Raw genomic sequence first — 54840 nt, 5'->3', positions numbered from 1 at the left:
CCGCGTCTCGCTCGGTTCAGTGATGGCCTGCCTAGTGTTGGTACTGGCGCTGGGGCTAGTCGTCGGAGGTAGCGCAGGACTCATTGGTGGTCGCGTTGATCAGGCCACAATGCGCGTCGCTGATATGTTCATGACATTTCCCACCTCGATCTTATCTTTTTTCCTTGTCGGAGTTTTGGGGACGGGGCTAACTAACGTCATTATTGCCATCGCTTTGTCACATTGGGCATGGTATGCACGAATGGTTCGTAGCCTGGTTATATCTCTTCGTCAGCGAGAATTCATCCTGGCTTCCCGGCTTTCAGGTGCAGGCCATATTCGAATATTTATCGACCATCTGGCTGGGGCGGTAGTCCCTTCATTGCTGGTTCTGGCAACCCTCGATATTGGGCACATGATGCTGCACGTCGCCGGGATGTCGTTCCTTGGCCTTGGCGTAACCGCACCAACCGCCGAATGGGGGGTAATGATTAACGACGCTCGCCAGTATATCTGGACTCAACCATTGCAAATGTTCTGGCCTGGCCTGGCATTGTTTATCAGCGTAATGGCCTTCAACCTGGTGGGGGATGCGCTGCGCGATCACCTGGATCCACATCTTGTCACGGAGCATGCCCACTGATGCCGCAACAGATTGAACTGCAAAATATTGTTCTACATGCAGAGAAACCGTTGGTTAACGGCGTGTCGCTGTCGATTAAACGCGGGCGTGTACTGGCTCTGGTTGGGGGAAGTGGAAGCGGTAAATCACTGACATGCGCAGCCGCACTCGGCATTGTACCTTCAGGTGTTCATCAAATATCTGGAACTGTTCTGGCAGATGGAAATCCCGTTTCCCCTCGTGAACTGCGTGGCGTTAAAGTCGCGACAATTATGCAGAACCCGCGCAGCGCATTTAATCCGCTGCGAACCATGGCCGCGCATGCGCGGGAAACTTGCATGGTGCTTGGTAAACCCGCAGATGAAGAAACGCTAATCACTACACTGAAGGCCGTAGGATTAGAGGATGCAGCTCGAGTACTCAGACTTTATCCCTTTGAAATGAGTGGGGGAATGCTACAGCGAATGATGATAGCAATGGCTGTACTATGTGATGCCTCATTTATTGTTGCGGATGAGCCAACAACCGATCTTGATGTGGTTGCACAAGCGCGCATCCTTGACCTGCTTGGTAACATAATGCAAACCAGGGCACCAGGGATGTTGCTGGTCACCCATGATATGGGGGTCGTGGCGCGTCTGGCTGACGAGGTTGCGGTTATGGACCACGGCAATATTGTCGAATATAGCGACGTCAAAACGGTGTTTAACGCCCCTAAGCATAACGTCACACGTAATCTGGTATCGGCACATTTGGCTTTGTATGGCCTGGAGTTAGCCTTATGACACTATTGACTGTCACCGATATTTCACATCATTACAAACATGCGAATGCGAGCGGCAAAAATCAACTTCAGTCTGTACTGAAGGATGTTTCGTTAACGCTGAGAAGCGGGGAAACAGTTGCTTTACTGGGGCGAAGTGGTTGCGGGAAAAGCACGCTGGCACGTCTGCTCGTCGGGCTGGAATTTCCTACACAGGGTTACGTCAGTTGGCAGGGGGAACCTCTCTCACGGCTCAATCGTACAAAGCAAAAAGCCTTTCGCCGCGAAATACAGATGGTGTTTCAGGACTCGGTTAGCGCAGTGAACCCTCGCAAAACCGTACGTGAAATATTACGTGAACCTATGTGTCACCTGTTATCACTCAGTAAGTCAGAACAACTCGCCCGTGCCAGTGAAATGCTCAGCGCGGTAGATCTGGATGACAGTATACTTGATAAACGGCCGCCACAACTTAGCGGCGGACAGTTGCAACGCGTCTGCCTTGCCCGGGCATTGAGTGTCGAACCTAAGCTCTTAATTTTAGATGAAGCGGTTTCAAATCTCGATTTAGTGCTGCAGGCAGGGGTGATTCGTCTGCTCAAAAAACTTCAAAAGCAGTTTGGTACTGCTTGTCTATTTATCACCCACGATTTGCGCCTTGTGGAACGCTTTTGTCATCGGGTTATGGTAATGGATGAAGGACGAATTGTTGAAACACAGACTGTGGGGGAAACATTAACCTTCTCTTCAGATGCCGGCCGAGTGTTACAAAATGCTGTCCTCCCAGCATTCCCTGTGCGCTAAGTCATCAATCATATGCCTTGTGTTAAACCGATGATGACACTGCCGGCGATCAATACTGACACCAGTAAGCATGAGAAGGAACAGATAAGCCGTACTATTCAGGAAATGTTTGAAGAGGCGGATATATGGCTGGTTTCAGTTTAAACGCCTTGAACCATCATATTGCTTGAGTAATATTAGCTCAGACCTGAGGTGGCAATCTTATAGCACGGATCCAAACTTAACCTGAGAGTCCACTCTGTGCCAGAAGCGGAAGTTATCAATTTCCGCTTCTGGTTCTCCTAAAAAGAGTTACTTGTTACTTAGTTAGTCAGCTTGGTTGGTTGAGATGGCTATGTTTGCCATCCCCCACCGTAGTACATCGACCACTACGAACAACAGCAGGCTTACACCAAGTACCGGCATGGCGATACCCAGCAACACTGCAGTAACCAGTGTGATAACCCGGCCAGTAAGCAACAAATCACACCAACTCTGGGTGAACGTCAGCAACGGATTGTATCTTGCAGGAGCAGGTCGACGGATCCACCACAGGCGATAACCCATTAAGATCATCAGGCATAATGTCAGACCAAAAATAATCAGCATGATCTGGTTAACCAGTCCAAACAATAATCCCATATGAAAATCGACGCCCCATCGAGTCAGTTTCGCCATAAGAGGAAAATCAGCAAATCGGGTGTGATCCACAACCCGCATGTTTGCTGCATCGATTGCCACAGCATCCACCTGAGTGGGCCATCCACGATCAATCTCAGTCACCGTCCAAGCTTTATCGGCGCTCTTTGCTGGCCTGATTTCGAGCTTATTGGCATCAATACCGGATTGCTGCGCCAGGTGGAGAACGTCATCAAATTGCCCCAGTTCCATGGGCATCTCCATAGCCATTGGCATGCTCATCCCTGCATGATGTTCCGCATGCGGATCGAGGACCATTTCCGCACCACTGAGGTGCGTGTTTACCTGTGGCGTGAGCCAGTTGAAAGCAGCCCGCAACTTATCCACATTTCCGCCCGCCCATTGCGACCAGGTCAGACCAGTCACAGAAAAAAGAAGCATCCCCACCAACAACAACCAGCCAAACGATACGTGCCAGCGACGCGTATTCTGCACTCGATTGTTAATGCGGCGTTTGGGACGGGTATAAAACCAAAGTACAATCCCTCCACAGGCGGCGAACCACATCCAGGATGCGGCCAGTTCGCTGTAGAGTCGACCTGTTTTCCCCAAAAGTAGCGATCGGTGAGCATAATCAATCCACTGACGTAGCGGCAAAATACCGCTGGTTCCGTAGACTGTCATATCCCCTTTCACAGCGAGCGTAGCTGGATCGATGAAAATCGCCCGGCTTTCAGATTCGCCAAGAGTCGGATCTCTGAACATCACCCGCGTCGTGGTACCCGACATCAATGCGGGGCGTACTGCGAATAATGGCATTTGTTCTCCCACAATCTGCTCAGCAACAGCGATTTGCTCTGCAAGCGAGTGTGGTTGAGCGCCTGTTACTGCCGTTAATGCATCGTGATAAATCAGGTTTTCTAGTTGTGGCGTGGCTACATAAAGTGTACCTGTAAGTGCAGCCACAAAAATAAAGGGGCCGACAAACAGGCCAACAGCAAAATGAAGACGGCGCAAAAGGTTTATCCAGGCTGCGCGGTGATGGGTGCAGGTTGTCATACTTTTCCTTATAAACAGCAAAGGGAACTATTGGCGTTAAAACGCCCATTTTTGTGTATTAAGTAGGTAAAAGTTGTTTTCTGCGGTGGTGCGCGGGTATGGGGATAAAGCCAAGGGAAGAAAAACTTTTCCTGAATAACAGACCGGGGAGTTTGAAGACGCAGGTGCAACATCTGTGCACAAATCAGTAAAGCCGGTGCTGACAGCAACCCTGGAACATGAACCAGTAACACACAATAGCCACAGGCTTCTGCGTGATCTTCCGGCATTTGTATCGGTTTATGGCCAACATGATGTTCATCCATCATCGGCATATGATGATGCATCACGCCAGGCATCATCTGCATCGTGACTTTTTGCAGGGATACAGAGATCAGCGGGGCAACAATAATCAGTGCAATAGCAAACAGTGCGAGCCATGCCGCGATCTGTTTATGATAAATGCGATGGTAATAGTGCCCGGACATGCTTCCCCCCAACTGGTGAGGTATTGTAAATGATTTATGGCGAAATGGTTAATGACAAGGATGAGCTAGCGTGGAGACTCATCACCCCATAATCGGAACTTTACACCGCAGTAATGGAAATGGAGCCGGAAAAACTTCCTATGTTCGCTTTTAGCAGACCGTTACTCCAGTTGCATCCATCGATTGAATTCGCAGCCAAGCGAGGACATAATTTATCTATTATTTTTTTGTGCAGATTGTAATATAGTTCACCTACTAACTATATTTGATAAATATATTCAAACAGAACTAGAGGTAATTAGGTGAGTAAGTCAATGTTGATTGATGAACTACTGGTACTGAGCCGAATGGCCGGAAATGCTTATGACACGCCCGTTAAGTTTATGAATCAGAGTGAAATTGATGTTATATCTCGTTTTACTAAAACTTTCACACCACGTCTGATTGAGGAGCTCTGCCTCAGAATTATTGAACTCGAGGCAGAAGCACGCAATCATTCATAATAACATTTAATTTATCAATACACTCCATTTACAATAATAACTATTTGAGATAATTATACATTTAAGTAATTTTCTCTTCTGAACGGGCATAGCTTTCTGTTCATTATCGCAATATAGCAGGTGAACCGAACAGCACATTCGACTCAAATTTGCTAACCTGACACAAGTTACTCCTCATTCTTGGAGTGGTTTATGAGTTAACGGAATGCAAATCTATGAGTGAAAACAATACCATCCCAGAGAAGTCCAAAAGCCAGATTAACAAAGCGGTATTCTACACATCTGCTTTGTTAATTTTCCTTCTTGTCGCCTTTGCCGCGCTCTTTCCTGACGTAGCTGACAAAAATTTTAAAATCTTGCAGCAACAAATATTCGCAAATGCCAGTTGGTTTTATATCCTAGCCGTTGCCCTCATATTGCTTAGTGTAACGTTTCTGGGACTGTCACGTTATGGCGATATAAAACTTGGGCCCGACCACGCCCAGCCGGATTTTAGCTACCATTCCTGGTTTGCCATGTTGTTTTCTGCCGGTATGGGGATAGGCCTGATGTTTTTCGGCGTGGCCGAGCCAGTCATGCACTATCTTTCCCCGCCAGTCGGTACACCTGAGACAATCACTGCGGCCAAAGAGGCAATGCGGCTTACGTTTTTCCACTGGGGGCTTCACGCTTGGGCAATCTATGCCATTGTGGCGCTCATTCTGGCCTTTTTTAGTTATCGTCACGGTTTGCCACTTACTCTGCGCTCAGCACTGTATCCCATCATTGGCGAAAGAATTTATGGTCCGATAGGTCATGCTGTTGATATTTTTGCCGTTATCGGTACGGTTTTTGGAGTGGCAACCTCTTTAGGCTATGGTGTTTTACAGGTGAATGCCGGCCTGAACCATCTTTTTGGTGTGCCTATTAATGAAACGGTGCAGGTCATTTTGATTGTGGTTATTACGGGGTTAGCAACCATTTCAGTTGTCTCCGGGCTGGATAAAGGTATACGCATTTTGTCTGAACTTAATCTTAGCCTTGCAGTTCTGTTGCTCGCACTGGTGCTGTTCTTGGGGCCAACGGTACTACTACTGAAATCCTTTGTAGAAAATACGGGAGGCTATCTTTCTGAACTGGTGAGTAAGACCTTCAACCTTTATGCCTACGAGCCTAAATCCAGCAATTGGCTAGGGGGCTGGACCCTGTTGTACTGGGGATGGTGGTTATCATGGTCACCCTTTGTAGGGATGTTTATTGCACGCGTCTCACGTGGCAGAACTATCCGCGAGTTCGTCACCGGAGTTCTGTTCGTTCCTGCGGGCTTTACGTTAATGTGGATGACCGTATTCGGAAACAGCGCAATTTATCTGATAATGAATCAGGGAGCCACAGATCTCGCGAATACCGTTCAACAGGATGTTGCTCTGGCGCTGTTTAATTTCCTCGAGCATTTTCCGTTCTCGTCAGTACTGTCATTCATTGCCATGGCGATGGTCATTGTCTTTTTTGTGACTTCGGCTGACTCGGGAGCGATGGTGGTCGACACGCTGGCGTCAGGTGGTGTGGCTAACACTCCTGTCTGGCAACGCATTTTCTGGGCATCATTGATGGGGATTGTGGCCATTGCGCTTCTAGTCGCAGGTGGACTGAGCGCACTGCAAACCGTCACCATTGCCAGTGCATTGCCGTTTTCTATGATCCTGCTTGTTGCCATTTATGGACTTCTCAAGGCGCTACGTCGCGATTTAACCAAACGCGAGAGTTTAAGCATGGCTACTATTGCCCCTACTGCAGCTCGCAACCCTATCCCCTGGCAGCGAAGACTGCGGAACATTGCGTACCTGCCAAAACGATCGCTAGTTAAACGCTTTATGGAGGAGGTAATCAAACCAGCGATGGTGCTGGTTCAGGATGAGCTCAATAAGCAGGGAACGTTAAGTCATATCAGCGACGCTTCAAATGAGCGCATTCGACTTGAGGTAGATCTGGGTAATGAACTAAATTTTATATATGAAGTCAGGCTGCGTGGTTATAACTCTCCAACTTTCGCTCTAGCGGCAATCGAGAACGATGAACAACAGGCAGAGCAGCACAGATACTACCGGGCTGAAGTGTATTTGAAAGAAGGTGGGCAAAATTACGATGTGATGGGCTGGAATCAGGAGCAGCTCATAAATGACATCCTAGACCAGTATGAAAAACACCTGCACTTCCTACACTTGGTTCGCTGACTATCAAAATGCCGCACTCAGTTGCGGCATTTTACTCACATAATTGACATTTGCTGGATTATGAACTTCACACCTCGCTCAAAACGGACGGTCAATCATTCAATACTCACACTATCAAACATTCGCCAGTTCGCCGTCGCCCGTTCTTGCATACGACGACGCGATGGCGCCTTATCAACTGGCCACACTATCTGGGAGCGGAGGCCATTCAGGCTTTGAGGTGTCTACTCGATTAAGCAAGACACGGAATTTTTTCCATGCCAGTAAAAGTGCCGATTCCGCTTCAGTTGCAATATCCAGATCAACTGCGTCCTGTAAAGGTGCGATTTTTGAAGCTGCCAGAGCAAGAAGGCTTTCTTTTTGCTGTGTCGCCTGCGTAATCTGTGCCATTTTTTCCGCTTCAGTGTCATGAACCCATTTTCTTCCGTCCCATTTCAAAAAATGTCCTTCGGGCGCAACGGAAACTACATCGTCAGGCAGCTTACCTAACTGGTTAACTGTGATCGCTTCCCCAGTATGAATGTCGTAGACCGTTTTCCCTCGATGGTCTTCAACAAGTGACCATTTTTCTGACTCAAAATCAAACACAGCGACAAAACCATCTTTCGCTAGAGGCGGCTCAATATCGGTACTGTATGCGGGTAATCCTGTATTAGCAGGAATAAACCCATCCCCCTTACCAATAAACTCATTCGTTGCTGATGAAAGGTTGTAAATAGTAATAACGCGGTTGGTATCGATCATTTTAAAAGCCATTATGCAAGCCTCACTAAATAATTGAATGCAGTATTTTTTACAGTATTTTCAGCCTGACCAGATGGTGAAACCGTCACACCATGGCTGTGTGCGCCAATGTAAACAGAGTGAGCATGTGCTCCAATCCCCACTACGTGATCATGCGCACCAATTCCGACAGCATGAGCGTGGTCACCGACCCCACCAACAGCCCCCCAGTTTGTTCTGTCAGAGCCAGTATTGGACATGGCAACAACATCCCCCGCCTGACCAAACTGCGTTCTCCCGGATATAGGGTGGTTGTGAGCCCCCGCGCCAGTTGTTGATTTAGTACCATAGTCAAAAACTGATACCGATTTGGTGCCATAGTCAAATCCGGTTGTATCCCTGCTTCCGAGGTCGGTACTTGCGATCGTTGCACCGTGATCGTGCCACTTAATACCATCCTGCTCCTGTGTTAATACCCCTCTACCTGTTGGATTTCCCTTAATTGTCTGACCACGCATATCAGGGATAATCCCAGAAGGATAAGCTATAGCCAGTAGTGGATAGGCAGACTTATCAAATGGTTGTCCCTGCATAATCGCATGGTTAGCAGGTGGAGTTTCTGAAGGCCAGGGAATTGGCGCACCTACAGGGTAGGAGTCAGGAGGGGGATTATTTGGTGAATAAACCCGTACGCCACCTTCAAAAACAGCACGCCCCGACAAATTACCAACGACTGTCATATTTCCATTACGCCCTATGGCTAATGGATTTGATTCCCATGCACCTTTTTCGTCATAAAAATGAAGGTCAAATCTGTCCTGATAATAACCATACTGGCAAGCCAGAATACCGTTAGCGTCACCGTTCGCTATTAGGCAGTTGGCTTCCGCTCTGGTCGCTGGAAACAAAAAAGCAAGCTGCCCAAGTAAATTACCTCCTGTTGTTGGCAGCGCTCCGGCAGCAAGTTTTATCGTTTCCACTAAACCAAGGTATTGGATAAGCCCGGGAACGTCCTTTCCACTCAAATTTGTCAACGTACCATCAAGCGGTTGTTTACCCGCCAATGCATTGAGCATCGTGGTTGCAAAGTTGGGATCATTGCCTAATGCCTGCGCTAACTCAGCCAGGGTGTCCAGAGCTTCAGGAGATGAACCAACTAACGCTGCAACGGCTGCGTGAACAAACTCAGCATTAACAATTTGTTGGTTGTTAATAGTCAGTGGTGGAGTGGGAGTGGTTGGCGTTCCCGTCAGTTCAGGACTGTCCAGCGGAGCTTTCAGGTTCGTCAGGTCTTTGACTTTTTTAACGGCTTTCGGTGTCGCTGCAAGGGCTTCACTGTCGCTGTCGTCATCGCTGCTTAACTTCACAATCCCTTTCTGCGTTGTGCTGGCATCTCCCAGCTTCAGACCTTCAGCAATATCCCGCGCTTCATCACGGTATCCCTGTGAGGCTTCAGCTGCTCTTTTAGCGCCAGCCATCGCGGCTTCTGCGCGCTGAGTATCATCGGCTACAGCAGCTTTCAGTTGCTCCGAAACCTTGCCTGCAGCTTTATCTGCCGCGTCTGCCGCTGCTGTTTCAGCGGCTTGTACTGCCTCGTTCCGGGAGGTCAGTGCATCATCTCTGGCCTGTTCTGCGCGGTTGGCACTCTCAGTGGCTGCATTTTTCTGATTCTCAGCCGTTTCGGCTGACTGCAGGGCTGATGCTTCACTTGAAGATGCCGATTTAGCACTGGCTGATGCCGCAGCCTCTGATTTAGCAGCCTTTTCGCCGGACTCTCTGGCATGCTGTTCACTTAGCGCTGCAGCTGCCGCGCTGTTATTACCCTGTTCTGCAGCCTGCGTGGCCGTGAAGGCGCTTTCACGCGCTGAGGTTTCAGATGCGGCTGCATTGCCGGCATGCTCACCCGCTGTTTGTGCAGACGCAGCTGCACTTTCGGCACTTCCCGCAGCAGACTGTGCCGAAACTCCCGCTTCCTCCTGCGCTTTCTGTGCCGTATCAGCGGCGGTTTTAGCCTGACCGGCCTGCTCCGTCGCTGTCTGTGCAGACTTTGCCGCACTATCAGCATCCGCTGCACTGGCCAGAACATCCTGTGCTGTCTGTCGGGCATTATCGGCAGCTGAGCGGGCTGACGCATCAGCAGCATCTGCAGAGAGTGCCGCCTGGCGCTGTGACTCTGCCGATGCCGTTGCAGACAATACCGCTGAATCCTTACTTTGTTCCGCTGACTGTGCGGCCTGTTCGGCGCGTTCTCGATCCTTCTCTGTTGCACCGCTCAAATCCACTACGCGGTTTACCATTTCCTCAAAGCGTTTCATCACCTCCGGACGCAGGTCCGCGTCCTTCGGCGCATCGAGAAACGCATTCAGGGTATCCGGCGCATCGGTCGGGACCACATAAATATCACCGGCCACGGAGGGAGGAAAACCTTCCCGCAGCAGTGACACACTGTAATAACCCGGTTCAGCCTCAATGCTGTAATGGCCATTCGCATCCGTAACAGAGGATGAGGTCACCTCAACCACAACGGTCGGGCTGGTTTTCCTGGCACTCAGCTGAATGGTGCAGTCCTGTACGGGTTTTCCCGCACCATCTCTGAGAATGCCTGATATAAGTACCGGCATAGTACCTCCATAAAAAAACCGCCCGGAGGCGGTTTCTGTTATTAGCTTATTGTTATCCCGGCTGATGACTTTTTCGTCACAATAACCAGCAGGTCACTGATTCTGGAATATGGCCAGCCGCTGCCGTTGCCGCGAGTACTGACGCTGAAACTCAGCGTCATCCTTCCGCTCCTGGCAGGCATATCCAGTGTTCGCGAAAAAACGGCCGGTACACCTATGCTTGTCTGGTTGTATATCTCCACCCCGTTTTTCCTGACAATCAGCGTACAGGCATCCCATACGTCGTTACTGGTCTGGCTGTCATACGCTGCGCCCTGAAAGGTAATCGCTGGAATGGAAACCTGTCGGTCAAAAGACTGGTCATCGTCAATCACGACCGTCAGCGTACCGTTGGCGTATCGTTTTTCACCGGTATTGGATATTACGAAGTAAGGAAACTCCCTGCCCGCAGCCTTAACAATGTCCCCAAGAATACGCTCGGCCCGGAGCGTCCCCTTGATGGTGCAGTTTTCCTCAATCGTCACATTGTTGAGAGCGCCAGAGTTCGCGCTGATATGTCCGCTGATATCCGCATTACGGGCAGTCAGCCTGCCGTCAGGCGTCAGCGTAAAGGTCGGCGGGTTTCCGCCGCTGGTGATACTCGGCGCTGTCAGATATTTGAGGAATACCTCGTTCATAAATATCTGATCACCCTGCATCACGAAGGCGGGAGTTTCATTGCCAATCGCCGGATTGATAAACGCGATACGGTCAGCGGCTACCAGAAACTGGCTCACCTTTCCCTCTTCCGTGTCTTCCATACTCAGGCCCAGACCAGCCACATAGTGCTTCCCGTCTTTGGTCTGCTCTATCTTCACGCCCCACATGGCATTCCATTTGCCGTTCGCGTCCTGCCATTCTTTCGAAAACTCATCCAGCCGGCTGGCGTTGTCTTCCGTCAGCTCCACCTTCTCCAGCAGTTCTTTCCCAAGGTGGCTTTCGGTGATTTCCCCTTTGAAGAAATCCAGGTAGCCCGCCGCATCATTGCTGGCCTGGCCTTTAGCCTCCACGAACGCCGATTTCCCGACCTGGTTCACAGCCCGGATATAGAAGTAATAATCCTTGCCGGGTTTGATACCGCTGCTGGCCGCAATCCAGTACAGCGCCGTGCCGAGATAACGCGCATCGGTTTCCACCTGGCGGATATCGGCAATCTGCGTATCCGTAAACCAGAACTCATACTGCACCGTAGGGTCGTATACCGCCTGGCGCGGGGTGGCGGTTATCTGGAAATAGCCGGGGGTCAGCTCAACATAAGACGGTACAGCCGGCGCAGCGATGCTGAAATCCGTGCTGGCGGGGTCGCCCTGCTGGCCCTGGCTGTTCACTGCCCGGACGGTAAGGGTGTAACGTCCCGGAGACAAGTTGCGGAAGGTGTGCTCCGTTTCGCTCAGAGTCAGGCTGCTGGCCAGGCGGTCGCTGTTATCTTCCGCTTTCACCGTCAGGCGCAGGGAGAAGTTAACGCCTTTCACCACGCGCGGCGTATCCCAGCGCGCCCGCGCCTGATACTGCCCGTCCTCTGCCAGAATCTCCGTGGTGAGATGCTGCACGGCGGGCGGTGTGTTCGTGATACTGGTTCCGGGCAACGGATCAAACTTCGCCCCGTTGTCCACGATGCTCTCTTTCTCCGGAACATGCTGCACGGCGGTGATGGCATACGTCCCGTCATCGTTCTCCCGTATAGCCACGCAGCGAAACAGGCGCTGGCGCAGGGTCGGCAGTTTCAGCCCCCACACGCTGTACGCCGCCACCCCCTCGGGTAACTGGCTGACAGTCACGCGGTCCGGGGCGGGATGCGCGGTGACCGCGACGGTAACAGGCTGGCCATCGCTGCCCACCAGGTTCAGCACCACATTGCCGCCTGCCGGTATCTCCACCTCACGGTCCAGAGTAAGCGTCCGGGACAGGCTGTCGACCGACAGGACGCGTCCGCCCACGGTCACACCGGCATAATCACTGTCGCAGACCTCAATGATATCGCCGGGTACATGTCGCAGCCCCTCAGCCCCTACGGAAAAATCCACCGTCTGCGTTTCCAGCAATTCGGTGGTGATAGCCCACAGTCCGGCGCGGTGCGCCTGCCCCCGGCTGGTACAGGCGAAGGCATCCATCTTCAGCACGTTGCGACCGTAGCGCCGGATGGCAGCATCGTTTTCCACCAGTTCGGTGGATGTTTCCCAGCCGTTGTCCGGGTCGGTGTAACGGACCTCGGCAGCATTATGACGCTCTTTCAGGGCGCTGAAGCTGTAGACGAACGGCGCACCGTCAGCAGGCATCACCACATTACTCTGCGTATAGGTCCAGACTTTATCGGCGGGGCGGTCCTGCACAAACGTCAGGGTACTCCCGTTCCAGACCGGCATGCAGCGCATCAGGGAACAGAAATCCCCCAGCACGTCCCACGCCTTACGCTGGTCCGTCAGATACGCATTGCAGGTGATGCGCGGCTCTGTCCCGCCGAAGCCATCCGGCACGGACTGATCACAATATTGCGCGATGGCGTACAGCGCCCACTTGTCCACATCGGCAACACCAATGCGACTTCCCATGCCATAGCGCGGGTGGGTCAGCATATCCAGCACACACCAGGCCGGATTGTCTGTCCAGGCGGGTTTAAACGTCCCGTCCCACAGCCCGGAATACGTCCGTTTTACCGGATCATAATTCGACGGCACCTGTACGATACGCCCGCGCAGGAGATAGTTTCGCGTGACCTGCTGGCTGCCAAACTGCTCCGCGTCCACTTTTACCCCGATAACGGCGGTGTTCGGGTAGCGCTGTTTCACATCGATGATTTCGGTATAACCCGACCATACCGTTTTGTTCTGCAGCAGGTCTGACGTGCTGTCATCGGTGAGACGCAGCATGCGGACTTCAAACGGGCGCGGCGGCAAATTATCAATCACCACGGACGCCAGAAACTGCGTGGTCGTTTTCCCCGTAATGGTGATATCCCGTTCCACCTGCCACTGGCCATCCCGGCGAAACTGGATCAGCATCTGTACGCTGGAAGGGTTACGGTCGCCTTTGGTACTGGTACTCACCAGCGACTGCACACCAAAGGTAAAGCGCAGGCGGTCCAGCGTTTTAGTGGTAATGGTGCGGGTCACCGGCTCTGACTTCTTCACCTCCACGCCCAGCAGGGTTTCAGCGCCGGAGTCTTCGAACCCCTCCATCGCGGTCTGCTCATCCTCCCCCACGCGGTAAACCACAGTGACACCGTGAACCATCGCATTACCGTCGCTGTCGAGGACCGGCGTTTTGTTAATTCTGACACTCTTCAGCCCGTCCACCGGACCTTCAATCGGTCCCTCGCAGATGGCATCAACAACGGTCAGCATCTGGCTGGATTTCAGGTCGTCAGGAGCCTCATGCGGCGTTTTACTGCTGCCACCACCCTTACCCATAATCTGTTCCCTCTGAAACGAAAAAACCGCCCGGAGGCGGTTCTGTGCAAATATAAATATGCTGCAATAATGTCAGCGACCGATGATCACCACCTGCCCGCCGCCACCTTCATCCCGTGTGCTGATTTCCTGGGAGATCGTGCGGGAGCCGACCAGCATTTCACCGTACAACACCGGCAGGGCATTCCCCTGCGCCACCATGTTGTCCAGTGACGAAAAATAAGTGTTCTGTTTGCCGTTATCGGTCTGCCGGGACGAGGGGATTTTTGCCTGCGGCGTCAGCATCTGCGCCACACCACCCAGCATCATGGCTGCCCCCATAGAAAACAGAACTGAGGATACCGAAATACCACCGGCAGATAACGCAGCCCCCCAGGCTGCCATTGAAGCGCCTGCCGTAAAAAAGGACGCACCTATTGCCACAGCACCCAGCACGACCTGAAACAGGCCACCGGATTTTGCCCCTGCCATACGCGGGACAATATGAATAATGGCCCCGTCCGGCAGCGGTTCATGCAGACGGGCTGACACGCTGGTTTCATCCACATCCTGACCGGCGATGCGTATCTGATACCAGCCATCATTCATTTTTTGCCGGAAGCCCGGTATCTGCATGGCCAGCGCGTAAATGGCCTCGGCCCCCGTTTTTATACTGAGGCTGAAGCGGCGACCAAATCGTTGTAAATCCCCGTGAAGGCAGACTCGTGCCATGCCCGGTGTCGCCATATCGAGTGTGTGCGGCGTTGCCATTTTTCAGAATACCTCTCGCGTTTACTGAGCTGGTCAGGAATATGGTGCAACAGTTCGCCGTCGCCGCAGTAAATCGCGGCATGGTTGGCAACCGATGAACCAAAACAACAAATCAGAATGTCTCCGGGCTGTGCCTCTGCGGCATTCACGCGGTAAAAACCGGTCGCCTCCAGATTATCCAGATAGAGATTATCTCCCTGCTTCCACCAGTCCTCCCCCCGCGCAAAATCCGGCATCTCAATACCCGCCAGATGGTACGCATCGCGGAACAGGGTGTAACAGTCCGTCACGCCATGCTCAAATGCCCGCCCGGTGAGAAAAGGCATGCAGCGAAATTTGTATATCCGGTCATCGCAGACCAGCCACCACGGCAGGCCACTTTGCACCTGCAGGCGGCGATCAACATCGCTGAGGAACGGCAGGCCATCGGGATGGCTGTGTACCAGGGCCACCACATCGCCCGCCGCCTGCGCCTGGAGGTAATCTGCCGGATCCATACGGAAATACAGGGTCGGTTCAGCGGAAAGATTCTGGCAGGGAAAATACCGCTCCCCGGCAGTCGTGTTCACCACCCAGCCGCACGATTCAGCAGGCGCACACGCAGCAGCATGCGCCAGGATAGTTTTTTTCATGGGTATATCCATCAGGAAAGACGGTTAATGGAGAGGAAACAGCCAATGCGCGGCAGGTTATTACGCAGCTCGCAGCCAGTACGGCATTTACTGCAGGCATCTTTTGCCGGGTCTGCCGTGGGTTTGTCAAACTCATCCGCCACAGGCGGACCGGCATAGCCACACTCATCAGAACGGTAGGTCCAGCTGCAGACATCAGCCAGCATGATCCGCGCCGGAAACACGCTGCCGTCCGTTTCGGTCGGTGTGGCCAGCACAAAAGTCGCCGTGGTGGCTTTCAGTTCGGATAACTGTTCTACCTTCCAGCGACTGACCACTTCCTGTTCCGGATCGGCCTCCGGGTTGCCGCCTGTAAAGTTCACCGCATCGAGAAAACGGGCGTATACAACATGCCTTACCACCGTGGCACCGACGAGGCTCTGCATATCTGCCGCAAGTCCCGTAACCATGCCAAACAGGTTCGACACTGCCAGCGTCGGGCGGGCGGAAGTTCCTTTCCCCACCAGGTCGAATCCGGTTCCCTGTATCGGGTAAACCTCATACTTCCGGCCCTGCCAGGTGACCGGCTCGCCCTTCTCGTTCGCTTCATTTGAAAAGTAGTAACGCTGGCCACCAAAGGCCGTCAGGTCGATTTCCCACAAATTAATGCGGGCAGACTGCCCGGTTTTCGTGGTTTCGTTGAGGGTGTTCTGAGGAATATCCTGCATAAGGATCCTTAAGCAATAACCTGCTCAAATTTACAGCTGAAATCAGAATACGTGACGTTGTCCGTAACAGACCATTCCCGGCAGACAACTTTAATCGTGCGGTTGTATTTTGGCGGTCGCCACAGAAAGGCTTTATATCCCCCGTGCTCGACCAGAAACGCTTCAAGTGCGGTGCGGGAATTGTCCGACGTGATACGGAAAACAGGCTGGAAGTTAATTAACTGATGGTTGAGTCCGGTCGGGCGACGTTGCTCATAGCCATCCCCAAATTTAATAGTTGTCACCGAAGGGGAAACAGACGACTGCATCCCCTCCCTGGGTGCCCAATGAAAGGTTTTCACTTATCCTCCCGCCAGCATGCCGCCATCGCGGCCCTGAGTTCTCAGGATGCTCATGACACGCGTATCGATCATCTTAACCAGCATCTGTGATGCCTGCGGCCCTATCTCCCCGTTTTGCCCGTCATTCTGAATGGCAATGTGATACACAGGTGAATAAGCAATCCCCCCATTCATACCACCACCAGAGGAACCCGGGTCACCCAGCGCCCTGACACCCAGCGTACCGTCAGTCGTTTTCGCCAGAGGCATAATGGCTTCCGGACCAGCTTCACCAAACACGCCTGCTCCCTTTGCAAAAGCAAACAGGGTCGGGCTGTCATAGATACCGTTGCTGTAGGCACTTAATGAGGGCGAATCATAGACACCGCCTTTCGCATTAAAGCTAAAACTGCTGCCAAAACTGCTGATGGCCGTGCCAGTACTCGCGGTAGCTGCGCCGCCAAAAAGACTGCCGCCGATACCCGTAATGGATTTCAGAATTGTGTTGGTAATCAGCGCCTGCGCCGCCATATCGACAAGGTTTTTAATCACCGACTGAGTCAGGGAGGCAAATAACCCAATCATCCCGTCCCGGAGTGTCTGGGTGTTTACCAGCATGCCCGTCAGCATGTTGGAGGAACGCTCCTGGGTGGTCTCTAACATGCCAATAGCGAGGCTGTTCAGGTTTCCCTGCGACTTATACAGCTCAACCGCTGTCTGGTACTGCGCATCCGCAGAATCCTTGTCAGCCTTTTGCTTTAGCAGTTCGTACTGCTCTTTGTTGATCGCATCGTTCTGGTAAAAAGCCTGCAGCAGTGACTGACGTTCAGTCAGCTGATTACGCAATTCAACAAGAGGATCAACCGTGCCGGCGATATCAATCAGAGGGGCAGACATTGCCGCTGCCTGTGCCTGTAACAGTTCGCGGGCCGTACTTTGCGCCAGCGTAATTCTGGCCGTCTGGTATTCCTTTTCATCCAGAAGACGGGCATTCAGGAGTGATTTCAGCTCCTGACTCGCTTCGCGCTCTTTCGTCAGAGAGGCTCTGACCGGCGCATACTGTTCTGCCAGTTCGAGGCGCTGTTTCTGATAATTTTCAGCATTCAGCAGCAGCGTCTTCTGAATATCAGCTTCACTGGCTCCGTCCGCGCGGGCGGCTTCAAGGAGTTTTCTGGCGCTTTCCTGCTCCTGCAGGTTGATACGTCCGAGACTTGAGGCATGCGCCGCTTCAATTTCACGCCGCAGTTGCTCATACTGGTTAACCTTCGCCTTTTGCCCCTTACCAGTATCCCCGCCTTCCCCGGTCCAGGGGGTATCGGGTTTATCGCTCCCTGTTTCATTCCCCGGTTTATCCGGCTTAGGTGTGGGATCAGTTTTCCCTGATTTAGCCTGTTCTATGGCCTCTTTGACAATTTTTTGCCGCTCCTTGAGGAGTTTTAACCCTTGTTCAACGGCATCCAGATCCCCTTTGTAGCGGGTTTTATCGTTCTTTACGCCTTTAAGCTGTCCGAACGGGTCGAAGCCGCTCAACCCATCAATACGACTGTCCGCATCCTGAATTTCTTTAATCAGTTTATTTCGCTGAATAACCTGATTCTCAAACTGTTCATCAATGTCCAGTTGCTTCACGTTGAGCTGGTTAAGCGACAGTTTTTTAAGTTCTTCATTCGTTTCAACGACAGCATTTTTCAGGTCAATCGCTGACTGACGGGCATTCTTTGCCTGATTATGGAAATAGAGCAGCGCCGAACCGGCCAGCATCGCTGCGCCCACAGGACCGCCCACCAGTGCCAGCGCCCCTCTGGCCATACCTACCGCTGCAGAGGCTGCGCGGGCTGAAACGGAAAGCTGTTTATTGGCTGCATTCAGCTGGCTCTTTGCCTGGGTGGAGAGCAGTGTCTGCTCGGTTTCCTGCCGGATTAAGCGGTTAAATTCGCTCTGATAGCTGACATTCAGATTATGAAGTCTTGCTGACTTCTCCATTTCCCGATAACGCCCGAATTCTGCGTTATTCTGTGCCAGCGTGGCGGCGGTACTTTCCAGCGTTTTTCGCGCCATTTCGGCCTGCGCCATCGCGCTGGCCCTGACTGCCTGCTGCTGCTCAACCCAGGCACCGATGTTCCCCCTGATACCTGCCGTCAGTTTTGTCGCCAGAACAGGAATCAGCGTATACAGCGCAACGTTGGCTACTGTATTGAAATTATCCGTCAGGCCATTAATGGCATCGGTAACGGTCTGAACACCACTGCGCAGCGGGCCGTTTCCGCTCTGTCCCACCTTAATAATCAGACCTTCAAAAGCTGAAGTCAGGCTGAGGAGATCGCCGTTGAGATTATTTACCCTGATTTCAGCCTGCTCATGCGCGGTCTGCGTACCGGTCAGGGCGGCGGTCAGCGACTCCACCTTTTCGCGGTTCTGCACAAGGATGGATGCCGCGCTGAGGTTTTCCACCCCGAACAGCTTCACGGCCTGCTTTGTTGACAGGTTTTTCCCGGCCAGGTTCTCCAGCGCCTGACTCAGCCCGACAACAGAAGGCTTCAGGGTTTTATCGGTTCCCTTCTCCAGATTCAGGATCACGTTACGCAGCGCAGTCCCGGCCTCGCCGCCTTTCACCTCGCGCTCCGCCAGTACCTGTATGGCGGCATTGAGGGTTTCAAAACCCACGCCAGCCTGTGCCGCTGCCACCCCGCCATTTTTAATCGCAGCAGCCGTGTCGGCTATCTCCGACGAACCAAATTTCGCGCCGGCAGCCAGCACGTTGATATACCGGTCGGCTTCACTGGCTCCCGCGCCAAACTGGTTTAATGACAGGGCCAGCGTTCGGGTGGCATCCGGAAGCGTGGTACCAGCGGCCTGGGCCAGCGTTAACGCGCTTTTGGTCGCCGCCGTCAGCCCCGCAGAGGTACTCAGCAGTTCAGGCTTTGCCGAAGCCATCAGCTTAATGGCCTCAGCGGCCTGTGATGCGCTGTATTCCGTTGTGCGGCCCATTTCCTGCGCCGCCTGATCGTACAGTTTCATCTGCGCACTGGTGGCACCAGTGATGGCCTGCAAATCCGACAACGACTGGCTGTAGTGCCGCGTGGTGCTGATAATAGTGCCCAGCGATAATCCCGCCCCGGCAAAACCTGCCAGCCTGCCAGCCAGCCCCGATACCGAAGCGGAAACACGCTTATAGGCATCCTCCGTCTTTTTCGCATCAGCCTGGGCATTGCGGTTAAACTGGCGTGACTGACTCTCAGCGCTGCCGTAGGCGCTCATCAGCTGCGATTTAAAGTTCGCTGCATTCAGATGCAGCCCAACGGCAAGAGAGGCAACGTCACCCATTACATTAATACCTTCATGACTGCCGCACACTGCGCATCCAGACTCTGGTTCGCTGCTGCGGGTGATTTAACAGGGGGCGGGTTATTGTCAGAACCTTCTGGCGAAGGCTTTTTGAAAATGCCCTGTTTGAGGAAAAAAGCACGCCAGTGGAAAAGCGTGTCAGCCGGAAGCGTCGCAATTTTTGACGGGTCAGGCTCGCCCCAGCGGTCGGCCAGCCAGAAAATCAGCTCCAGCCAGGGCGAGTCACTCAGTTTTTTTCGGCGGTTTCCAGCTTACCGATGGCGTGTTTTTTCACTTTGTCGATGGCATCCAGAAGCACAACGTTATCGTGTGCCGCCAGCAACTCCTTCGCCGTGGGTTTGTCTTTGGCTTTAATTGGCGAGCCGTCAGGCTGAACCAGGCTGTCGATAACAATCTGTACGCTCAGCTCAGACGCCATGCGGGCATTGCCAGAGGTCTGCGCCTCGATGAGTGCATCTTCATGATCAATAAGCTCAGCCGCCGTCAGCCGACGCAGGTAAACCTTTGTACCGAAGATTTCAGTTTCAGTCGGCGTGGATTTCGTTTTGAGCAGTGCATTTTTCAGTGCGGAGAGGCTAAATTCAGACATGGTGTATCCTGTTTTTCAGACGAAAAAGAACCGCCCGGAGGCGGTGTGTAACGGGAAACGGATTACGCGCCGGCATCTGGCGCCGGGGCGGCGATCCCCCATTTAATGTTGTTTTGCTTACCCTGCACCGTAATCTGGATAACTTCACTGGCAGGGGCGGTGATTTCGTTCATCTGCCAGCCTGAAAGCGCAAGGATCATTGAAGCCGTTCGTTTGTTCGGCAGCTCAATATAAAACTGAACGGTCTTACGCTGTTCTGCAGCATTGAGGAACGCGGTGAAATCTTCGTTTTCCGGGTCGTCAATGAATCCCAGCGATTTCTCCGGCCCTTCCGGCAGGTCTGACACCGACTGCTTACTCTTGTCCAGCAGGGTGGTACAGTCGACAAATCCTCCCGTCTGACCTGTCGCGCCCAGTGCCTTACAGTTAATCAGGGGTTTGAGCGCCGCCACAGCGGCCCCCACCTCGCCGAACTTCACCACCGTCCCGGCAGGAAGCATTGCGTACTCAGGGGATGATTTTGGCGTGTTATTTTCATCAGCCATAATGATTCTCTCTTAAATAGTGGGCAGCGGTTGCTACCTGTTCTGAATGCCATTGCGGATTTCTACGGTCAGAATGCGCAGAACCTGCCGGACGTTGTAATCCAGTGCCGGACGGATGAACGGATCGGCAACCTGTTTAACCGTACCGAACTCCTGGGCCAGCGCTTTCATGTAATGCTTCTTGCTGGGGCCAACCCGAAGGGTGACCACCGTATTTCCGCGACCTTTCCGCGTGGATGCGCGAATTTTGATGGAATCACGCATATGCTCTGCAGAGGACGCATCATCGAAGCCGGCATGTTGTTTCATGTCTTCTTCAACCACTTTAAGCGCCTCACGCCCCGCGTCACGTAACACCTTCGTGCCGACCTTTTCACCGAGTGCGATAAGCTGCCGCTCCAGCTCGTCCAGCCCTTTTACATCCATAGTGATCATGGTGAGGTGTCCCGGTAGTGAAAGGTGAAATCCCGGACGAGCCGGTACTGAATATTGCCGCTGGTCAGTACCGATTTACTCTGCTGTATTCCACCCCGGACCACATTCTGCACGGGAAAGCCCTCCAGCTGGCCATGCACGATAGCGGTCCATTCCACGCTGATTTTCTTATCCAGCTGTAACAGGCGGGTGTAGTCATTAAGCAGATGAATCGCTATCTGGAAGCGGCCCGCAATCAGACCTGTGCGCAACAGTCCGGCGTACAGCTCCGGATCGGAAATACACTGGTAAGTAATCCCCTCCTGCAGCTCATCAGGCAGGAGCAGAGGATAAACATCCAGCCCGGTCAGGCGTTCAAGTGCTGTCTTTAATGCCAGCTCGATCATGACGTGCGTCTGCCTCCCCTGTGATGATGATGCGGTCCGCAAGACGTTCGACGTTACGAACGGTATAAACCCGGTCAGACGTCGTTATTTTCCAGTCGATATCAATATTCAGGTTCGGATGAGTGGTAAAAAGACACGTTTCAACAACCTGCTGTTGATCCAGTGTGCGGACCTTTCTGCCCGATACCAGCTCGCGCTTCGCCCAGGCTTTCCCGATCGCGACCAGTTGTTCCGGCAGATGTTCGCCCAGCGGCCCCCGGCCGGATTGCATATACCCAATCGAAAGACGGCAGGTCATTTCTTCCGGCTTCAGGCTCATACCGTGTTCTCCTGCAACGGGAAAAGAAGGTGCCGGACCGCAGCCGTCTCCAGCCACTGACCAGTGAAACCATTCAGATACGCATCCCCGACCAGATACTGCATGGCCAGCTGGATATCTTCATCCGCCACAAAACCGCGTACCCCTTCCGGCAGCGCCTGCAGTTCGTCATCGCTTCCCACCAGTTTGCAGTAGTAGTCACGCTCAATATTCTTCTGCGCTGCCGCCACCATTTTAGTGAGCATGTCGTCATGCTCCGTGAAATCCGGCTCCAGACGGAGCTGGGTTTTCACATCATCCAATGTCAGTATCATGGTCATCGGCTCCCTTGCGGGGACTCAGCACCTTTTCCGCATCTTCTGGCCATACCGCAATATGGCGTTCAACCAGTTTCTCTGCGTACTGAGCATCAAAACAGGCCGTATCACCGCGTGAATAACGATGATAGGGTCCCAGGAAAAAAACCGCTTTCCGCGCCACTTCTGCTCCCGTCAGGCCCGTGGCCCCGTTTGTTTCACTTCCGGTCAGATCAACACCTGTATCACCTGAAACCGCTGCAGTATTCTGACCGCCATCCCCGTCCACTGTATTTTCCGGCGTCAGTTCATCCGGCTTTTTCACATCACCGGCTGCAGCCGCCGCTGCCGCTGCTTTTGCCGCTTTCGTCGTCATCGTTTTGCTCCTGAAAAGAAAAAACCCGCTGCTGCGGGCCTGGGGAATTACGTGCTTTTACGCTGTGCGACCGGGGTCGCACAGAGTGCAGGACCGGTTAAAACAGCACTTTTGTCCCGAGAACAAGACCTTCCGGATGACGGAAGCCGATATCGTGCTCCGTCACCACGCGGATCAACGACTGGTTACGGGAGAACGCGGAAACCAGATTGCCATCCCCGTCCTGGTAGGAGGCTTCCTGCGAGAACGACACCTTCATGTTGCCGTCTTCACCGATAACCACATCATTAAAGTCAGCGAAGTAAATTTCCGACTCTTTGCCTGCGTCACCGAGGTTTGCCGGGATAGCGCTGGTACGCTGAATCTGAAATCCCTTCAGGATCCCCTGCGCCATTTCCGGGTAGACCTTGTTACCGTTACCGTCGCGCAGACCGAACAGTTTCATGTAGGTACGGTTCGACATACCCCAGCCGCAGCTGATCATGTTGCTGTTGCCGTCCATAGCCATCAGGATGATGCTGTCGAGATAGGTATCAATCGTCTGCAGATTAACCTCTGCAGCAGCTTCCCACGGCAGCAGGCGGTTCCATTGGGTTGCCCGCGCTTTCATACCGACAGGCGTATCACCGGTACCGTCATCGCGCATAAAGGCTTTATCTTCACGAACAGAAATCGCGGTCAGAATATCCTGCAGGACCAGCTGCTCTACGTTGTAGCCAGCACGACCAATCAGCTGGTTGGAGATTGGCACCATCGCAATCATAGTTTTCGCAGTGAGTTTCACATCATCAAAGCGGGCTTCTGATACTTTCGCATCCTTGCCTTCCCCGGTGTAGCTCGCCGTCGCACCACCGGCCAGACGCGGCAGCGCCATATTGCCGTTCGGCAGCGGAATGGAGCGCGCGCCCAGCTTACGAACGATAGTGCGATCGCGCAGCAGTTCGATCACCTCGCTGTGCAGGTTTTGCGGAATAAGAACGCCACCTGACGCGGCGGCAGTGTTGATGGCCATCGAGACAGACTGGTCATTCAGTTCTTCAGCTGCAAATTTTGCAGCGTCCTGGACGTTACCCTGTGCTGCCGCAATCGACATCACCAGACGGGTCATGCCTGCGCCGGTATATTGCTTTGGCTCTGCCTTAATGCTGATACCAGGAGCCTGCTGTGTGGCTTTAATCGGTTTGGCGACAAGCGCTGCAGCACGTTCAGCCGCTTCCAGACGCTCAATCTTGGCGCTGATATCCGTGAACTGCTGCTGCAGGCTGGCAAATTCGGTTAACTGCTCCGCTGTCAGCGTTCCACCAGTAGTTTCAATCGTGGCCAGGGCCTGTACCTGTTCATTAATACCCGCACGCTGACGACGTAATTCTTCAATCTGTGGCATAGTTTTCTCTCTTTTTTGCATAAAAAAAGCAGCCAACAGGCTGCTTTCTGGTAATGACGCGTTAGCGCCGGGTTACATTCTGGTTTGCAGGTCCATCGCGGCGGCCTGCAACTTTATGGAAGTGGTTCGTTGAGGTTGTTTGTACTTTGCTGCAATGGCATTAATCGCAGACTGAGGATCCGAAACTTCATCGGCAAGACCAGCAGAAATGGAATCAGCGCCGAAATAGATTCCGGCCTGCGTGTTAATCACCGTCTGAGTGGCAAGATTCCGGTATTCCGCTACAGAGGTAATAAACGTCTCGTACATCTCGTCAATCATCCTCTGGAACATTCCCCGAGCGTCTTCACTCAGTGGCTCATGTTGTGTACCGTTATTTTTATTATCTCCCCGAAAAATCGTGGTGAATGTTAACCCCATTTGCTCTTCCATCCTGGAAGTATCCAGGTGTTCCATGATCACTCCAATCGAGCCGACTCCACTGGTCTGGCTGACTACTATTTTGCTGCAGGCCGAAGCGATAAAGTAAGCCGCAGAATAGGCGCTGTAGTTCACAATTGCAGTAATAGGCTTAGTTTGACGTGACTGGAAAATATAATCGGCCAGTTCCTTGCATCCAACCGCCGCACCACCACCAGAATTTATATCCAGCACAATTTCACTGATGGAAGGGTCATTTAATGCAGCATGCACCTGGCTACGTATGCGCTCATAGCTGGTAAGTTCAGAACACATTGCAGTAATTTGCCCACGACGCGGAACCAGAATGCCGTGAACAGGAATAACTGCCATTCCACCAGCTGGTTGAACCAAATCTGGCGCCTGATTGTTATCAGGATCCTGCGTCATGTGAATTCCAGCCTCTTCTGATAATCCCTGAATACGGGGAACCAGCACAGCTTTTACAGAATCCATTGTCTGTCGTGTCACGTAATGTGGAACACCAAAGACCATAGCCGCCAGGTGCGGCAGATTAATTAAATTTTTTGTCATGATGTTTACCAGGTCAGCCCGCACTGCGGGTGATATTCAGTTTCTGGACAGAATAGAGTTGATTTCTGCCAGTTGTTTTGCTGTTGGCGTGTTATCGCCAGGTAAGATTTGTTTACTGTCGACCATATTCAGAGGCGTCAGGTATTTGTCCCCTCCAGCGATGGGCGGAAGGTTCTCCATGCGGCGAATGTCGTTAACCGATAACCAGCCCCACTGGCGGCCTAGTGCATAAGATTCATAGCGTGACTTCTGATCCCCGCGCAGCAGGCCAGAAACATTGAATTCAATGTACAGATCACCGCGCTCGCTGGGTAAAAGCAGATCGCGCATTAATGCGCCTTCATGACGCTTCAGCCAGGCCAACAGCGTGTACATCACAAACTGCAGCCCCTGGTGCTCAATGTTGTTATTCGTGGCTTTCGCCAGCATCTGCACCATATGAGGCGGGATTTTATAGAGTCGGCACACTTCTTCCACGCCCCACTGACGGGACTGCAACAGCTGCGCTTTCTCATTGTCCTGAGATAACTGCTTGTAGCTCATCCCTTCCTGAAGCAATGCAACAGAGAAGGCGTTTCTGACGCCGGAATATCTGTCCGTCCACTTTGCCAGCAGGCGGTCGATAGCATCCTGGCTTTTGATCGTCGGAGCGTCTTTTGGACGCTCAATAACGCCGCTCATCGTTGTACCACGGCGAAAGACCTGAGAAGCATGCTCTTCCACGGCGAGGTTTAGCCCAAGAACATCCGCGTTCGTCTGGATTGGGGAACTGCCGATATAGCCATCCAGTGAGAAGACCTTCACATGATGCATCATGCGCATTGGCAACGTTTCGCCAATTTCGGGTAGTTCATAATATGGCATCCCATCCGGGCATTTCAGGACAATGACCTTTTTGGGATTAACCGGGATTAATTCGCGGGGATAACCTTTCCCGTCCCTGTCGATGATCGAGTAGCAATTCCCCTCCAGACCAAGCAGGCCCTGCTGCTGTTCAAAGTATTCAAATGAAGTGTCTTTTTTGTTGGGCTGGGAATGAATCAGATCATAAACAGGGTGGTCAGTCGCCCGTTCACGGCCTCCGTTAGCGCCTCGCCTGTAAAGTTCACACGGCAGCTGCGCCACCGATTCTGCCAGAAGCGTTACACATGCCCGGACCGCCGATAACGCCATTGCGGTTTCAGAAGTGATAATGATCCCCGCCTTGCTCTGGCTGGAACTCACACCACCCAGCATCGCCTGCCAGAAACTACCACCAGACTGAGATTTACCCCGAAACATCTGGGGAATGAACATTATTCACCCCCTGATTTAATTACGCTGGCAGACATTGATTTCGCGATTAAAAATGACCACAGCAGGCAGATTGAACCGCCGGTAATAAGCCCGGCTGCAGGTGAAATAAGCCAGGCACCGGCAGACAGTAACGCGGCTCCGGCGAGGCCGATAAAAAAACTTAAAAACGTCATTAGCATGCTACATCTTCCTCGTCGTAAACGGATGAATTACTCGCCCGGCTATTCAACATTGCCCGTCCGATTGCCATAATCAGCGAAACTGCGCCATCGATTTTGTTTTCGTTCTGCTCTTTGATGGGTTTAACCACATCGTCATTACCGGGCAAATACTTCCCGACGACGTTGCTGATACACCAGCTCATAATCGGGTTCCCGTCGTGATGAAAGCGGCCTGACTCAATGGCGGCTTCCAGCTCCTTCGTCGGATCAGACATATTGGTGTAGTTCTGAACGATAGTGATCGGATTAAGGCTTTCATCAGCCAGATCATGTGAAAGCCCCGTCGCGCCGAACGGGTCAATCGGTGACTCACTGACTGGGTTGAGCTTGTTTGCCGCCTTGGCCTCTTCAAGGATGTAGCGGTAATCAACTTCAGCGCCATCAGTAACTGTAAGCAGTCCCATTTCAACCCATTTCTGAAATCGCTCCGCAGTACGACGATCTTCGTTCTTTTCAACGCTGAATACTGCGTCGTAGGGAACCCAGAAGCGGGGAGCAACGCTGTAGTAATGTGTCTTGCCGTCAATTTCCCTGGTGAACAACCGCGCCATACTGTTCATATCCAGCTTGCGCGCCAGGTCGAAAGACAGAACACATGGCTGTCCTTCGAATTGCTCCAGCGTAAGTGTCTTATCCTCACAGTTCTGCCAGGAAACCAGGTTGTAGAAAGCGGCACGGGCTGCAACCCAGATGTTGAGGTGTTTAGTTTTAAATACACCAGCCTGGCGGGCGTTATTAATAGCTCTCTGTTGCTGGCTGAGGAGAAAGTCACGATAGACCGATACGCCCATATTCGGGTTAGCTTTTTCCAGCACTTTAGGATCGGTCCAGTCATCCCCCTCGTCGACGGTGTATATCACGCCGAACAATTCCTCATTCGGTACTGTGCCGTTCAGCATCTCAATCACTTCACGCCGTTTGTCGTAGCATGGACCCTCAATGTTGTAACCCGCCGTCGTGATCGCCCACATTAGCGGTTGTCGCCGCGCCCCCATACCCGTCAGCATAGTGGTGTAGAGCGAATCTGTGGGATGTTCGTGATACTCGTCAACAATCGCACAGTGCGGTGAAGCGCCGTCCCCAGGGTTACCAATCAGCGGCTCAAAACGCGCGCCATCTTCTGGCCGGTTCAGGTTGGACGCATTAACTTCAATCCCGAACGCTTCCACCAGCAGCGGGGTGCGCTTACACATCAGACGAGCTGGTCTGAATACTTCCCACGCCTGTTTTTCAGTTGTGGCCCCGGAATATACTTCAGCGCCAAACTCGTTATCACAGGTAAAACAGTACAGCGCCACACCTGCCGAAATAGCTGATTTCCCATTTTTACGCGGTATCTCCGTGTAAACCTCGCGAAATCGTCGAAGCTTCGACCCTTTCTGGACCCAGCCAAAGGCGCAGCACACAATAAACAGTTGCCATGCCTCCAGAGTGATCGGCATCCGCTTGAATGCCCACTCTCCTTTTGTATGTGGCAACAACTGGATAAATTTCGCGGCCTTTTCTGCCATGTCTTTATCGAAGCGGTAACGAAATTTCTTACTCTTTTCAGCCGCCATGTCATCGATATGACGCTGGCAGGCCTGAATGACAAACTGGCACGCCGGAATTTTCCCCCGCACAACGTTGCGGGCGTATTGATTCGCGGCGTTTACGTTGGGGTACGATTTCCGGCTCATGAGTTGATCATCTTCAGGAATGGGTTAGAGGTTTTCTTCTGTCCGGCAAGGCCGATTAGGCGTTGTCGACTGCTTGGATCAAGGCCAAGCATGGAGCCGGTAGAGCTCATCTCCGATTCCTGCTCTTTCTTTGCGGTTAGCTCAGGGTTTTTTATCTTCCCCCCCATAGCACCAGTGATAGTCAGCCCTTCTCTGGCGATATTTTTAACCGCCCTGCGCCAGAACTCATATGCAACACACCAGCGCTCAAGTACGGCAAGATCGGTAACACACAGTAATCCCTGTCCACATAATTCTTTCGTGGTCAGTTCCCACATGACGGCCGCCATTGGCAGACCATCATCCTCAGAAAACCAGTCAGGTGGTGCCACACCTTTAATCGGTGTGAATACAGGTTCCTCTTTATTCAGGGCTCGTTTGCCGGGGTTCCCTGCCAGCTCCTTGCGCGCCGTTGGCTTGGGGCGACGCCCAGAACGCCCCGCCGTTCCAGCCATAAGCGACACTCCTGGTTAAATTTCATTTTTCGCGGGTATAAAAATACGAGGAAGCGGGCAGTCCTGAAAGGCGAAAGGGGTCAGGGATTTGATCCCCCCTCCCCCTGGCCTGTGTGGGCATCAATCAAGATGGAAATCATCATTCAGGTTGCACCGACGACCGCTGCTCGCATTGTGCGGACAGGCATTAGAGTTATGCCCTGACTGCCCACAATAGCTGCAGCGCAGGTTGGCGCGGCGGGATGAACCACCCCATGTTTTGGGACAGTTCGCGTATGTATGAAGCCGTGAACCGCAGTACGTGCAATAGGTATAACTCATCGGATACGCTCTCTTGCTGTCTTAGCTCTGTGGCATTCCCAGCACAACGACTCAAGATTGGAATCGTCATCAGTACCGCCATGAGCTTTTGGGATGATGTGGTCAACGCTGGTCGCTTTCTTGGCTATCTTCTGCCGGCGATGATTCTGACACAGGTATTGATCACGCTGTAGGATACGCGCCCGTATGATTTCCCAGGACCGACCGTACCCTCGATCCTGCCTGCTCTTTCCTGCCTGGTAGTTACGCCAGCCATCACCGGCATGCTGCTGCATGTGTTGTTCACAATACCCGCTGGCATCGTTGGTGATTGCCGCACATCCCTTGTGTCGGCATGGGCGTTTAGCGCGTGGTGGCATCGTCATCGTCCTGTTTGTTAGAAACAAATTGTGTTGTACTCGGATAGATAAACGGAAACGGCAAATAGCGGAGAATATTCATAAATAGCGAGAATATGCACGGTCGCCGCCCCGTAACAACCCGGATTACCAGAAAAGCCCCAAAAAAAATGAGAATGATTATCAAAACATTCACATACGGTCAATGGAATAACAGATTCTTAATCTCTCAACGAAAATAAGGATTTGTTAAGTTTCATACTTTATGGTCGATGCAACACACCCTTTGAGGAAACAATAATGATGAAATTCTCAAAACTTCAGATTCGCTTACACTGGCTGACTCTGATGTTAATAGCGATAACCTATGCAGCTATGGAGCTACGCGGCTGGTTTCCTAAAGGCAGCAACACCTACCTGCTCATGAAAGAAACACATTACAATGCCGGGGTATTTGTCTGGTTTTTAATGATAATACGATTAATTATTAAACATAAGTATCATGACCCAGCCATCATTCCCCCCTCACCAGCCTGGCAGATGATGGCGGCTAAAATAATGCATATCCTGCTGTACATTTCTTTTTTGGCTCTACCATTATTAGGTATTGCAATTATGGCTTACGGTGGAAAGGACTGGAGTTTCTTAGGTTTTAACGTTGTATCGTTCGTTACTCCTGACGAGGAAACAAAATCACTTATCAAAGATATTCACGAAACACTGGCAAACATCGGATATTTTTTAATCGCAGCGCATGCTGGTGCAGCGTTATTTCATCACTACGTCCAGAAAGATAACACTCTTTTGAGGATGATCCCTGATTGTAACGATAAGAAATAAATACAAATTTTAATGTTTAACATTACAGCAAGCGCTCAGTGAATGCCTGCTGTAATGCATGCTCAGTCAAGTTGAAGCACACTGTGTTCTTCTGGATCAGAGAATACAACCAACCCAGTGTATTCGGGGATAGTGTTACCGTCATAAGCATCAAATGCTGACATGGTTGCGTGAAAAATCAAAAATGCTCCAAATCCCGCGCCGCCGGGAGGACACGTTAAAAGGTAACCAGAAAATCTATAATTAGAAGTGAAGGCTTTGACAACGTTCAAAGTTTTATGACAGAAATAAAAAAGCATTACCTTTTAAGATAATGCTTTTTCACTCAAACTGAGTCTTTTAACAATTAGATTAAAGTAATTTTAATATCATAGCTTTCAAGCCCAGTCATTTTTTCACGAGCAGTAAACTGGATGTCGGAAACTTCTTTTCCTGTCTTTTTTTTGAGTTCCATAATTTTTTTGGTGATAAATTCAGAAATATCTGTTTCAGTTTTTCTTTTTAATTCTTCGATGTTCATTGTTTACCTCTCTTGATCTCTAACGTATCAACGCCAGGCATGGTACATTGCCCTGGAGCAATTTTATAAGCGCTGACATGTTTAAAAGATAGAATGGAAATACTCAATTATCAAGAGGTTGCAGTATAATTTTTATGCAATAGAGCTCGCAAACCCACAAACCACTGTACTAAAATCTGGGTCGATCACGAAACAACCAGGTCTCATTTCAAAAGCTTCGATGCAGCCTCGAGAATCTCTTCGGAAGTCACATCACGATCAGAAGCCACATAAACTATTTTATGGTCTCCAGTCAGAGATGGAAATCCCGCAGACATCACGGATAGATGAGCTTTTTCTCCATTGGGATACTCACGCATTATCGTCGTAATCCCCTTCATTACAGATACAACTACTGCCGGTTCCGAGTTAAAAAAAACAATTACTTTTTTCATAATTATACCGTGATGGCTCTTACATAAATGAGCGGTTAAGCATACAAAAAAGGCTCCATAAGGAGCCTGAAATTTATTTTCTGAAATCTAACGAAGTCTGACCAGAACGAATGTACAGTGCAATATTATCAAATGTAATCATTGTTGATTTGCAAAAAATACATTTTGCTCCGAAAGGATTTTTTTCAGTAACATCAAAATTTGACGTTCGGTACTGAGATCCGTGGCAACACGGGCATCTGAAGTGAATATTATTAGTAATAACAGTTACCTTATACAGCCACGACATTAACTGCCGTAGGGCCTTTAGGTCCCTGTTCAACACTAAATTCAACTTCCTGATTCTCATTCAGCGTCTTGAAATCATGACTCTGGATAGCAGAGAAGTGAACAAACACATCTTTACTACCATCTTTTGGAGTGATAAAACCAAAACCTTTTTCAGGATTAAACCATTTAACTAAACCAGTCATTTTATTAGACATAAACATTACCTTTATTGAGTAAGCCCTTGGGCAGAATGGTCCGAAAAAAAATTATCAGAGAGAAAAGCTAACAAGGAAATCTCAACAGGAACAAGGAATAAAATTATTACAGCGACTGCTTCAGATAAATTCGTTACAAACCAGACATTCATTAACGCATGATTAACCAGACATAGCAAGGTTTAGTTTTGTAAGTAAATCTCAGCGGGTTTGACCATAAAAATTAATTTAAATAGCTTAAATCGAAAGTTATGTCATGCTGCGTAAGACCTTTATCTATCACCCTAAGTTGTCAGGGATTTTGACTCAAGGAAGAGTCGTATTTCCCTCATAGTAAAAATTTACAAAGTTATCCACGAAAACCGTCAACTTCTTAATTTATAGATCTATTATTATTCTCTACGGTTCATTGTTTGTATTTTTACGGACTCATAAATCCGCTCACATGTCATTCCTGCCCGGTAGTTTTCATCAGCGCGCTCAGCATAGTATCGAGCTTCTTCTGCAAGGCTTCCGAGCATGTCGGCAAGCACAGAGGCGTCGGCTCCGGCTGTTTTGCTTCTGACGGCAACGGCAAGATTTGCGGTGTGCTTTGCGGCGTCCAGGCGGGTGGCAAGCTTTGTTGCTTCGGTGCGCAACTGGCTAACAGTGGCAGACAGGCCAGCAGCAGTGGCAGCAGATTTAGCGGCTTGTGCTTGTGCATCTTTTACAGCCTCATCACGGGCAATTATGCGCCCTTGTTCAATCATGCGGGCTGCGGTCTGTGCATTCGCTGTTTGCGATGATTCCATGCTGTCACGCTCGGCCCACTTCTTTTCCCAACCGCGGCTGCTCCATACACTACCTGCGATGAATGCGACGGCCACCAGCAGCGAAATAACAATGAACTGATAGCGCAGACTCACTAGTCTATCCCCCAGCACGTCAGCGCGCTTTCCTGGTCGCGCCGTTCTACCTGACCATAGCAGCCATTTTTCTGGCCTTTGGTCAGGCGACAATCGCGGCCGCCGTCTTTAATCCACCAGCGGATCGCTTCACAGGCACCTCTACGGTCACCAGCATTTATTCGCTTATAGAACGTAGATGGGAAACATTTTCCGGGGCCGACGTTATATGGGCAGAAAGACGCGATCCCGGCTTTCTGTGGTTCGGTCAGCGGTACTTTGATATTTCGCTCAACCCACGCCAGCGCTTTGTCGCGCTCTATGGCGTTCACCTGGGCGCATTTCTCAGCAGACAGCTTCATGCCCTGAACTACTGGCTTACCATCAACCATCGTGGCGCCACGGCAAATCGTCCAGAACCCTCCGCCATCGCGATACGCCGTCAGACTGTTACCCTCTTTCTCATCCAAAAACTGATCGAGAATCGCGGGCGCGGAAACCCCAGCAAGAATCAAACCAACGACCGCTGCGCTCAGTTTATTCTTCAGCTTTGGTGGTATAGCCATTGCGCCGATCCTCCCGTTCTTTCCAGCGGAAATACCAGTTCACTGCACAGGTGATAACTGTGCATGCGATACCGACAATAATTGCCCAGTCGCTAAGGCTTAATCCTGCAATTCTGTCGGCCAACATCCAGGACACCTCTTTTGCTGTTTTTGCTGTTTCGGCATATGCCTTCGCTGATACACCGCAGCCGGTCAGCGTGGTACCTGTTCCATATGAAAGTCTGCTGTAAATGGTGCTCATTCTGGTCATAGCCTCACCTCCGATTTTTCGGATGGCGCAAGTGTGATGAAAGGGTCAGGCTTCACGGGCCGGATTTATCAACAAAGCACGTAGCGGATGATTCCCGTGAGCCTGAAATGATAAAGGCCGCCATGCGGCAGCCTCGAAATAAGTTCGGTTGTTTACAGCTCTGGACGTTAGTGGGGCTTCAAGCAATTTTGATTCTTAAACAATATGTCCCCCGGATTCATTAGATATGAATGCACAAATAGTATGAAGGTGCCAATTCGCAAGTTCTGCCCGCCAGGACACATTTTTTTATGTCCCGGATACTAAACTTGTGGGCGAACAAAAAACGAACAGGAGGGCTAAAATGTACAACTCTATTTTAGTACCAATTGATATTTCTGAAACTGACTTAACACGGCAGGTTATCCCCTATGTGCAGGCTCATTCTGTATTGAATACTGCAAGGGTACATTTTTTAACGGTGGTACCTACACTACCTTACTACTCATCATTGGGACTGGCATATTCAGCCGAAATGCCAAAATTAAAAGACTTTCAGCACGCAGCGCTATTAAAGCTGAATGAGATCGTAAAGCAATTCAAAATACCTGCGGAGAAAATACAAACACATGCTGTGTCCGGGGCACCTAAAGATCAAATACTTAATCTTGCTAAAGCGATCGATGCTGACTTAATCATTATTGCCTCACATCGTCCAGATATTACAACCTACCTCTTAGGGTCGAATGCAGCTGCAGTTGTTCGACACGCCTCTTGCCCTGTACTGGTAGTTCGATAAGAAAGCTCGCGCTTAACTGATGTTCATGTGCTAGCGCATTATTTGATCGTAAAGAAAAAGGCCCATTCTATTGAGTGGGCCAAAAAAGAAGCATTTTGCACTACTGAAGTGTTAACACGATGCCGGGTGCCTCCCGGTGGACCTTTGGCTGACAAACCATGATCCATGAGCACTTTGCATATCACTCCCTGACATTGTTTACTGTCAATTTCACCCCTCCGCTTAGGGGGATTCACCACGACTTGGAAGATAATATGCCCCTCCTGCCCTGACAACATACGCGGATTACATTTCAGAATCAGTTATTTAAGGTCTATCTGATCGACGATATGACAGGGGTACTGGTGCAATGCACCTCGCGAATACCCCTGTCGTATCGCCGGAAAGCAAAAACCCCGCGCTGGCAGGGTTCTCGTTATATTCAAATTGTTCGCTTTTCGTCGCTGCCATCGTGGCGCAGCTCTGCCAAGCATGAATTAATTATTCACTTTGTTGGCCCGTTTTCAAACGCTTTTACAACACAAAGCACTTATAGCTAATTCCCATCAACGTTTTGTACAAATATCATTCAACAAATGAGATGTTCGTTACAAAACGATCGTTTTGGACGATCGATAAATGAAAATTGATCTGTAATACCAATTTTAATTGTGTGGTTATCGCACGTAGACTCAGGGCCAAACCTAATAAATGGAATTATCATGAGCCTTTATCACTACTTGGCCATATATATCGCGGGCTTCATCGCAATGTTTGCTTTGTTAGTTCGTGGGGATCGAGTACACGGCCTCGAGTTTGACCTGGCTGATACGTTGATAACCTCCTTTCTGTGGCCCTTCTACTCTGTGGCTATTATCTGTATTGAGATTTATGAGCGGTTTAAACAGAATCGTCACTAATAACCTTTTACCCCGGATACTAACCGGGGTTTTTGTTTCGCATTACAGACTCATCAGCCTCCCGGTCAGTTCCTCTTTTGGTATGACTAAACATCCTCTAATCCGGCTCTCATCTGGTTACGAACCGCAAGGAATGTTTTTGCTCTGAATATTTCCAGGCACCATCGCACGCGCTTTCTCGCCTCCCCGTCGGTTAACCATGGCGCAATCGCCTGCAGTTCGCGGGTTATGTCTGAGATTTTTTTTCGGGTGGTGTAATACTGAAGACCAACGATATAAACCGGATCATTTATATCCATTGCCTGCAGTACGCACTGCTCAACAAAATCGACATCATCATTATGCAGGGCTTCGTCAATTACACTGGCAGGTAACTGCGGCCAGAGAATGCTATGTGCCCTGTTCATCGCCTGCTGTCCACGGAATCCCTCTTCACGAGCCTGGTTCAACGCTACAGTGAAGCGCTCTAACGCCTTATCTGACCAGTTCCGTCCCTTAAGCACATTCCAGCACGCGTGGCTCCGCGGCATACGGGGTGCAGTTTTTCCTCCCATACCTTCGCCCCATGTAGTGAGCAGGGATTTAATCCATCCGGACTGGAGCCCTGTCAGGAGAATGCATTTACCCAGCCAGCTTTTACGCGGTGCAACTGCTGCTTTTTCAAATGCTGACTGCTGTTGTCTGCGTTGGCGCGGCGTCATTCTTCTAGCTCCTCAATAATTATTCTCCCGGTTTCTCCCCATAATTTTGATACCCGTGCATCCCATATATGAGCATCATTTTCGTAAATGGCATCCATCAGGGCTTTCATCATATTGTCAAAATCAGGTTTAGCCTGGTGTGGTTTACCATTGAACTCAGTCCGTTTCTTATTGCTCCAGCTCGCTGGCATCGGAAGAATGAAGGTGACATGCGAACCGCTCTCCGGCAGCTCAACACCCTGCAGACGAACTTCATCACAGAAAGTCCGGTAGCGCAGAACCTCGGGGCGCTTTTTCCATTTGTCAGCGCGCGTCATTCTGGGCTTGCCGACGGGCGTGATTTTATATTCAGGCATGAGTCTGTTCCCCCAGCTCGCAGAGAACCTGCACCAGCAACTTTGTTTCAGTACCGAAATTGTTTTCCCAGGACTGGCGGCCAGCATGAATGGCTATGCCGTATCCGCCCTGGCGGTGATGGATTGGGCAAAGAGGAATAACTTTGAAATTGTCAGCGCGCTGGCCAACTCCCTGACCAGTTCGGATGTGATGTATCTCTGCAGGAGTTTCCCCCAGCTTCATGTTTTTGCAGACAATACAGCCAATCCCGGCTACGCGGGAAAGATGAAGTTTTTCGGCTTTGGTCTTTGATCTGCTCATGCTGCACCACCAGCACAAACAGCGACACCGTTCACGAAGGGACGGTGTGAATGGGGTAATTCAGTTTTATGCGCCATCGCGTTTTCCCGGTTGGCGCAGTATTACTCAGCGGGCTGTTCAGACCCGTGTTTGAGTATAACCTAACTTATCAGACATCTGAAACAGGAAGGCCGGCTTTCTTTCTTGCTTCTTCCAGAGCACGCAACGACGTCACAAATTCATCTTTGCGCAGCGCGAATCCCCTTTCGGCCCTGCCCTTTACGATATAAATCAGAACCGGGCCAGTGTGCTCCGGCAGTCCGGGAATTAAATCATCCGGAATTTGCATGAGATGCCCCTTGCGGTGATATCCACACCGTTAAGTCAACGGAAATTGCTTCTTAGCAGTAGCGCGGCGCGCAACGAGAAATTTAGCAATCAGGCGTAACAAATGGCGGCCAAGGACGCCAACCAGGGGGGGATCAATTGAAAAACCATTCATCCGCACTTTCCCACGTTTCCTGCAGGATTTCTTCAATACGTTTTTTATCGCTCTTTTCGCCTCCGATGACACTTAATCCATCAGAGCCGGTTCGACGTATCGTTAATTTACATCCTGAATAGTCCTGGCTGATTCGGCGCAAAAGTTCCTTTTCAAGCGCTGGCACAGCTCCTTTCGGAAGTTCCTTAGTGCGATCAATTGTAATTTCAACCTTCATGATTCCCTCCGCCTCGATATACTGTACATTCATACAGTATACCTATTGAACCTCATATTCAAGTGGTTAATAGCACTTTTCGCCAAAGCCATGCCGTTGTATACACTAAGTTTTTCCAACTATTCGGAATTAACTAAATCAGATTGGTGAAACTCTTTAGACAAGAAAAAACCCGCCGCATCATGCTGGTTCAGTCCCTGTAGAACTTGCTTCATAATGCGATGGGCGATCTTGCCAGACAGTCCAGGCTACAGCAGCCTCCCATGATATATATCCATTACCGCCATTTTTCGCCCTGCGGAGATCAACTGCATCACCAAACCTTTCAATGATGAATTTTTCAAATTCTATACGTTTTTCTTCGTCGTTCGTTGAATCCATGCATTCCCCAGTTGCGTCCGACTAATCGCTCTTATTGCATAAAAAATAGCATATCCAATAGAGAGTAAAAAACCCGCCGTAGCGGGTTTGATTTTGATCGCGAGAGCCATTTATCGGCAACTATTTCTGACAAACCTTCTTAGACTTGCTGATAGTCCCATCATTACAAACAAACTTTTCACCCGAGCAATGCGATATTCCACCTTTCTTACCTGAGCATGGTTTGTTTGCTGCCGTTGCTGTCAGTGAGAAAAGTGACACCAATAAAACAACAAGAATTTTCTTCATATCCCTATCTCCATCAGTAAAAGATAGAGAATCGTAGCAGGGATTGATGAAGCAAAAAAGAAAACCCGCCGGAGCGGGTTTGTATTTTAATGTTTAGTCCTTACAGGAAAAGACCAACATTTATAACCGTAAGCATGAGCATCCAAGACTCGACGCTCAGAATCCGGAGTTCCTGCTTTCGCACGAGCTTTGCGGAAACGACACTTAACCCAGCGATATCCGGCTGGTAACGGTTTAGTCTCAATGTCTTTCAGAGCCATATATATATCTCGCCTCAGGTGAGCACTTCCCTGAAACTTGAAAAAAATATGGGGATCCGCTACTGTACTGTTGTCTACGCAGTACTGATTGCGGGTGCTCTAACATCCCCAATCCGGGCTCTTCCTTTGGCGAGGAAGGGCCCAAATTCTTCTATGAACGTACATATGCTTTCAGAATTGACAGGATACGTTCTGCTTCCTCTGCAGTTAGATCCGTCGGCAGTCCCTGAACAGTAATCATCGTTCCTGTCTCAGGTCGAACCACAATCGGCAAATTGAAAACTTGTGTTTTTTCTCGCTGAGTATGTTTCGCCTTCTCAATTTTTTTCTCAACAGCGTCAAAGCCATCAAGATTTCCATCAGTGTCCGACAGGTTAACAATAGTCCCCACTCGCACATACTCCTCAAATTTGCTTACAGCACTTTTAAATCTACTTTGGTAGCTTTGTATGCTTGAGTCACCCGGTCTTGATGGCTGGCTAGCAACATATTTACTAATCAGTTCTTCAACATCTATATTGCGTACGTCATCTTCACTGCTTATATCCACAACTGATAACAGAAGCAGCGCTGAGTTCTTCAAATTACGAGCTGTTGCTTCATTGATGAGTCCCAATGAAGGCAGTTCATAGAGGAAATTGAAGAAAGCTTGAGTTGAATAGTCGTGAGTCATAGTTGAATCTCAATTAACTTCATTGCTGATAGTCTAGAATCAAAGGAATGAACGATCAATCGTTTTTTAATCGATCGCTCAATCCTTTTGAAAAAAGGCAAATCACAGCCGCTGAAAAGATCAATCAAAACCGTCTTCAATCATCAACAAACTTAATATAGTGACTAACTATCAATAGCATACAAAGATCATTGAATTTCACACTGATTTACTCAAAGTGGTATAAACTGTATTGAAATTCAGTACTGTGTATTTCACCAACCTCCACCAGCAGCAGGTTTTCCAGTTCAACGATCCGCTTAATAGCGTATTCCAGTTGAGGTTCCATCACTTCTCCTCTCTGATGCTGTTCAGTTTTGATGTGCAGGCGCGGCTCACCATCTTTCAGCTCAGGCCATTCGCGCTGCTTGTTTACCGCCAGCTTTTCTACCATCGCCAGGGTAATCCGCTCGTCACTGATACCGGCGCGACGTTGCGCATCTCATAACAGAAATTTCATGTCAGCCCATTCGCTAAGGTCGCCTGGTTCAGAAGTCGCCTCGAGAGCCTCTTTGGAAAGGTGCTTCAGCGGACCAACTGGACCAACATCGCCGAAAGTAGCCTGTGGCCATGCTGCATGTTCACGGCGTACTTGCTCACGGGCTATCGACTCCAGAACCCCATTAATCACCTTCACTGCATCAGCCATTGCGTAGCCGAGATTGCCGCCGTCGCTTTGTGCTGCTGCTTTGCTGAGTATTTCGCGTATCTGGTGCAGGCGATCGAGTGATACAGGACCGTGCACCGGGTGGTTAGTTGTCATGAGTTAGTCCTTCACAAAAATAATCCAGTGGGTTTTGTCGTTCTTCCCAGTACGCTGGCCAATTGCAGGTTTCACATCTGTAAGCGTCAGAATCTGGCTTACCGGGATCTGCGTTTCGTTCCATTTGAATATGAGAACGCCATGTGGCCGCAACACGCGGAAGGCCTCTTTGAATCCGACACGTAAATCAGAACGCCACGTTTTTTTGTTCAGTCGCCCGTATTTTTTACCCATCCAGGCAGACTGTCCTACGCGCTCGAGGTGCGGTGGGTCAAACACCACAACTGGAAAAGAAGAATCAGCGAACGGCAGTGAACGAAAGTCGGCAATCAGGTCAGGACTGATAACCAAGCGGCGACCGTCGCACAGATTGTGTTCTTCGGCGCGAATATCATTGAATACGGCGCGAGTGTCCTGCTTGTTGAACCAGAACATGCGGGAGCCACAGCACATATCGAGAATGGAATGCTCTGTCATTCCAGGCCTCCAGCTCGTTCTGGATTTCCTCGTCGATCTCGTCATTGGTGGCGTCTTCGTTCAGATAGTCGCGCGCCTCTTTGAGATACTGTTCTCGGCGTTCGTGGTACCAGGCAGAGAACTCCGGTGACCAGCCGCGACCATTACCTTGAAAATCAACCAGAGCGTTATCCTCAGTCATACGCTCAACCATGCAGTCGGCAGTTGTCAGGGCGCATTCCCGGATGTAACCGCGAAGGTGGTGTTTGCGCCACCAAGGACTTACTTTCGAATCGCAACGTCCTTTGAACTCAATTTCCCAGCGGCGGAAGCAGCGTGCGTTAAGTGATTTGCTCATTTCGATGCTCCCTGATTAGCTTTTTCGACCAGTTCAATCCACTGTGGTGCCAGCTTTTTCTCTGCCTGCGCGCGGCTACCTGCAGGACCGTTCAAATTCACGCGGTAATGGTCATACGGGCATTTCAATCCGCCCCATACCCACCCCATATGGTTTGGCTTCAGTGCGTATTCAGGCATGTTCCCGCACTCCGGACAGCGTGGTAATTCGCTCTGTTTCATCGCGCCAGCTCCTGCACCAGCGCGCCATGCTTGCGGATGCTGCGAACGGCATCACGAAGATTTTCCAGGTTGGCCAACTTCGCTTTTGTGCGGCGAATTTCATTTGAGATGCCGCGCACCGTAGGGATCAGCAGATCATCAGGACGGCTGACGAAAACGGGGATTTCCTCAACAATTTCTGTAACAGATTTTTCTGGTACCGGTGGAATTGATGTCTCCGGTTCCCGTGGTGCGGAGCTTTTGTTTTTCACTGATGCAGTGGCCGGCACCGAATAAACAAACTTGCTGCCCACTTTTTCGCGGATAATCCGCCCTTTTGTCATATGGTGGGTCAGCATTGGCGCCACACGTTTTGACTCAATACCTGCCAGTGTTGCCAGCTCAAGGGATGTCTGTGGTCCATGTTTCGCCAGTAATGCGATGACGTCGCTGACTGATACACTTGCCGGCACTTTGCTGACAGAATTAATCACTTCAGGCTGTGATTTAACTTCCCCGGTGGCAACTTTCCAGTACCCGTTAGCCTGCGCAACCTCGTTACGTTCTTCGTGCTCACGCAGCATCCCGATCACCGCCGCAGGCTCAATTTTCATGCGCGCCGCAATTTCACGGGCAGTCGCTTTTTCCATCGCTTTCAGTACGTCTAAAATGGTTTCCATAAAATTCTCCAGATTAAATTAAGCCAGCCGCTTTACGGCGTTTGTATTCTTCAAGCAGCTGCTGCGCGGGTGTCGGTCCTGCCGGACGGCGCGGCGCCGCAATCTGTTTTCTTACCGGAGGGATCGGTTTGCCATCCTCTAGGTGTTTTTCCCACTTCGCCAGTTGGTCCGCTGCCAGCCTCTCCAGCTCGGGTTGAGTCATTTGTCGCTCAACACCTGTTCGGCGAAGTTCAGTGCAAATCTGGTACAGGACCGGATTGCATTCGCGGTCAATGAAATATTCCTCTGTGCTGGCATAACGGTAAGATTCGTTGCGCCAGTTCCTGTATTCCGCCATAACGTCCGAAACCTTCAGTCCAAGCTTGCCGCCGTCACAGTCAGCCACCAGCGTCACGAACTCGGCCAGGTCAGGTGGCCATGAATTACCCGCCGCACAGCGAGCAACCATCGCGTTACAGACGCTCGTCATCCGGTCTCTGGTCAAATTCCCAATCTGAGCAATCCATAGGCCCGACGGAGCCGATCCGTTTTTGGTTTCCCACCGGCTGGAGTAAATATCCAGCATGAGAACCCAGAACTTCCACGCCTTCTCCTCGAGCGCGGAGTTGTGCAGCGCGTGCTGCGCGTGCTCGCTGTACAGCTGCGTTTGCTGTGGAGTTTGGATCCAGTCCTGCATGTGAGTTACCTCGCGGTTTAGTTGGTTTGGCCTGTTGCAGGTGGCGGGCAAATTTCTGCTCCCACTGCGACTGGTAAAAAACTTTGCTCTCTGGCTGCCAGTAGGCAATGAAGCTGTTCAGCTCGGCTCTGAGGTTCAGTCCATCCGGGATCGTTATGCCCCAGAATCCAACACGCTGGCGAAAGTCAGCCGACGGTTTCCAGTCAATGGTCATTGGGACCTTCCCAAATGACTCTCCGGCGGGAAAATTCATACCAGGTTGCCCAGGATATTCAGGAACCGGGTTGTTATTAACTAGTTCGACCTCTTCCCCTCGCGTGTTATGTGTGGGGTTTAATGACGGATCAGGTTTTAATGACGGATCGGGGTCAATTATTGGGGGGGTTAAATTGCTGTTTTCACCAATTTTTGACCCCTCAATTTTTGACGGGTCAAAATCTGCCCCCTTATTCTCTTCTTTTAAGGGGTCATTATTTGACGGGTCAAAAATTGACTCCTTATCTTCCCGTCCAGCTGGCAGACAACGGGAACCTTTCTTTTTGGCTCTCTCTTCCCGTATTTTTCTACGCCCCTCTGCCGCCGCTTCTTCGAGTTTTGCGATATCAATCTGATAAACATTTGTCAGATTTCTGCCACCCAGCTTGCGCTCTGTTTTTTTAATCCAGCCGCCCTTAATAAGCTCAGCTAACGCGGTTTTTATTGTCGTATCGCTTTTAGCACCGATCTCAATCCTGAGCGTCTCAATCGCTGGCCACGATACGCCGTCAGCATTGCTGTAATCAGCCAAGCGTGCCATAAGCGCAACGCGGGAAATTCCCAATCCAGCAGGAGCGCATCCCTCCCATACAAGACCGTGTAATTTGCTGCTCACGACTGCACCTTTCTAAATTTCAAATCAAACTCTCTGCGGCTGGTCTCGCAGATGTCCTGATAACCTTCGTATCGGTACATGACCCGAAGATGAGAAACTCTCATTACCGTCACCATGCGTCCGCGTTCGTTGCGGTATTTCATCCCCGGAATCAGTTCAGCGCTGCGATCGACTGTCTCCGTCGGTAATCTGTGCTTCATCGCATTCTTCATGCGGTCTACTAATTCCTGGGCAAGCATGGGAGCCTCCTGTTACGCCGCGCGCGGACCAATATGGTTAAACTGGATGGTGACGCCGGGAACGAGATCGGCCAGGGCCTGAATTGCCTCTGCAGTTTCTTTGCGGATTACCTGCATGGGCTTACCAGTCAGCACCGCGCTGGTCGCCTCGATACACTCGCGGTTAGCAATGGCCACCAGGTTATGTAAGTCATGCTGACCTGCCAGCTCTGCATCCATCGCAGCTCTGATTGCTGGCGCCAGCGCAGCTGCCTGGCCACGATAATTCGGCGTGTCATTTCGAAATGCCCGCTGGATGATCTGCGTGTTGTTGTGCAGGCGGCGCGCATACTCTGACGGGTCCACGATATCCGCCAGACTTTCCAGCAAATCACCGTAGTGATGCGAGGTAATCAGTGGGACAATCTTTTTCCAACCCCCTTTCCTGCCATCCTTCATCGCCCACTCTTCAAGCTCGATAGCCAGCAATTTAATCTCGTTGATTTTCATCAATCAGATTCCTTCTTGGTTGTGCAGGTATTCTGTTTTCCAAGGCGTTTGGCCTGGCGGTAACGGTCATAAACGTCTTTGTTGTAGATGAGTACGCCACCCGAGGCTTCCTCCAGGCGGCGGGCCCGACCTTCGGGAACAAGAGTTCCCCATTTGTAAAGAGACTGAAGTTCAACACCGGCGGCTTTCGCGAGTTTTGTTTTGGTGTCAAAAAAAGCAAGTGCTTCACATGTGAGCATATGACCTCCATCTTGTTAGGTATATCTAACACTAGCTTGCGCGGGATATCTAAGTCAATAAAATTTAGAATTGTCTAACTATGAAAAATTTAAACAGCCTTGGACAAAGAGCTCTTGCCAGACGTAAAGAGCTCAAGCTGACTCAGCGTGAGGCAGCCAAACTTGCTGGTGTTGCGCACGTGACCATTTCGCAATGGGAGCGTGATGAAACGCAACCTGTCGGCACTCGTCTGTTTTCGCTCGCAAAAGCCCTATCATGTACACCGACTTGGCTGTTGTTTGGAGATGAACAGCAAAATCCTGTCCCTGCCAATGAATTACCATCCACCACTCAGTTGACTGACAAGCATCGGGAGTTGATAGATCTCTTTGATTCTTTGCCTGAATCAGAGCAAGAAGCCCAGCTTCAGGAAATGCGAGCGAGAGTGCAGAACTTTAATAAATTGTTCGAAGAGCTTCTCCAAGCCAGACAACGCCAAACCAAAAAATAATTTACTATTTATCAGTAAGTTAATTTAAATTCGCTCATTTTGTTAGTTTTATCTAACAAAATATCTTGCCTATTCCGTTAGACATATCTAATCTAAATCACATCAAGTAACCACACGCAGTGATTACTCAGAATCAAAATGTTCCGCTTACCCTGGCGATACAGGGGAAAACCAAGCAGTCGCCAGTAGCGAAAGAATGACTAGAGAATTAGTAGAGTTGTAATGACGGGAGGTATACGTGACAGATAAAAACATGGCGTCACTACTGCTAAATGTTGACGCCAGCGAGGTACTTATTCAGACCGGGGAATTACTGAAGTTACTTGAACTTCCAGCCAGTTCCTTTGAGGGAATTTCTGAACATGTCGTCGAGCTGTTTTTTAACCGTGTCCGTGGCCTGATTGACAACATCGTCTTTAGTGATTTCGCGACCACAGTCAGCACAACTGACACCGGTGAAGTTTGTCTCAAAGTCAAAATCATCGGGCTGATTGAACATCTCACTTCCACAGTCAGGGCACACGGTACGCATGGTTTGCATGAATATATCCTTTCTACTGTTGAGGAGATTAAAGATTAACCGAATCCTGACTGTTGGGGAATAGCAGGATCCACCGCGCCTGATGTGGTTAAAAGCAGGCCAAAGCAATAACAAGTAGAACCCGTTCTGGCGGCCCGGTGTTTTCCCGTATGTATCCGGCCACCGCCAGCTTTTTCAGGGAACAACATGCAAGCGCACTCCTTCACTTACCAGTTGGGCGACAGGTATGAAACAGGCGGAGTGCGCTTGCAGATGTGATTAATTGCTGTGTGTGCCGCGTGGTCTTTGCCCATCTTCCACGATGGGCACCTTTTTTACCGGAGGGTTTATGAAAAATTCACAGCCAGTTATACCGGACGGGGATCCTGATGTGGAAAGCTCAGTTAATAATTTTATATACCAGTTAAGCGTTCCTGCTTTTCGCGACCGCCTTACAGCTGAACTCGAGGCACTGTACGAACAACAGAAGGAAGCTCTCGATCACACAGAATCTTTACTCAGGATGGTGCGTGCCAATGGTTAAATTTACCAGCGAAGATATTGCCCAACGTACAGCTGAAGCTGAATATAAAAAAGCTGTGGCTGATATAACCGGCGTTCAAAAATATAAATATGAGGCGGTGCTTGATATGTGCTTCATAAAAGTAATGACCAAAATAGTTAACGACCAGAGGGTTAATATTAGCGAATTTTTACGCTGAACTTTTATTTACCCCCTTTGATAACTTCAAACAATTAAGAGAGTTTTTATTTATGCCTTAACTGGCAGGGCTAACTATATCCATCAATGATGGCCCTGTCATAACCAGCCATGCAGGGAGGGAAAGTGACGCTTGAGTGCTGTCCGTATTGCAAAAAATGGAGTTCTGATGACTCCATGTATAAATCAACTAAAAGAATGAACAAGAGAGTGGTCACTGCTTATTTCTGTAGCCTTGAGCATGCTATCTCCTACAAACAAATTCATGAACCACGGCGCTGTAATTTAAGCAGAAGCAATGCACACCATTCACATAAATATTATTGAGGTTATTATGACAATTGAATTAAAAAAATTTGGCGGGAGATTCGAACCGAAAAAAAGCGCGCTTGAAAAAGATAGTGCGCTTCCGGTTTATGTTGCTTTTAAACAATCTAAAAATAAAACAATAGCAAAAACATTACTGCATGCGGATTTTATACAGTTCGCACCAGATTATGCTGATGATTATTTTGCTCCCAAGGTATGGGAAGTAGAGGAAGGAATGTTCTGCACTGTTGAAGGGCAGTTCTACACCGACCTCTTCACTGGTGAAATTGTCTGGAATGCTGAGAAAGGAGAACCAGGGCGCGTCATAGTTGAGCCAGAGCTTGCAGGCAATAATGAACAACTTCATATTGCCGCGCCAGAAGAAAAAATGAAGGCAGTGAAAGAGCTGGATGTGCTGGCCCGCGCATACTGCCTCGCGGTATTTGGTGCCATTAATGAAATCACCCCTTCTCAGTATGGCCAGTTAATCGACATGCTGAATGATGATGAATTTAACTCTTTACGTGAACAAGCGGAGGCTATCGCCAAACAGCCCCGCGTTCTTGCCCTGCTTCCTGAGAAACAGACCGAATGCCTGGCCTGGGTGCGTCACAAGGCGCGCGGCAATGCGAAATGGTCAGACTATAAGAACCTGTTTACCAAATGGCTGGACACACCAGCGGATAAACGTGAGCCAGTAAAACTCAAAGCTGGCGAACCTGAAACCGGAGACGAAACACACACCGAATCTGGCTGCACACTCGGCGGCGGTAACCCAACCGATCGCGTTCTTCCTCATACACTGGCAACCCTGCGCCGTGAGGTCTGCATTGGTATTCTGGGTATTGCTATGGATTTCGACATCTACGAACTGCCACATGCTGTTCATGAGCGCGCTAAAAAAATGGAAGAAACTGGCACCGATGAGCGTTTTACCGCGTGGTGGAAACAGTTACGCCGCACGCCCGGTATTCTGGATTTTTCCCGCGCAGCAATTATTGCCCTAATTAAATCCTCTCCGGAGGAGATTTACCGCGACCCTGTCAAACTGCGCGAGTACATCAATAAAAACCTGATTGAGTCAAATCACGCCAATCCGGATCCTCTGATTGTTGATATCGCCTGCGGCCGTACATCCGCCCCGCTGCCACAAAAAAATAATGAGGTGGTCCTCAATGATCAAACCGAACAGACTTTACAGGACAAAACTGAATTACCAGCAGTCTGCCCGGCTCGCGCTGCGGAACTCGACAGAGAGCTGGAGGCGGCATTTGCCAATAGCGCCTCAAATGAAGGCGGAAAAACGGAAGTGACCGAGCAGGAAGACGATCGGTTGCCGATGGATGCCCGCGAAATTGAGATTGCTCACGCGCTGAACGACCTGCTTTCCGGACGTACTGACATTATGGGTAAAGAAGAAGCGGAAGGCGTAGTTACCTGCACCGGCCACCTCATCGCTGAAGTAACCCCGCTGCTGATCATAGATATCGCCACCACTGAATTTTGTCTGTCGCCCAATTTTAGCGATGAAGAAATTCACGATGTTGCAACGACAATTCTTGATGGCTGGACTGATGATGCCGCTGTGCGCCAGAAAATCGCCCTCGATGCGATCGTGGAATATCGCCGCCCGGAACCACCAAAAGCGGTGGTGATCGATCCGCCCGTTGTTACCGTTAAGTCGAAAAAGGAACCCGAACCAACTCCAGTATCAAATCCCGAACCGATAACCCTCACTTACCGCCAGCAGTTGACGCTCGCAGCTCTGCAGGGGATGTGTGCAAACCCGGCATACCGAGGCGATTTTGATGAATTGCCACACATGGCTGCAGCGCTTGCCGCCGGTGTGATAAGCGCGGAGGAAGGCCAGTGAGCATAGCCAAAGAATCAATCGCCGTTAGCCGATTCAGTGAGTTTCCGGACACGCTTGTTACTCTCGAGTTATGTCGCGTTTTTGCCCAGAGAGAAAAACGCCGCGTCGGAGAATCATTGCGGGCGTGTGCCCGCATATTGCAGAAAAAGGTTCAACATGAACGCTTGCGCGAAACTCTGGAAACGATGAGCAAAAGCCAGTTCCCAGAAACACAAATAGCCCGCATCCGCGATTGTATCCGCAGGATGGAAACGGTCCTTGATCGGAGTATGCCGCGTGCGCCTAATAAATCGAAGTAAAAAAGATCCTGTATTCGGACAAGCATGTTCAACTGCCTTAAAGGCGCATGTTGAAAAGTTTGGTGAACATGGCAAGCAATACACTCAGACCATGTACACAGTACTTATTAACGGAAAAAAAGTAACTGTCGAGGTTATCACCCGCCGACGCAGTTATGTAGCAACTGCAATGACCGGTGTTCGACACCTGCGAAGGCTTCCCGGCATTACTGATTTTTGATAATCAACCTGCGCCAGCTGTTGCGCGTATCGTAATAGCTGGCTATCGCGAGTGATGGCTATGAGTGAACAATTTCTGATACCGCTGACGGAATGGAAAACCGGTCGCTTTGGTTTTTCTATAACGAATACCACTCTGGTGAAGTACGGCAAGCTGGGATACATAAACCCAAAGCCTGAAAAAATTTGCGGTCGCTGGTGCGTTGATCGCAATGCCGTGTATGTCGGCCCAGGTGCTGTCGGCGTGGCGCCAGAAATTCACGATGACGATGATGATGCGTTAAAGGAGATACTGGACCATGTCGCCAAGGCCACGAAAAAATAGCATATCGATTCCCGGGCTTTACGCCAGATTTGACCGTCGCACTGATAAGACTTACTACCAGTATAAAAATCCAGTAACCGGAAAATTCCACGGGCTTGGTACCGATAAAATCAAAGCAGAAAAGATAGCGTCCACTGCCAATCAGCGACTTGCAGCAGCTGAGGCTGATTATTTCCTGAAGAAAATAGATGAAAGACCATCATCAAATAGGGCTCGTGGAATTAGTTTAAAGGCGTGGATTGTTCGCTATGAAAAAGTACAGCATACCCGTGTAGATAACGGTGATTTGTCAGAAACCCGACTCAAAGAAAAAATGAGAATGGCTAATCTTTTGGTTGGCCGACTTGGCAATCATCCGTTGCGTAGTCTGGAAGTCAGGGATTTCTCCCTGATACTTGAAGAATGGCTGGATAAGGGACAGACCAGCACTGCCTTAAATAACCGCGTGGTATGGGTTGATATTTATCGCGAAGCGCAACATGCAGGCGAAGTTCCACCTGGCTGGAATCCTCCGGAGGCGACACGCAAACCTGTACCGAAAGTATCCCGCGCTCGGCTTAGCATCGAGGACTGGAGAGCCATATTCAATGCTACTCCTGAAGGGCATTACAACAGAAACGCCATGCTTCTCGCCCTGGTTACCGGTCAGCGAAGAGAGGATATTGTCAGAATGAAATTCTCCGACGTGTGGGGCGGTCATTTGCATGTTATTCAGGGTAAAACTGATATGCGCCTGGCGCTACCCCTGTCACTTCATTGCGATGCCGTGGGCATGACACTCAAAGAGGTCATTGCCGGTTGTCGCGACAGGATTGTTAGCCCCTACCTGGTTCACAGCCGGCTGCAGAAAAAAGGCCAGCCAATGAGCAAAGACAACCTGTCAGATTATTTTGCGGATGCCCGGGTTTTGGCAGGAGTTAAGCCACCAGCCGGGAAAACGCCAACAACATTCCACGAACAGCGCTCGCTGGCGGAACGCCTGTACCGCGCGCAAGGGATCGACACTAAAACGCTGCTGGGCCATAAAGTGCAGGCAACAACAGATCGCTATAACGACACTCGCGGCCAGGAATGGGTAAAGCTGGTCATTTAAATGGGCTTTTTTTCCCGATCACCCGGAAAATTGTTGTAAAATTCGCGGCCTTAGTGATGGCCGTGTATTTTTTGGCTGTCTGTTTTGGTGGGAAGTTTTGGAGAGATTTTGGAGAATAGAAAAAGTTGATTATTTTCAATGCTCTGAAAGCATCCCGTCTTCTGAACAAGAAGGTGGAACTCGAATGATCGGTCGACTGCTCCGCGGCGGTTTTATGACCGCTATCTACGCGTATCTGTATATTCCAATCATCATTCTGATTGTGAACTCCTTTAACAGCTCGCGCTTCGGCATCAACTGGCAGGGTTTTACTACCAAATGGTACGGCCTGCTGATGAATAACGACAGCCTGTTGCAGGCGGCGCAGCACTCGCTGACGATGGCGGTGCTATCCGCCACGTTTGCCACCTTGATCGGCTCACTCACTGCGGTTGCGCTGTATCGCTACCGTTTTCGCGGTAAACCGTTCGTCAGTGGTATGCTGTTCGTGGTGATGATGTCGCCAGATATTGTGATGGCAATATCTCTGCTGGTGCTGTTTATGCTGATCGGCATTCAACTGGGTTTCTGGTCGCTGTTGTTCTCACATATCACTTTTTGTCTACCTTTTGTGGTGGTGACAGTTTACTCACGCCTGAAAGGTTTTGATGTACGCATGCTTGAGGCTGCTAAAGATTTGGGTGCCAGCGAAGTAACTATTCTGCGCAAGATTATACTGCCACTGGCTATGCCTGCGGTGGCTGCAGGTTGGTTGCTGAGCTTTACGCTGTCGATGGATGATGTCGTCGTTTCGTCCTTCGTTACCGGACCGGGTTATGAAATTCTGCCATTAAAAATCTACTCAATGGTCAAAGTCGGTGTATCACCAGAGGTGAACGCGCTGGCGACCATTTTGTTGGTTCTGTCGCTGGTTATGGTGATCGCCAGCCAGCTTATTGCACGTGATAAAACCAAGGGCCGCTGAGGCCCTTAATTCAGGGGACGTTAAATGATGAAAAAATGGTCACGCCACCTGCTCGCGGCGGGTGCTCTGGCACTGGGCATGAGCGCCGCTCACGCGAATGACAACAACACGCTCTATTTCTATAACTGGACCGAGTATGTCCCGCCAGGGCTGCTGGAACAATTCACCAAAGAGACCGGCATTAAGGTTATCTATTCGACCTACGAGTCGAACGAAACCATGTACGCCAAGCTCAAAACCTATAAAGACGGCGCATACGATCTGGTGGTTCCGTCCACCTATTACGTCGATAAAATGCGTAAAGAAGGCATGATCCAGAAGATCGACAAGTCGACGTTGACCAACTTCCACAACCTCGATCCGGAAATGCTCAACAAGCCGTTTGACCCGAACAATGACTACTCCATCCCGTATATCTGGGGTGCGACGGCCATTGGCGTAAACAGCGATGCTATCGATCCGAAAACCGTCACCAGTTGGGCCGATCTATGGAAACCGGAGTACAAAGGCAGTCTGCTGTTAACGGATGATGCGCGTGAAGTGTTCCAGATGGCGCTGCGCAAGCTGGGATACTCCGGCAATACCACCGACCCGAAAGAGATTGAAGCCGCCTATAACGAACTGAAGAAGCTGATGCCTAACGTCGCGGCGTTTAACTCTGACAACCCGGCCAACCCGTATATGGAAGGTGAAGTCAATCTGGGGATGGTATGGAATGGCTCCGCGTATGTTGCGCGTCAGGCAGGTACACCGCTGGAAGTGGTATGGCCTAAAGAAGGTGGCATTTTCTGGATGGATAGCCTGTCTATTCCGGCTAACGCGAAAAACAAAGAAGGTGCGCTGAAGCTGATTAACTTCCTGCTGCGCCCGGACGTGGCGAAAGAAGTTGCGGAAACTATTGGTTATCCGACGCCAAACCTGGCAGCACGTAAGCTGTTAAGCCCTGAAGTTGCAAATGATAAAACCCTGTACCCTGACGCAGAAACCATCAACAAAGGGGAATGGCAGAACGACGTCGGTTCCGCCAGCGCTATCTATGAAGAGTATTATCAGAAGCTGAAAGCAGGACGCTAATTGCCCTCCTCTTAGGCCGGATAAGACGCGCCAGCGTCGCATCCGGCGCATCATCACTGCCCGATGGCGCTGCGCTTATCGGGCCTACGCCATCCGTGTTCACAGACCTTTCAATAACTTCTCAACAAACTCTGGCACCACCTGGCTTGCCGGACCGTAATACTTCTCTTCAAACTCGCTGCCAACCTGGCTCGGTTCGAGATTTAGTTCTACCGTATGTGCCCCATGCAGTCGCGCCTCATGCACAAAACCCGCAGCCGGATAAACATGTCCCGATGTGCCAATCGCAATGAATACATCCGCCATTGCCAGCGCCATGTAAATTTCATCCATGCCCAGCGGCATTTCACCAAACCACACCACGTGTGGTCGCAGCGGTGCCGGAAATTGACAGCAGTGACATTTATCTTCCGGGGTCACATCGTCCTTCCATTCCAGAATCTGCCCGCTTTGCGAGCAGCGAACCTTGAGCAGTTCGCCGTGCATATGGATAACGTTCTGGCTGCCCGCACGCTCATGCAGGTTATCAATGTTCTGCGTCACCAGTAAAAAACGGTCGCCCAGTTCGGCTTCGAGTTTTGCCAGTGCGATATGCGCCGCGTTGGGCTGGATTTCTGGCTGTTGCAATTGATGGCGACGGGCGTTATAAAACGACTGAACCAGTTCCGGGTTTCGACTAAATCCTTCCGGAGTCGCAACGTCCTCAACCCGATGTTCTTCCCAGAGACCATCCGCCGCGCGGAAAGTTCGAATTCCTGACTCAGCGGAGATTCCCGCTCCCGTCAGTACCAGCACTCTTGGTTTTTCCATCAATTCCGGCACCACTCTGTCTCTGAAAAAGATTCGTTGACGCAGGCGATCGCGCAAATGGCGTTTATTTTTACGAAAGCGGCTTAACCGATGACCCCGACGCGACAGCATAACAACCTCTTTGTATTAATCGGTAAGATGTAGGAAAGCAGCCCCGCGCATCCCGCCGGCATCACCGTGCCGTGCCTGCTCAATACGCGGTACCCGGGCAACCGGCAACAGATGACGTGGCAGTCGGTCCGTCAGTTGCGTCGTAATAGCGGTAAAATTCGACAAGCCTCCGCCAATCACCACCAAATCAGGATCGACGATAGTCAGGATATTCCCAAGACACACCGCCAGCAAATCCAGATAGCGTTCTACGTGTGCACGCGCATGTTCATCGCCCTGCTCCCACAACGCGATAATTTCACGGGCATCCAGCGGTTGATGGTAGTAATGCTGATACAACCACGCAAATCCACCGCCGGAAAGATAGCTTTCGATGCATCCCAGTTGGCCGCATCCGCAGCGGCGCAGCGGGAAATCAAAGCCCATCAGCGTCAGCGCATCGACCGGCAAACGAATATGACCAAACTCGCCGGTGATATAGCTACGTCCGGTGATGGATTTCCCGTTAAGCACCAGGCCGCCGCCAACGCCCGTACCGAGGATCAACCCCATCACCAGCGGATATTGGGTAAACTCGTCATCCCAGGCTTCGGAGAGAGCAAAACAGTTCGCATCGTTATCCAGACGAACATCGCGGTCAAGGCGAGCGCTAAGATCTGCGCGGAGCGGTTTGCCACTGGCGGCAGGAACGTTGGCCGCGTACAACGTGCCGTCTTCCGTTTCCGGCATGCCAGGAATCCCGATACCGACCGAACCTTTGATACCAAAACGCTGGTCAGCTTCCGTCACCAGATTGCAGACCGCATCAAGGAAAGCGTCGTAGCTGTCGCGAGGTGTAGGGACGCGAGTTTCCCATTGCAGACGACGTTGCTTATCAAACACGCCCAGCGCAATTTTGGTCCCGCCGATGTCAAATCCGTAATACATCACCGCTCCTTGATACACGTCATCCTTCAAGATGCCTCTGCGTTGGCTACGCCTTGATGCAGCATGAATGCTGTCGTGTATTATTGTTGTTATTGGCCGCTAAGTACTCTCGCAGGATCAATATTGCTGGCGCGACGCGCCGGATACCAACTTGCCAAAAGACTCAGCACGAGTGCTGTCACCAGCACGTAAATCACATCCAGCCAGTGTAATTCCGATGGCAGGAAGTCAATGAAATAGATATCGCCGGACAGGAACTGATGACCGATAAGCGCCTCGATTCCGTTGATGATCGGCGTCAGTTGCAACGAGACAACCACCCCGATGACGACGCCTATCAGGCTACCGAACAGACCCGCCAGCAGGCCGTACCAGACAAAAATGGCACGGATCAACCCATCTTTCGCCCCGAGGGTTCTTAATACCGCAATATCGCCGCTTTTGTCTTTTACCGCCATCACTAACGTGGAAACGATATTAAAGCAGGCCACACCAATCACCAGCACCATCGCCAGATACATAATGGCGCGAATCATCTGGATATCGCGATACATATAGCCGTAAGTACCGATCCAGCTCTTAATATAAACATAGTTATTGGTCACTTCGCCCGCGTCCCGCACCAGCTTATTGGCGTTAAACACGTCGTTAACTTTCAGCGCAATCCCGGAAACGCTGGTTCCCATATCCAGATATTGCTGCGCATCTTCCATTGGGATCATGGCAAAGCTGTGATCGAGTTGGCCGCTCAGTTGCAGGATCCCAGTAACGTGTAAACGCACGCGTTTGGGCTGCTGTAACTTATGATCCGCGCTGGCGTTAGGGATCATAATCGACACCCAGTCGCCCTGCTTCACTTTCAGCGCATCGGCAATACCCTTACCAATGATGATTTGTTGTTCACCGGCTTTAAAATTATCCCAGGCATGGTTTTGCACGAAGGATGGCAGTGCGCTTAAACGCTGTTCCTGTTTCGGGTCAACGCCCTTCACCTGCACCGCGCGTAAGTTCGCCCCGCTCTCTACCAGTCCGGTAAAGTTGATATAAGGCGCCGCGGCGACAATACCCGGCACTTTTTGTACTTTGTCGAGCGCTTCCTGCCAGTTATTCCACGGCTGATTTACGGCTTCAATCTCTCCGTGTGGGACTACGGCCAGAATACGGTTGTTCAGCTCACGCTCAAATCCGTTCATGGCACTTAAACCAACGATCAACACCGCCACACCCAACGCGATGCCAACGGTGGAAATCACAGATATCAGCGAAACCATACCGCCGCGCCGCCGACCACGGCTAAAGCGCAGACCAATCAATAACGATAAAGGCGAAGCCATTACTCAGCTCCCATCAGGCTCAGTTCTGCCGTCAGGCGACCATCGCGCATCTCCAGCTGGCGGCTCATCCGCTTCGCCAGTTGCAGATCGTGCGTCACCACCAGAAATGCCGTGCCCTGAGAACGGTTCAGCTCGCCCAGAAGCTCGAAAATGCTGTCCGCGTTACGCGCATCCAGGTTACCCGTTGGCTCATCCGCCAGGA

General features: G+C 50.6%; 69 protein-coding genes and 3 pseudogenes (2 of these 72 running past the window's edge). 19 read left to right on the top strand and 53 right to left on the bottom strand.

Annotated features, from left to right (window positions below):
- The 4 genes and pseudogenes from nikC to WC1_RS23535 form a co-directional block, all read left to right on the top strand.
- Positions 1–622, top strand: partial view of a nickel ABC transporter permease subunit NikC gene (nikC, locus tag WC1_RS14685; RefSeq protein ID WP_016150055.1) — the 3' portion only. It extends 212 nt beyond the left edge of the window; only the last 622 of its 834 coding nucleotides appear in the window; its start codon lies off the left edge, out of view; its stop codon occupies positions 620–622.
- Positions 622–1386, top strand: a complete 765-nt coding sequence (nikD, locus tag WC1_RS14690) for a nickel import ATP-binding protein NikD (RefSeq protein ID WP_016150054.1) — start codon at positions 622–624, stop codon at positions 1384–1386. The genes nikC and nikD overlap by 1 nt, the downstream gene beginning before the upstream one ends.
- A complete protein-coding gene (nikE, locus tag WC1_RS14695) occupies positions 1383–2168 on the top strand; it encodes a nickel import ATP-binding protein NikE (RefSeq protein WP_016150053.1) in 786 nt (261 codons plus the stop codon). The genes nikD and nikE overlap by 4 nt, the downstream gene beginning before the upstream one ends.
- A gap of 21 nt (positions 2169–2189) precedes the next feature.
- Positions 2190–2312, top strand: a pseudogene (locus WC1_RS23535) (DinI-like family protein); the annotation flags it as partial.
- Positions 2313–2474: 162 nt separating this feature from the next.
- Here WC1_RS23535 and WC1_RS14700 read toward each other — a convergent pair.
- Positions 2475–3845 carry a PepSY-associated TM helix domain-containing protein gene (locus WC1_RS14700; protein WP_016150052.1) on the bottom strand — a complete coding sequence of 457 codons (1371 nt, stop codon included), beginning with the start codon at positions 3843–3845 and terminating at the stop codon, positions 2475–2477.
- Positions 3846–3853: 8 nt separating this feature from the next.
- Positions 3854–4312 (bottom strand): DUF2946 domain-containing protein, encoded by a 459-nt coding sequence (locus tag WC1_RS14705; protein WP_016150051.1) that lies wholly within the window; start codon positions 4310–4312, stop codon positions 3854–3856.
- Positions 4313–4614: 302 nt separating this feature from the next.
- On the opposite strand from WC1_RS14705, the gene WC1_RS14710 reads away from it, so the two are divergent.
- The gene (locus tag WC1_RS14710; RefSeq protein ID WP_141651628.1) at positions 4615–4815 is read left to right on the top strand and encodes a hypothetical protein; all 201 of its coding nucleotides are present in this window, start codon (positions 4615–4617) and stop codon (positions 4813–4815) included.
- Between the two features lie 215 nt (positions 4816–5030).
- On the top strand, positions 5031–7028 hold the full coding sequence (locus WC1_RS14715; protein ID WP_016150049.1) for a BCCT family transporter: 1998 nt from the start codon (positions 5031–5033) through the stop codon (positions 7026–7028).
- Between the two features lie 174 nt (positions 7029–7202).
- Here the strand turns inward: WC1_RS14715 and WC1_RS14720 are convergent, their stop codons facing one another.
- The 22 genes from WC1_RS14720 to WC1_RS0122730 all read right to left on the bottom strand — a co-directional run bounded on the left by WC1_RS14720 (position 7203) and on the right by WC1_RS0122730 (position 29265).
- The gene (locus WC1_RS14720; protein WP_016150048.1) at positions 7203–7784 is read right to left on the bottom strand and encodes a tail fiber assembly protein; all 582 of its coding nucleotides are present in this window, start codon (positions 7782–7784) and stop codon (positions 7203–7205) included.
- Entirely contained in the window at positions 7784–10372 is a 2589-nt protein-coding gene (locus tag WC1_RS14725; protein ID WP_016150047.1) for a phage tail protein, read from the bottom strand. The genes WC1_RS14720 and WC1_RS14725 overlap by 1 nt, the downstream gene beginning before the upstream one ends.
- Positions 10373–10413: 41 nt before the next feature.
- Entirely contained in the window at positions 10414–13818 is a 3405-nt protein-coding gene (locus tag WC1_RS14730; RefSeq protein ID WP_016150046.1) for a phage attachment tail tip protein J, read from the bottom strand.
- Positions 13819–13890: 72 nt separating this feature from the next.
- On the bottom strand, positions 13891–14568 hold the full coding sequence (locus tag WC1_RS14735; protein WP_071599128.1) for a tail assembly protein: 678 nt from the start codon (positions 14566–14568) through the stop codon (positions 13891–13893).
- The gene (locus WC1_RS14740; RefSeq protein WP_016150044.1) at positions 14466–15200 is read right to left on the bottom strand and encodes a C40 family peptidase; all 735 of its coding nucleotides are present in this window, start codon (positions 15198–15200) and stop codon (positions 14466–14468) included. Before WC1_RS14740 ends, WC1_RS14735 begins: the two co-directional genes overlap by 103 nt.
- Positions 15201–15211: 11 nt before the next feature.
- Positions 15212–15907: a phage minor tail protein L gene (locus WC1_RS14745; RefSeq protein ID WP_016150043.1), complete on the bottom strand. Its 696-nt coding sequence runs from the start codon at positions 15905–15907 to the stop codon at positions 15212–15214.
- Positions 15908–15915: 8 nt separating this feature from the next.
- Entirely contained in the window at positions 15916–16248 is a 333-nt protein-coding gene (locus WC1_RS14750) for a phage tail protein (RefSeq protein WP_032947960.1), read from the bottom strand.
- Positions 16249–19551, bottom strand: coding sequence for a phage tail tape measure protein (locus WC1_RS14755; protein WP_016150041.1), 3303 nt, complete (start codon positions 19549–19551; stop codon positions 16249–16251).
- Positions 19552–19798: 247 nt separating this feature from the next.
- Positions 19799–20161: a hypothetical protein gene (locus WC1_RS14760; RefSeq protein ID WP_016150040.1), complete on the bottom strand. Its 363-nt coding sequence runs from the start codon at positions 20159–20161 to the stop codon at positions 19799–19801.
- A gap of 62 nt (positions 20162–20223) precedes the next feature.
- Entirely contained in the window at positions 20224–20706 is a 483-nt protein-coding gene (locus WC1_RS14765) for a hypothetical protein (RefSeq protein ID WP_003832379.1), read from the bottom strand.
- Positions 20707–20739: 33 nt separating this feature from the next.
- Positions 20740–21141 (bottom strand): HK97-gp10 family putative phage morphogenesis protein, encoded by a 402-nt coding sequence (locus tag WC1_RS14770; RefSeq protein WP_016150039.1) that lies wholly within the window; start codon positions 21139–21141, stop codon positions 20740–20742.
- Positions 21138–21527 (bottom strand): hypothetical protein, encoded by a 390-nt coding sequence (locus tag WC1_RS14775; RefSeq protein WP_016150038.1) that lies wholly within the window; start codon positions 21525–21527, stop codon positions 21138–21140. The genes WC1_RS14770 and WC1_RS14775 overlap by 4 nt, the downstream gene beginning before the upstream one ends.
- On the bottom strand, positions 21496–21846 hold the full coding sequence (locus WC1_RS14780; RefSeq protein WP_016150037.1) for a phage head completion protein: 351 nt from the start codon (positions 21844–21846) through the stop codon (positions 21496–21498). Before WC1_RS14780 ends, WC1_RS14775 begins: the two co-directional genes overlap by 32 nt.
- Positions 21843–22160, bottom strand: coding sequence for a head-tail connector protein (locus WC1_RS14785; protein WP_016150036.1), 318 nt, complete (start codon positions 22158–22160; stop codon positions 21843–21845). Before WC1_RS14785 ends, WC1_RS14780 begins: the two co-directional genes overlap by 4 nt.
- Complete coding sequence (locus WC1_RS14790) at positions 22141–22518, bottom strand: hypothetical protein (RefSeq protein WP_016150035.1); 378 nt, start codon at positions 22516–22518, stop codon at positions 22141–22143. The genes WC1_RS14785 and WC1_RS14790 overlap by 20 nt, the downstream gene beginning before the upstream one ends.
- Before the next feature lie 97 nt (positions 22519–22615).
- The gene (locus tag WC1_RS14795) at positions 22616–23902 is read right to left on the bottom strand and encodes a phage major capsid protein (RefSeq protein ID WP_016150034.1); all 1287 of its coding nucleotides are present in this window, start codon (positions 23900–23902) and stop codon (positions 22616–22618) included.
- Positions 23903–23974: 72 nt separating this feature from the next.
- Positions 23975–24895, bottom strand: a complete 921-nt coding sequence (locus WC1_RS14800) for a S49 family peptidase (RefSeq protein WP_016150033.1) — start codon at positions 24893–24895, stop codon at positions 23975–23977.
- A 36-nt stretch (positions 24896–24931) separates the two neighbouring features.
- Positions 24932–26191, bottom strand: coding sequence for a phage portal protein (locus WC1_RS14805; protein ID WP_016150032.1), 1260 nt, complete (start codon positions 26189–26191; stop codon positions 24932–24934).
- Positions 26191–26370: a hypothetical protein gene (locus WC1_RS14810; RefSeq protein ID WP_003832363.1), complete on the bottom strand. Its 180-nt coding sequence runs from the start codon at positions 26368–26370 to the stop codon at positions 26191–26193. The genes WC1_RS14805 and WC1_RS14810 overlap by 1 nt, the downstream gene beginning before the upstream one ends.
- A complete protein-coding gene (locus tag WC1_RS14815) occupies positions 26364–28091 on the bottom strand; it encodes a terminase large subunit (protein ID WP_016150031.1) in 1728 nt (575 codons plus the stop codon). The genes WC1_RS14810 and WC1_RS14815 overlap by 7 nt, the downstream gene beginning before the upstream one ends.
- Positions 28088–28585, bottom strand: a complete 498-nt coding sequence (locus WC1_RS14820) for a phage terminase small subunit P27 family (protein WP_003832359.1) — start codon at positions 28583–28585, stop codon at positions 28088–28090. Before WC1_RS14820 ends, WC1_RS14815 begins: the two co-directional genes overlap by 4 nt.
- A 317-nt stretch (positions 28586–28902) precedes the next feature.
- On the bottom strand, positions 28903–29265 hold the full coding sequence (locus tag WC1_RS0122730) for an HNH endonuclease (protein WP_032947956.1): 363 nt from the start codon (positions 29263–29265) through the stop codon (positions 28903–28905).
- A 279-nt stretch (positions 29266–29544) separates the two neighbouring features.
- Between WC1_RS0122730 and WC1_RS14825 the strand changes: the two genes are divergently transcribed.
- A complete protein-coding gene (locus tag WC1_RS14825) occupies positions 29545–30084 on the top strand; it encodes a cytochrome b (RefSeq protein ID WP_016150029.1) in 540 nt (179 codons plus the stop codon).
- A 346-nt stretch (positions 30085–30430) separates the two neighbouring features.
- Here WC1_RS14825 and WC1_RS23520 read toward each other — a convergent pair whose 3' ends face one another.
- The 7 genes from WC1_RS23520 to WC1_RS23510 all read right to left on the bottom strand — a co-directional run bounded on the left by WC1_RS23520 (position 30431) and on the right by WC1_RS23510 (position 33223).
- Positions 30431–30604 carry a GnsA/GnsB family addiction module toxin gene (locus tag WC1_RS23520; RefSeq protein WP_016150028.1) on the bottom strand — a complete coding sequence of 58 codons (174 nt, stop codon included), beginning with the start codon at positions 30602–30604 and terminating at the stop codon, positions 30431–30433.
- Positions 30605–30807: 203 nt separating this feature from the next.
- Complete coding sequence (locus WC1_RS0122720) at positions 30808–31038, bottom strand: hypothetical protein (RefSeq protein WP_032938624.1); 231 nt, start codon at positions 31036–31038, stop codon at positions 30808–30810.
- A gap of 73 nt (positions 31039–31111) precedes the next feature.
- Positions 31112–31300 carry a cold shock small protein YmcF gene (locus tag WC1_RS23515; protein WP_072211990.1) on the bottom strand — a complete coding sequence of 63 codons (189 nt, stop codon included), beginning with the start codon at positions 31298–31300 and terminating at the stop codon, positions 31112–31114.
- A 10-nt stretch (positions 31301–31310) separates the two neighbouring features.
- The gene (locus tag WC1_RS14835) at positions 31311–31523 is read right to left on the bottom strand and encodes a transcription antiterminator/RNA stability regulator CspE (protein ID WP_016150027.1); all 213 of its coding nucleotides are present in this window, start codon (positions 31521–31523) and stop codon (positions 31311–31313) included.
- 392 nt (positions 31524–31915) lie between these two features.
- Positions 31916–32428, bottom strand: a complete 513-nt coding sequence (locus WC1_RS0122715; RefSeq protein ID WP_032947952.1) for a DUF2514 domain-containing protein — start codon at positions 32426–32428, stop codon at positions 31916–31918.
- Complete coding sequence (locus WC1_RS14840) at positions 32428–32973, bottom strand: lysozyme (protein ID WP_016150025.1); 546 nt, start codon at positions 32971–32973, stop codon at positions 32428–32430. The genes WC1_RS0122715 and WC1_RS14840 overlap by 1 nt, the downstream gene beginning before the upstream one ends.
- Positions 32945–33223, bottom strand: coding sequence for a phage holin (locus WC1_RS23510; protein ID WP_016150024.1), 279 nt, complete (start codon positions 33221–33223; stop codon positions 32945–32947). The genes WC1_RS14840 and WC1_RS23510 overlap by 29 nt, the downstream gene beginning before the upstream one ends.
- 343 nt (positions 33224–33566) lie before the next feature.
- Between WC1_RS23510 and uspF the strand changes: the two genes are divergently transcribed.
- Positions 33567–34001, top strand: coding sequence for a universal stress protein UspF (gene uspF, locus WC1_RS14845; protein WP_016150023.1), 435 nt, complete (start codon positions 33567–33569; stop codon positions 33999–34001).
- Between the two features lie 985 nt (positions 34002–34986).
- Here uspF and WC1_RS14855 read toward each other — a convergent pair.
- From WC1_RS14855 to WC1_RS14920, 18 genes and pseudogenes are all read right to left on the bottom strand, one after another.
- A complete protein-coding gene (locus WC1_RS14855) occupies positions 34987–35601 on the bottom strand; it encodes a hypothetical protein (RefSeq protein WP_016150021.1) in 615 nt (204 codons plus the stop codon).
- Positions 35598–35957, bottom strand: a complete 360-nt coding sequence (locus WC1_RS14860) for a RusA family crossover junction endodeoxyribonuclease (protein ID WP_016150020.1) — start codon at positions 35955–35957, stop codon at positions 35598–35600. Before WC1_RS14860 ends, WC1_RS14855 begins: the two co-directional genes overlap by 4 nt.
- The gene (locus WC1_RS23505; RefSeq protein WP_016150019.1) at positions 35950–36258 is read right to left on the bottom strand and encodes a Ref family recombination enhancement nuclease; all 309 of its coding nucleotides are present in this window, start codon (positions 36256–36258) and stop codon (positions 35950–35952) included. Before WC1_RS23505 ends, WC1_RS14860 begins: the two co-directional genes overlap by 8 nt.
- A gap of 148 nt (positions 36259–36406) precedes the next feature.
- Complete coding sequence (locus tag WC1_RS14870; protein ID WP_016150018.1) at positions 36407–36586, bottom strand: hypothetical protein; 180 nt, start codon at positions 36584–36586, stop codon at positions 36407–36409.
- A 133-nt stretch (positions 36587–36719) separates the two neighbouring features.
- Positions 36720–36956, bottom strand: a complete 237-nt coding sequence (locus WC1_RS14875; protein ID WP_032948076.1) for a DinI-like family protein — start codon at positions 36954–36956, stop codon at positions 36720–36722.
- A gap of 180 nt (positions 36957–37136) precedes the next feature.
- A complete protein-coding gene (locus WC1_RS0122710; protein WP_050567814.1) occupies positions 37137–37337 on the bottom strand; it encodes a hypothetical protein in 201 nt (66 codons plus the stop codon).
- Positions 37338–37457: 120 nt separating this feature from the next.
- Positions 37458–37625 (bottom strand): YdcA family protein, encoded by a 168-nt coding sequence (locus WC1_RS24940; protein ID WP_223870088.1) that lies wholly within the window; start codon positions 37623–37625, stop codon positions 37458–37460.
- Between the two features lie 411 nt (positions 37626–38036).
- Entirely contained in the window at positions 38037–38558 is a 522-nt protein-coding gene (locus WC1_RS14880) for a hypothetical protein (protein WP_016150016.1), read from the bottom strand.
- 349 nt (positions 38559–38907) lie between these two features.
- Positions 38908–39360: pseudogene (locus tag WC1_RS24935) on the bottom strand (dATP/dGTP pyrophosphohydrolase domain-containing protein); the annotation flags it as partial.
- Between the two features lie 3 nt (positions 39361–39363).
- Positions 39364–39837 (bottom strand): class I SAM-dependent methyltransferase, encoded by a 474-nt coding sequence (locus WC1_RS14885; protein ID WP_032947950.1) that lies wholly within the window; start codon positions 39835–39837, stop codon positions 39364–39366.
- Positions 39833–40174 (bottom strand): annotated as a pseudogene (locus WC1_RS14890) (hypothetical protein); the annotation flags it as partial. The pseudogene WC1_RS14890 and the gene WC1_RS14885, both read right to left, overlap by 5 nt.
- Complete coding sequence (locus tag WC1_RS14895; protein WP_016150011.1) at positions 40171–40395, bottom strand: hypothetical protein; 225 nt, start codon at positions 40393–40395, stop codon at positions 40171–40173. The pseudogene WC1_RS14890 and the gene WC1_RS14895, both read right to left, overlap by 4 nt.
- Positions 40392–41054, bottom strand: coding sequence for a DUF1627 domain-containing protein (locus WC1_RS14900; protein ID WP_016150010.1), 663 nt, complete (start codon positions 41052–41054; stop codon positions 40392–40394). Before WC1_RS14900 ends, WC1_RS14895 begins: the two co-directional genes overlap by 4 nt.
- Before the next feature lie 13 nt (positions 41055–41067).
- Complete coding sequence (locus WC1_RS14905) at positions 41068–41523, bottom strand: replication protein P (protein ID WP_016150009.1); 456 nt, start codon at positions 41521–41523, stop codon at positions 41068–41070.
- The gene (locus WC1_RS24640) at positions 41507–42601 is read right to left on the bottom strand and encodes a DnaT-like ssDNA-binding domain-containing protein (protein ID WP_016150008.1); all 1095 of its coding nucleotides are present in this window, start codon (positions 42599–42601) and stop codon (positions 41507–41509) included. The genes WC1_RS14905 and WC1_RS24640 overlap by 17 nt, the downstream gene beginning before the upstream one ends.
- A complete protein-coding gene (locus WC1_RS14910; protein ID WP_016150007.1) occupies positions 42598–42840 on the bottom strand; it encodes a DUF4222 domain-containing protein in 243 nt (80 codons plus the stop codon). The genes WC1_RS24640 and WC1_RS14910 overlap by 4 nt, the downstream gene beginning before the upstream one ends.
- A gap of 12 nt (positions 42841–42852) precedes the next feature.
- Complete coding sequence (locus WC1_RS14915; RefSeq protein ID WP_016150006.1) at positions 42853–43329, bottom strand: toxin YdaT family protein; 477 nt, start codon at positions 43327–43329, stop codon at positions 42853–42855.
- Positions 43329–43568, bottom strand: a complete 240-nt coding sequence (locus WC1_RS14920; protein WP_016150005.1) for a Cro/CI family transcriptional regulator — start codon at positions 43566–43568, stop codon at positions 43329–43331. Before WC1_RS14920 ends, WC1_RS14915 begins: the two co-directional genes overlap by 1 nt.
- Before the next feature lie 80 nt (positions 43569–43648).
- On the opposite strand from WC1_RS14920, the gene WC1_RS14925 reads away from it, so the two are divergent.
- The 11 genes from WC1_RS14925 (at position 43649) to potD (ending at position 51456) form a co-directional block, all read left to right on the top strand.
- Positions 43649–44059 (top strand): helix-turn-helix domain-containing protein, encoded by a 411-nt coding sequence (locus tag WC1_RS14925; protein WP_016150004.1) that lies wholly within the window; start codon positions 43649–43651, stop codon positions 44057–44059.
- Between the two features lie 238 nt (positions 44060–44297).
- Positions 44298–44639, top strand: a complete 342-nt coding sequence (locus WC1_RS14930) for a hypothetical protein (RefSeq protein WP_016150003.1) — start codon at positions 44298–44300, stop codon at positions 44637–44639.
- Between the two features lie 289 nt (positions 44640–44928).
- Positions 44929–45123, top strand: coding sequence for a hypothetical protein (locus WC1_RS14935; RefSeq protein ID WP_016150002.1), 195 nt, complete (start codon positions 44929–44931; stop codon positions 45121–45123).
- On the top strand, positions 45116–45301 hold the full coding sequence (locus WC1_RS14940; RefSeq protein ID WP_016150001.1) for a hypothetical protein: 186 nt from the start codon (positions 45116–45118) through the stop codon (positions 45299–45301). The genes WC1_RS14935 and WC1_RS14940 overlap by 8 nt, the downstream gene beginning before the upstream one ends.
- A gap of 333 nt (positions 45302–45634) precedes the next feature.
- Positions 45635–47482, top strand: a complete 1848-nt coding sequence (locus tag WC1_RS14945; protein ID WP_016150000.1) for an exonuclease family protein — start codon at positions 45635–45637, stop codon at positions 47480–47482.
- Complete coding sequence (locus WC1_RS24840; protein ID WP_016149999.1) at positions 47479–47781, top strand: DUF7740 domain-containing protein; 303 nt, start codon at positions 47479–47481, stop codon at positions 47779–47781. The genes WC1_RS14945 and WC1_RS24840 overlap by 4 nt, the downstream gene beginning before the upstream one ends.
- Positions 47759–48001, top strand: a complete 243-nt coding sequence (locus tag WC1_RS23500; RefSeq protein ID WP_071599124.1) for a DUF4060 family protein — start codon at positions 47759–47761, stop codon at positions 47999–48001. Before WC1_RS24840 ends, WC1_RS23500 begins: the two co-directional genes overlap by 23 nt.
- A gap of 60 nt (positions 48002–48061) precedes the next feature.
- Positions 48062–48325, top strand: a complete 264-nt coding sequence (locus tag WC1_RS14955; RefSeq protein WP_016149998.1) for a hypothetical protein — start codon at positions 48062–48064, stop codon at positions 48323–48325.
- On the top strand, positions 48300–49418 hold the full coding sequence (locus WC1_RS14960; protein ID WP_016149997.1) for a phage integrase Arm DNA-binding domain-containing protein: 1119 nt from the start codon (positions 48300–48302) through the stop codon (positions 49416–49418). The genes WC1_RS14955 and WC1_RS14960 overlap by 26 nt, the downstream gene beginning before the upstream one ends.
- Before the next feature lie 184 nt (positions 49419–49602).
- A complete protein-coding gene (gene potC, locus WC1_RS14965; RefSeq protein ID WP_003030794.1) occupies positions 49603–50382 on the top strand; it encodes a spermidine/putrescine ABC transporter permease PotC in 780 nt (259 codons plus the stop codon).
- 27 nt (positions 50383–50409) lie between these two features.
- The gene (potD, locus tag WC1_RS14970) at positions 50410–51456 is read left to right on the top strand and encodes a spermidine/putrescine ABC transporter substrate-binding protein PotD (protein WP_003030797.1); all 1047 of its coding nucleotides are present in this window, start codon (positions 50410–50412) and stop codon (positions 51454–51456) included.
- Between the two features lie 99 nt (positions 51457–51555).
- On the opposite strand, the gene cobB is transcribed toward potD, so the two are convergent.
- From cobB to lolD, 4 genes are all read right to left on the bottom strand, one after another.
- Positions 51556–52377, bottom strand: coding sequence for a Sir2 family NAD+-dependent deacetylase (gene cobB / locus WC1_RS14975; RefSeq protein ID WP_003030799.1), 822 nt, complete (start codon positions 52375–52377; stop codon positions 51556–51558).
- A 15-nt stretch (positions 52378–52392) separates the two neighbouring features.
- Positions 52393–53304, bottom strand: a complete 912-nt coding sequence (nagK, locus tag WC1_RS14980; protein WP_003030802.1) for an N-acetylglucosamine kinase — start codon at positions 53302–53304, stop codon at positions 52393–52395.
- Between the two features lie 89 nt (positions 53305–53393).
- The gene (lolE, locus tag WC1_RS14985) at positions 53394–54638 is read right to left on the bottom strand and encodes a lipoprotein-releasing ABC transporter permease subunit LolE (protein WP_003030804.1); all 1245 of its coding nucleotides are present in this window, start codon (positions 54636–54638) and stop codon (positions 53394–53396) included.
- Positions 54638–54840: the end of a lipoprotein-releasing ABC transporter ATP-binding protein LolD gene (gene lolD / locus WC1_RS14990; RefSeq protein ID WP_003030805.1), read on the bottom strand. The gene runs 499 nt beyond the window's last position; 203 of the gene's 702 nt are visible here — the last part of the coding sequence; the start codon falls outside the window, past its right edge; its stop codon occupies positions 54638–54640. Before lolD ends, lolE begins: the two co-directional genes overlap by 1 nt.

It is taken from the genome of Citrobacter sp. KTE30, assembly GCF_000398825.1.
In the GTDB taxonomy this organism is placed as follows: Bacteria; Pseudomonadota; Gammaproteobacteria; order Enterobacterales; family Enterobacteriaceae; genus Citrobacter; species Citrobacter freundii.
The sequence above is the reverse complement of the archived record's forward strand: the minus strand, read 5'-3'. Positions and strand labels throughout refer to the sequence as shown.

Excerpts from the sequence above, each read along its gene's own strand:
- nikD (WP_016150054.1), top strand. The coding sequence starts at position 622 with ATGCCGCAACAGATTGAACTGCAAAATATTGTTCTACATGCAGAGAAA.
- nikE (WP_016150053.1), top strand. The coding sequence starts at position 1,383 with ATGACACTATTGACTGTCACCGATATTTCACATCATTACAAACATGCG.
- WC1_RS14700 (WP_016150052.1), bottom strand. The coding sequence starts at position 3,845 with ATGACAACCTGCACCCATCACCGCGCAGCCTGGATAAACCTTTTGCGC.
- WC1_RS14705 (WP_016150051.1), bottom strand. The coding sequence starts at position 4,312 with ATGTCCGGGCACTATTACCATCGCATTTATCATAAACAGATCGCGGCA.
- WC1_RS14715 (WP_016150049.1), top strand. The coding sequence starts at position 5,031 with ATGAGTGAAAACAATACCATCCCAGAGAAGTCCAAAAGCCAGATTAAC.
- WC1_RS14720 (WP_016150048.1), bottom strand. The coding sequence starts at position 7,784 with ATGGCTTTTAAAATGATCGATACCAACCGCGTTATTACTATTTACAAC.
- WC1_RS14725 (WP_016150047.1), bottom strand. The coding sequence starts at position 10,372 with ATGCCGGTACTTATATCAGGCATTCTCAGAGATGGTGCGGGAAAACCC.
- WC1_RS14730 (WP_016150046.1), bottom strand. The coding sequence starts at position 13,818 with ATGGGTAAGGGTGGTGGCAGCAGTAAAACGCCGCATGAGGCTCCTGAC.
- WC1_RS14735 (WP_071599128.1), bottom strand. The coding sequence starts at position 14,568 with ATGGCAACGCCGCACACACTCGATATGGCGACACCGGGCATGGCACGA.
- WC1_RS14740 (WP_016150044.1), bottom strand. The coding sequence starts at position 15,200 with ATGAAAAAAACTATCCTGGCGCATGCTGCTGCGTGTGCGCCTGCTGAA.
- WC1_RS14745 (WP_016150043.1), bottom strand. The coding sequence starts at position 15,907 with ATGCAGGATATTCCTCAGAACACCCTCAACGAAACCACGAAAACCGGG.
- WC1_RS14755 (WP_016150041.1), bottom strand. The coding sequence starts at position 19,551 with ATGGGTGACGTTGCCTCTCTTGCCGTTGGGCTGCATCTGAATGCAGCG.
- WC1_RS14760 (WP_016150040.1), bottom strand. The coding sequence starts at position 20,161 with ATGTCTGAATTTAGCCTCTCCGCACTGAAAAATGCACTGCTCAAAACG.
- WC1_RS14765 (WP_003832379.1), bottom strand. The coding sequence starts at position 20,706 with ATGGCTGATGAAAATAACACGCCAAAATCATCCCCTGAGTACGCAATG.
- WC1_RS14770 (WP_016150039.1), bottom strand. The coding sequence starts at position 21,141 with ATGATCACTATGGATGTAAAAGGGCTGGACGAGCTGGAGCGGCAGCTT.
- WC1_RS14775 (WP_016150038.1), bottom strand. The coding sequence starts at position 21,527 with ATGATCGAGCTGGCATTAAAGACAGCACTTGAACGCCTGACCGGGCTG.
- WC1_RS14780 (WP_016150037.1), bottom strand. The coding sequence starts at position 21,846 with ATGAGCCTGAAGCCGGAAGAAATGACCTGCCGTCTTTCGATTGGGTAT.
- WC1_RS14785 (WP_016150036.1), bottom strand. The coding sequence starts at position 22,160 with ATGATACTGACATTGGATGATGTGAAAACCCAGCTCCGTCTGGAGCCG.
- WC1_RS14790 (WP_016150035.1), bottom strand. The coding sequence starts at position 22,518 with ATGACGACGAAAGCGGCAAAAGCAGCGGCAGCGGCGGCTGCAGCCGGT.
- WC1_RS14795 (WP_016150034.1), bottom strand. The coding sequence starts at position 23,902 with ATGCCACAGATTGAAGAATTACGTCGTCAGCGTGCGGGTATTAATGAA.
- WC1_RS14800 (WP_016150033.1), bottom strand. The coding sequence starts at position 24,895 with ATGACAAAAAATTTAATTAATCTGCCGCACCTGGCGGCTATGGTCTTT.
- WC1_RS14805 (WP_016150032.1), bottom strand. The coding sequence starts at position 26,191 with ATGTTCATTCCCCAGATGTTTCGGGGTAAATCTCAGTCTGGTGGTAGT.
- WC1_RS14810 (WP_003832363.1), bottom strand. The coding sequence starts at position 26,370 with ATGCTAATGACGTTTTTAAGTTTTTTTATCGGCCTCGCCGGAGCCGCG.
- WC1_RS14815 (WP_016150031.1), bottom strand. The coding sequence starts at position 28,091 with ATGAGCCGGAAATCGTACCCCAACGTAAACGCCGCGAATCAATACGCC.
- WC1_RS14820 (WP_003832359.1), bottom strand. The coding sequence starts at position 28,585 with ATGGCTGGAACGGCGGGGCGTTCTGGGCGTCGCCCCAAGCCAACGGCG.
- WC1_RS0122730 (WP_032947956.1), bottom strand. The coding sequence starts at position 29,265 with ATGCCACCACGCGCTAAACGCCCATGCCGACACAAGGGATGTGCGGCA.
- WC1_RS14825 (WP_016150029.1), top strand. The coding sequence starts at position 29,545 with ATGATGAAATTCTCAAAACTTCAGATTCGCTTACACTGGCTGACTCTG.
- WC1_RS23520 (WP_016150028.1), bottom strand. The coding sequence starts at position 30,604 with ATGAACATCGAAGAATTAAAAAGAAAAACTGAAACAGATATTTCTGAA.
- WC1_RS0122720 (WP_032938624.1), bottom strand. The coding sequence starts at position 31,038 with ATGAAAAAAGTAATTGTTTTTTTTAACTCGGAACCGGCAGTAGTTGTA.
- WC1_RS14835 (WP_016150027.1), bottom strand. The coding sequence starts at position 31,523 with ATGTCTAATAAAATGACTGGTTTAGTTAAATGGTTTAATCCTGAAAAA.
- WC1_RS14840 (WP_016150025.1), bottom strand. The coding sequence starts at position 32,973 with ATGGCTATACCACCAAAGCTGAAGAATAAACTGAGCGCAGCGGTCGTT.
- WC1_RS23510 (WP_016150024.1), bottom strand. The coding sequence starts at position 33,223 with ATGACCAGAATGAGCACCATTTACAGCAGACTTTCATATGGAACAGGT.
- uspF (WP_016150023.1), top strand. The coding sequence starts at position 33,567 with ATGTACAACTCTATTTTAGTACCAATTGATATTTCTGAAACTGACTTA.
- WC1_RS14855 (WP_016150021.1), bottom strand. The coding sequence starts at position 35,601 with ATGACGCCGCGCCAACGCAGACAACAGCAGTCAGCATTTGAAAAAGCA.
- WC1_RS14860 (WP_016150020.1), bottom strand. The coding sequence starts at position 35,957 with ATGCCTGAATATAAAATCACGCCCGTCGGCAAGCCCAGAATGACGCGC.
- WC1_RS23505 (WP_016150019.1), bottom strand. The coding sequence starts at position 36,258 with ATGAGCAGATCAAAGACCAAAGCCGAAAAACTTCATCTTTCCCGCGTA.
- WC1_RS14870 (WP_016150018.1), bottom strand. The coding sequence starts at position 36,586 with ATGCAAATTCCGGATGATTTAATTCCCGGACTGCCGGAGCACACTGGC.
- WC1_RS14875 (WP_032948076.1), bottom strand. The coding sequence starts at position 36,956 with ATGAAGGTTGAAATTACAATTGATCGCACTAAGGAACTTCCGAAAGGA.
- WC1_RS0122710 (WP_050567814.1), bottom strand. The coding sequence starts at position 37,337 with ATGGATTCAACGAACGACGAAGAAAAACGTATAGAATTTGAAAAATTC.
- WC1_RS24940 (WP_223870088.1), bottom strand. The coding sequence starts at position 37,625 with ATGAAGAAAATTCTTGTTGTTTTATTGGTGTCACTTTTCTCACTGACA.
- WC1_RS14880 (WP_016150016.1), bottom strand. The coding sequence starts at position 38,558 with ATGACTCACGACTATTCAACTCAAGCTTTCTTCAATTTCCTCTATGAA.
- WC1_RS14885 (WP_032947950.1), bottom strand. The coding sequence starts at position 39,837 with ATGACAGAGCATTCCATTCTCGATATGTGCTGTGGCTCCCGCATGTTC.
- WC1_RS14895 (WP_016150011.1), bottom strand. The coding sequence starts at position 40,395 with ATGAAACAGAGCGAATTACCACGCTGTCCGGAGTGCGGGAACATGCCT.
- WC1_RS14900 (WP_016150010.1), bottom strand. The coding sequence starts at position 41,054 with ATGGAAACCATTTTAGACGTACTGAAAGCGATGGAAAAAGCGACTGCC.
- WC1_RS14905 (WP_016150009.1), bottom strand. The coding sequence starts at position 41,523 with ATGACGAGCGTCTGTAACGCGATGGTTGCTCGCTGTGCGGCGGGTAAT.
- WC1_RS14910 (WP_016150007.1), bottom strand. The coding sequence starts at position 42,840 with ATGCTTGCCCAGGAATTAGTAGACCGCATGAAGAATGCGATGAAGCAC.
- WC1_RS14915 (WP_016150006.1), bottom strand. The coding sequence starts at position 43,329 with ATGAAAATCAACGAGATTAAATTGCTGGCTATCGAGCTTGAAGAGTGG.
- WC1_RS14920 (WP_016150005.1), bottom strand. The coding sequence starts at position 43,568 with ATGCTCACATGTGAAGCACTTGCTTTTTTTGACACCAAAACAAAACTC.
- WC1_RS14925 (WP_016150004.1), top strand. The coding sequence starts at position 43,649 with ATGAAAAATTTAAACAGCCTTGGACAAAGAGCTCTTGCCAGACGTAAA.
- WC1_RS14935 (WP_016150002.1), top strand. The coding sequence starts at position 44,929 with ATGAAAAATTCACAGCCAGTTATACCGGACGGGGATCCTGATGTGGAA.
- WC1_RS14940 (WP_016150001.1), top strand. The coding sequence starts at position 45,116 with ATGGTTAAATTTACCAGCGAAGATATTGCCCAACGTACAGCTGAAGCT.
- WC1_RS14945 (WP_016150000.1), top strand. The coding sequence starts at position 45,635 with ATGACAATTGAATTAAAAAAATTTGGCGGGAGATTCGAACCGAAAAAA.
- WC1_RS14955 (WP_016149998.1), top strand. The coding sequence starts at position 48,062 with ATGAGTGAACAATTTCTGATACCGCTGACGGAATGGAAAACCGGTCGC.
- WC1_RS14960 (WP_016149997.1), top strand. The coding sequence starts at position 48,300 with ATGTCGCCAAGGCCACGAAAAAATAGCATATCGATTCCCGGGCTTTAC.
- potC (WP_003030794.1), top strand. The coding sequence starts at position 49,603 with ATGATCGGTCGACTGCTCCGCGGCGGTTTTATGACCGCTATCTACGCG.
- potD (WP_003030797.1), top strand. The coding sequence starts at position 50,410 with ATGAAAAAATGGTCACGCCACCTGCTCGCGGCGGGTGCTCTGGCACTG.
- cobB (WP_003030799.1), bottom strand. The coding sequence starts at position 52,377 with ATGCTGTCGCGTCGGGGTCATCGGTTAAGCCGCTTTCGTAAAAATAAA.
- nagK (WP_003030802.1), bottom strand. The coding sequence starts at position 53,304 with ATGTATTACGGATTTGACATCGGCGGGACCAAAATTGCGCTGGGCGTG.
- lolE (WP_003030804.1), bottom strand. The coding sequence starts at position 54,638 with ATGGCTTCGCCTTTATCGTTATTGATTGGTCTGCGCTTTAGCCGTGGT.